Raw genomic sequence first — 57257 nt, 5'->3', positions numbered from 1 at the left:
GCTGCTGTATCCGGTGCTGGGCTGGTATCTGCTGGCCATGCCGCGCGCGCGCCGCGTGTCGGCGGCCTATCTGGCGCGCGTGGGCGCTTATGCGCCGGTGCCGCGCCTGGGCGTGCTGCGCCACTTCGCCGCCTTTGCCGAGAGCATTCTGGACAAGATGCTGTTGTGGGGCGGCCTGTTCGACATCAGCCGCGTCAAGCTGGTGGGCGTGGACGCGGTCAACGCCATGCTGGCGCGCGGCCAGGGCGGACTGCTGATCTGCTCCCACTTCGGCAATCTGGAACTGTGCCGCGTGCTCTCGCTGCAAAGGCCGGATGTGAAGCTGACGGTGCTGGTGCATACGCGCCATGCGCAAGCCTTCAATCGCATGCTGGGTCGCTTGAATCCGGCCAGTCAGCTGAATATGCTGCAAGTGACCGATATGTCGGCCGCCACCGCCATGCTGCTGGCCGAGCGGGTAGGGCGGGGCGAGCTGGTGGTGATCGCGGGCGACCGCGTGCCGGTATCGGGCCAGCCGCGCGTGACGGCGGCCGAGTTTTTGGGCGCGCCCGCGCCTTTCCCCATCGGACCCTATGTGCTGGCCGGCGTGCTGCAATGTCCGGTGTACATGCTATTTACCCTGCAGCGCGGCGATCAGGCCGAGCTGCATTTCGAGCTGCTGCGCGAGTCGCTGCGCCTGCCGCGCAAGGATCGCGATGCGGCGCTGGCCGCCGTGGCGGCCGAATACGCGGCACGCCTGCAGCATTTTTGCGTGCAGGCGCCGCTGCAGTGGTTCAATTTTTACGATTTCTGGCAATTTCCCGAACTGGAACAAAACGATGCACCTGGCTGACCTGAAACATACGCGGCGCACCGTGCGCTTCGACCAATCGCGGCTGACGATCGAAGACGTGGTCGATATCGCCCAGGGCCGCGCCGATGCCGCCTTGTCCGACGATCCGGCCTTCCGCGCCATGATCGCGCGCGGCGCCGACTTCCTCGACCGCCTGCTGCGCGAAGACGGCACCATCTACGGCGTGACCACCGGCTATGGCGATTCCTGCACCGTGACCGTGCCGCCCGAGCTGGTGGCCGACCTGCCGCACCACCTCTACACCTACCACGGCTGCGGCCTGGGCGAGCATTTCTCGCCGCCGCAAACGCGTGCCATCATGGCGGCGCGCCTGGCTTCGCTGAGCAAGGGCTACTCCGGCGTCAGCGTGGCCTTGCTGGAACAGATCGCGCGCCTGCTGGACGCCGGCCTGTTGCCGCTGATCCCGTCCGAAGGTTCGGTCGGCGCCAGCGGCGACCTGACGCCGCTGTCCTATCTGGCGGCGGTGCTGTGCGGCGAGCGCGAAGTGTGGCGCGACGGCGTGCAGGTGCCGGCGGCGCAAGCCTTGCAGGAAGCGGGCATCGCGCCGCTGCGTCTGCGTCCGAAGGAAGGCCTGGCCATCATGAACGGCACCGCCGTGATGACGGCGTTGGCCTGCCTGGCCTACGACCGCGCCAGCTACCTGTCCCGGCTGACCACCCGCATCACCGCCATGGCCTCCTTCGCCCTGGACGGCAACGCCCACCACTTCGACGAAGTGCTGTTCTCGGTCAAGCCGCACGCGGGCATGCAGCAGGTCGCGGCCTGGCTGCGCAGCGACCTGCCGACCACGCAGTGGGAACGCAACGGCAAACGCCTGCAGGACCGCTATTCGATCCGCTGTGCGCCGCATGTGATCGGGGTGCTGAGCGATGCGCTGCCTTTCTTCCGCAGCGCCATCGAGAATGAGCTGAACAGCGCCAACGACAATCCCATCATCGATGGCGAGGGCGAGCGCGTGCTGCACGGCGGCCATTTCTACGGCGGCCATATCGCTTTCGCCATGGACGGCATGAAGAATGCCGTCGCCAACTTGGCCGACCTGCTGGATCGCCAGATGGCGCTGCTGGTCGACAGCCGCTACAACCACGGCCTGCCGGCCAATCTGTCCGGCGCCACCGGTGTGCGCGCCGCCATCAACCACGGCCTGAAGGCCTTGCAGATCAGCTCCTCGGCCTGGACCGCCGAAGCGCTCAAGCTGACCATGCCGGCCTCGGTCTTCTCGCGTTCGACCGAATGCCACAACCAGGACAAGGTCAGCATGGGTACCATCGCCGCACGCGACTGCCTGCGTGTGCTCGACCTGGTGGAGCAGGTGGCCGCCGCGCTGCTGATCACGGTGCGCCAGGGCGTGTGGCTGCGCCTGCGCCACAACCCGGAAGCGGCGCTGCATCCGCAACTGGCGCAGATGCAGGAAGCGCTGGCGGCCGATATCGCGGCCGTCGAAGAAGACCGCCGCCTGGACCCCGAACTGCGCGTGCTGCTGGCGCGCATCCGTCAGCAGGAGTGGGAACTGTATGCGTAAGTCGACCGCCAGCCGCTGGTCGGCCGAGATCGAAATGCAGGTCCAGTTCTTCGACCTGGACCCGATGGAAATCGTCTGGCACGGCCGCTATGTCAAATACCTGGAGATGGCGCGCTGCGCCCTGCTCGACAAGATTGGCTACAACTACGTGGAGATGAAAGCTTCCGGCTACGCCTGGCCCATCATCGATATGCACTTGCGCTATGCCGCGCCGGCCACCTTCGGCCAGGTGCTCAAGCTGCGCGCCGATATCGTGGAATGGGAGAGCCGTTTGAAGATCGAATACACGATCACCGATGCCGCCACCGGCAAGCGCATTAACCGCGCCAGCACCACACAGGTGGCGGTGGATATCGCCACGGGCGAGATGTGCTTCGTCTCGCCGCCCGTGCTGTTCGAAAAATTGGGAGTACCAGCGCCATGAAGAAAATGATGATGGGTGTCGTGCTGCTGGCGGCCAGCGCGCTGGCGCAGGCCGCCGCGCCGATTGCCAAGATCCAGGCCATGCTGGCCAAGCCGGACGTGCTGTGCGGCCGCTTCGACCAGACCAAACATCTGGCCGGCATGAAGAAGCCGCTGGCCTCGAATGGCCGCTTCTGCGTGGTGGCCGGCAAGGGCATCCTGTGGCGCACGCTCAAGCCCTTCCCCAACACCCTGCGCCTGACGCGCGACGAGATCGTCCACTTCCAGGGCGAGCGCGTGGCCATGCGCCTGGAGGCGAAGAACGAGCCGGTGGTACGCATGATTAATAGCGTGCTGTTCTCGCTGCTGGGCGGCGACCTGGCGCAGCTGGACAAGCTGTTCGAAGTCGATGGCACGGCCGATGCGGCTAGCTGGCAGGTGGCGCTCAAGGCGCGCGAGCCTGGCCTGGCCAAGGCCATCGGCGCCATCAGCCTGGAGGGCGGCGCCTATGTGAAGAACATCGTCATGAATGAAGCCAGCGGCGACAAGACGGTGATCGTCTTCTCGGCCATGCAGACTGGCGCTGCGGCCCTGACGGCGGAAGAGGCGGCGCTATTTTGAGCAAGTCCCGGCAATTCGCGCTGCTTTGGCTGCTGGCGGCCAGCCTGCTGCTGGGCCATAACGCCTGGCTGTGGCTGGGCAAGCGCATCGTGCCCGATACCGATATCCTGGCCTTGCTGCCGGTGCAGGAGCGCGACCCGGTGCTGCAGCAATCCTTCCTGCATATGGTCGACGCGGCCCAGCAGCGCGTGGTGGTGCTGGTCGGCGCGCCCGATTGGGAGGACGCCAAGCGCGCCGCCGCCGCCTACCGCGCGGTGCTGGCGCACCAACCCGGCATGTTCGAATCCACCCCGGTCAACGAGAAAACCCAGGACGACTGGCTGGCCCTGTTCCAGCGCCACCGTCTGACCCTGCTGACGGCCGCGCAGGAAGCCCAGTTGCGCGAGCAGCCCGCCCAGTTCTGGCAGGAGGCGGCACTTGGCCGCATGTACAACGCTTTCGGCGGCCCCAAACTGGGCAGCTGGCAGGATGATCCTTTCGGCCTGTTCGCCGGCTGGGTGCAGGAGAGGGCGCAGGAAACGCCGGTGCGTCCGCGCGACGGCCAGCTCTTCGTGGCCGATGCCCAGCGCCAGTATGTGCTGCTGCCCATGACGCTGAAAGTGCCGGCCTTCTCCATCACCGCCCAGCAAACCGTGCTGCCCCTGCTGGAGCAGGCCGGCGCCGCCGCGCGCCAGGCCGTGCCGGGCGTGGAGCTGCTGCCGGCCGGCGTGATCCTGCATGCGGCCGCCGCCAGCGCGCAGGCCGAATCGGAGATGTCCACCATCGGCATCGGTTCCCTGATCGGCATCGTGCTATTGACCTGGCTCAGTTTCCGCTCGCTGCGGCCGATTCTCCTGATCCTGCTTTCCATCGGCATTGGCTGCCTGGGGGCGATCTCGGTGTGCTGGCTGCTGTTCGGGCGCATCCATTTACTGACCCTGGTATTCGGCGCCAGCCTGATTGGCGTGGCCCAGGATTACGGCATCTACTTCCTCAGCAACCGCATGGCGGCCGACCCGGCCCTCGATTCGCGCGCGCTGCTGAAACGCCTGATGCCCGGCCTGTCCCTGACCCTGCTGGCGGCCGTCATCGGTTATATGGGCCTGGCCTTCACGCCTTTCCCCGGCCTGCGCGCCATGGCCGTGTTCTCGGCCTGCGGCCTGGTCTTCGCCTGGCTGACGGTGGTGTGCTGGTTCCCGGCCCTGATCGGCGGCGCCACCCTGCGCGCCGGTGCGCTGGCGCGCGGCTACGGCAATCTGCTGCCGCGCTGGCCGCTGCTGCGTTTCAAACGCGGCACCGTGCTGGCCGGCCTGGCGCTGGCCGCGCTGGCGGGAGCGGGCATCGCGCGCCTGCAGCCGAACGACGATATCCGCCTGTTGCAAAACTCGCCCAAGCAGTTGGTGGCCGACCAGATCAAGCTGGGCAAGCTGCTCGACGCGCCGACCCCGGTGCAGTATTACCTGGTGCGCGGCGCCAGCGAAGAGGAAGTCTTGCAGCGCGAGGAAGCGCTCAAGCAGCGCCTCGACGCCTTGATACCTCAGGGGCTGATCGGCGGCTACCAGGCCATGTCGAACTGGGTGCCTTCGCTGCGCACGCAGACGGCGCGCCGCGCCCTGCTGGAAGAGAAGCTGCTGGCGGCCGATGGTCCCCTGAAGAATGTCGCGGCCCAGGTGGAGGAGGACGCTGCCTGGGTCAACGCCACGCGCGAGCGCGCCCTGGCCGCCGAACCGCTGCAGATGGCGGCCTTCCTGGCCGCGCCGTCGAGCGAACCTTGGCGCCATCTGTGGCTGGGCAAGGTCGATGGCGGCTACGCCAGCATCGTCGCCCTGCGCGGCATGAATTATTCGGGCCTGCCGCGCTTGCGCCACGCCGCCGACGGCCTGCAAGGCGTGCAATGGGTGGACAAGGTCGGTGAAATCTCGTCGGTGCTGGGCCGCTACCGCGTGAACATGGCCTGGGTGGTGGGCGCCGCGTATGTGCTGGTGTTTGCGCTGCTGTTCCCGCGCTACCGTGGCCGCGCCTGGCGCGTGCTGGCGCCGACCGCGCTGGCCAGCGTGCTCACGCTGGCGATCCTGGGCTGGGCGGGACATAGCTTGCAGTTGTTCCATGTGCTGGCCCTGATGCTCTTGCTGGGCGTGGGCGTCGATTACGGCATCTTCATGCAGGAGCATCCGGACCGGCGCGACCGCACGCCCTGGCTGGCGGTGGGCCTGTCGGCCGCCAACACCATCCTGTCTTTTGGCCTGCTCGGATTGAGCCATACGCCGGCCTTGCAGGCTTTCGGTCTGACCATGTTGCTCGGCACCCTGGGCGTGTGGCTGCTGGTGCCCTGTTTTGGAATTGCAAAGGAATATGACGATGCCGCAAAGGCTTGAATTCTTGCCGCGCGCGCGCCGCGCCGTTGCCGCCGCCGGCATGCTGGCGGCCGTGCTGCTGGCCGGCTGCGCCACCACGCCGCCGCCGGCCGCCCGTCTGGGTCTGAAGCTGGCGCCGCAGGCGCTGGGTGAAAGCATCAGCGTGCAGCAGCATCTGCGCGTGGAGCGCAAGGGCCGCAGCGATGAACTGGATGTGGCGCTGGAAGTCGACGCCGCGCATATCGAGCTGGTGGGCCTGGCCCTGGGCCAGCGCGTGCTCTCGCTGAGTTACGACGGCAAGGAAATGAAGACCTGGCGCCACCTGATGCTGCCGGCCCAGGTCAAGGCCGAAGACGTATTGGAAGACGTGCAGCTGACCCTGTGGCCGGCCGAAGCCCTGCGCGCCGCGCTGCCTGCCGGCTGGCAGATCGAAGAGCGCGCGCAGCGCCGCACCCTGTCGCTGAACGGCGAAACCATCATGCGCATCGAGTACAGCGCGCCGCAGCGCTGGCTCGGTACCGTGGTGCTGGAAAACCTGCGCTACCACTACCGTCTGACGATCGAATCGGCGCCGGCCGAGGAGGGCCAGCCATGAGTTTTTACCTGAACGACTGCGGCATCGTTTGCGCCCTGGGCGCCAGCCGCGACGAGGTGCGCGATGCCTTGCTGCGCGGCGCCAGTGGCGTGCTGCCGACCACGCGCTATTCGCCCGCTCGCGAACTGCCGCTGGGGCAGGCGGCTGTGACCGGGTTGCCGGCCGTGGACCACCTGCCGCCGGCACAGCGCAGCCGCAATAACCAGTTGGTTCTGGCCGCCCTGGCGCAGATCCGGCCCGCCGTCGATGCCGCCATTGCGCGCCACGGCGCCGACCGCGTTGGCGTGGTACTGGGCACCAGCACGTCCGGCATTGCCGAAACCGAGCTGGCGCTGAAAGCCATGCAGGAGCAGGGCGCTTTGCCGCCGCAGTTCCATTACGGCCAGCAGGAAATGGGTTCGCCGGCGGGCATGCTGGCGGCCGAACTGGGCATCAGCGGCCCGGCCTATGTGCATTCCAGCGCCTGTTCATCGAGCGCCAAGGCCATGGCCAGCGCGGCGCGCCTGATCGCCATGGGCTTGTGCGACGCCGTCGTCACCGGCGGCGCGGACAGCCTGTGCGGCTTTACCGTGGCTGGCTTCTCGGCGCTGGAATCGGTCAGCGCCGAGCGCTGCAACCCGCTCAGCGCCAACCGCAAGGGCATCAATATCGGTGAGGGCGCGGCCCTGTTCCTGATGAGCCGCGAGCCGGCCGCCGTGGCCTTGTGCGGCTGGGGCGAGTCCTCGGACGGCCATCATATCTCGGCGCCCGATCCTTCCGGCGCCGGCGCCAAGCTGGCCATCGGCCAGGCCTTGCAGCGCGCCGGCCTGGAAGCGGCGCAGATCGACTACGTCAACCTGCATGGCACGGCCACGCCGCAGAACGATGCGATGGAAGCGGGCGTGGTGGCTGATTTGTTCGGCGCCGCCGTGCCGGTCAGCTCCACCAAGCCGCTCACCGGTCACACGCTGGGCGCGGCTGCCGCCATCGAAGCGGCGCTGTGCTGGCTGCTGATGCAGGATGATAACCCGCAAGGCCATCTGCCGCCGCAACTGTGGGACGGCGCGGCCGATCCCGCGCTGCCGGCGCTGAACGTGGCCGCGCCGGGCACCAACCTGGGACGGCCGCTGCGCCGGGCGCTGAGCAATTCATTTGCCTTCGGCGGCTCGAATGCCGCCCTGGTGCTGGGGAGGATGGCATGAGCATGCCCGAATTTCGCAGCCTGGTGCCGCACGCCGGCCCCATGGCCTTGCTCGACCGCGTGCTGGAGGCCGACGAGGAAAGCTTGTGCGCCGAAGTCGCGATCCGCGCCGACAGCCTGTTCTGCGCCGACGGCGGCGTGGGCAGTTGGGTCGGCATCGAATACATGGCGCAGGCGGTGGCGGCCCATGCCGGCTATCTGGCGCGCCAGCGCGGCGAAGCGGTCAAGCCGGGCTTCCTGCTTGGCTCGCGCCGCTATACCACCACCAGTCCCCTGTTCGCGCTGGGCGCTGTGCTGCACGTGCGGGTGCGCCAGGTGCTGCGCGGCGAGAACGGGCTGGCGGCTTTTGAATGCAGCATCGCCGACGGCGGCGCTGCCGGGCAAGAGGTCTTGGCCAGCGCCACGCTGACCGTGTTCCAGCCCGAGGATGTAAATGAATTTCTGCAAGGATTATCGAATGGGAATGCAGCATGAGCGAGCATAAGAAGAACGAAAATAAAAGCGTGTTGGTGACCGGATCTTCGCGCGGCATCGGCAAGGCCATCGCATTGCGCCTGGCGCGCGACGGATTCGACGTGGTGGTGCATTGCCGCAGCCAGCGTGCGGAGGCCGAGGCGGTGGCGCGGCAGATCGTGGACATGGGCCGCGCCGCGCGCGTGCTGCAGTTCGATATCGGCGACCGTGATGCGGCCGCCGCTGCGCTGCAGGCCGATATCGCGGCGCACGGCTGCTACTACGGTGTGGTGTGCAATGCCGGCGTGGCGCGCGACAATGCCTTCCCGGCCATGAGCGGCGAGGACTGGGACATCGTGCTGCAGACCAATCTGGACGGCTTCTACAACGTGCTCAATCCCCTGGTCATGCCGCTGGTGCAGCGCCGCAAGCCGGGCCGCATCGTCACCCTGGCTTCGGTTTCCGGCCTGGTGGGCAACCGTGGCCAGGTCAATTACAGCGCGGCCAAGGCCGGCATCATCGGCGCCACCAAGGCGCTGGCGCTGGAACTGGCCAAGCGCGCCATCACCGTCAACTGCGTGGCGCCCGGCCTGATCGACACCGATATGACCGAAGATCTGCCGATGGACGAAGTGTTGAAGCTGATCCCGGCGCGCCGCGTCGGTACCGCCGACGAAGTGGCGGCGGCAGTCAGCTTCCTGGTCGGCGAAGAAGCCGGCTACATCACGCGCCAGGTCATCTCCGTGAACGGAGGCCTGGCATGAAGCGCCGCGTCGCCGTCACCGGCATGGCCGGCATCAGCCCGATCGGCAATGACTGGCAGGCCATCCGCCAGCGCCTGGGCGAGTACCGCAACGCCATCGTGCGCATGGAAAGCTGGGCCGATTACGAAGGCTTGAACACCCAGCTGGGCGCGCCCGCCGCGCCGTTCGAGCTGAGCGAACGCTTCAACCGCAAAAGCATGCGCAGCATGGGCCGCGTGGCCCTGATGGCGACGCGCGCCACTGAACTGGCTTTGGTCGACGCCGGCCTGCTCGATTCGCCGCTGCTGAAAAGCGGCATGATGGGCGTGGCGTTCGGCTCCTCGGCTGGCACGCCCAGCGCCATCGGCGACTTCGGCCGCATGATGGAGGAGCGCAGCACGCGCGGCATCAACGCCACCACCTATATCAAGATGATGGCGCACACGGCGCCGGTGAATATCGGCGTGTTCTTCGGCGTCACCGGCCGCGTGATTACCACGTCCAGCGCCTGCACCTCGGGCAGCCAGGGCATCGGCTACGCCTACGAGGCGATCAGCTCGGGCAAGCAGACCGCCATGATCGCCGGCGGCGCCGAGGAGCTGTGCGCCACCGAGGCGGCGGTGTTCGACACCCTGTTCGCCACCAGCACCCGCAACGACGCGCCATCCACCTCGCCGCGCCCCTACGACCAGTCGCGCGACGGCCTGGTGATCGGCGAGGGCGCCGGTTGCCTGATTTTGGAAGAGATGGAGCATGCGCAGGCGCGCGGCGCCACCATCTACGCCGAGCTGGTGGGCTTCGGCACCAATAGCGATGGCTGCCACGTGACCCAGCCCAATGCCGCCACCATGCAGCAGGCCATGCGCCTGGCGCTGGAAGACGCGGACCTGCCGCCGTCGGCCATCGGCTATATCAATGGGCACGGCACGGCCACCCAGCATGGCGATATCGCCGAATCGCAAGCCACGCTGCAGATGTTCGGCGGCGGCGTGCCGATCAGCTCCTTGAAGAGCTATATGGGCCACACCCTGGGCGCCTGCGGCGCGCTGGAAGCCTGGATCAGCATCCAGATGATGCGCGAGGGCTGGTTCGCGCCCACCGTCAACCTGGACAGCGTGGACCCGCAATGCGCGCCGCTCGACTATATCGCCGGCGAAGGCCGCCGCATCGACTGCGACTATGTGATGTCGAATAATTTTGCCTTTGGCGGCATCAATACCTCGCTGATCTTCAAGCGCCATACGAGTTCCTGAAGTACCGCTTCAACCACAAGAGAGAAAGGCAATAAAAAATGAAAAAAAACCTGAGCACCGCCCTGATCGCGGGCAGCCTGCTGGCCATGGCCCTGCTGCAAGGCTGCGCCACCAAGATCAAGGCCTCCACCAGCCAGAATCCAGCCCCAGCCGAAAGCCTCAATAAATTCAGCCGTATCGAAGTCAAACACGCGGTATTCAAGCCTGGTTATCGCGGCCACGTGCCGGCCCTGAACAAGATCGATGAAAATATCCAGAAGGATCTGAAGGAGAAGCTGGTTCAGTGGAACAGTGGCCCCGCCAATGAGCGCACCCTGGTGATTGAGCCGGTGGTGGAACAGGTTTCGTTCAAGAGCACCACCAAGCGCGTCTTCCTTGGCCCACTGGCCGGCAGCTCCGGTGTGTTGATGCGCATGAATATCCGTGACGGCAAAGGCAATCTGATCGCCAGCCCGGAATTCTTCCAGCGCGCCGCCGCCATGGGCGCGGGCTTCACCTTTGGCGTGCATGACAACCTGATGCTGACCCGCGTGGCCAATCTGGCGAGTGCCTATGTGATCGCCAACTATGAGCAGGCCGTGGGTGGTCCGACCGGCGCCGACGACAAGAATATTGCAGAGTAACACCCCTCAACCGAAGGAGAAAAATATGAAAAAACTGATTTCGATGACCGCTGTTCTGGCCCTGTCGGCCGCCGCCATGCTGCCGGCGCAAGCGCGCGACACCAAGCTGACTTTCCCGATCGCCGCCGCCATGGCCGACAACGACGCGCAGAACCGTCTGGGCGATTCCGTCAAGTTCTACTTCGGCGACCAGCCGCACCCGAAAGTGCTGGAAACCCTGAGCACCGACAAGACCAGCCAGAAGACCAATAGCTTCGGCAAGACCCCTGAGCGCTCCTGCAACTGGGCCTTCCTGTCTGCCATGCTGCAGCTGCAGAAGCGCGCCAACGCTCTGGGCGCCAATGCGGTGATCAATATCGTCAGCAACTACAACAACCAGCCTTGGTCCAGCGCCACCGAGTACGAGTGCCATGACGGCGCGATCATGAGCGGCGTGGCGCTGAAGGGCGAATTCGTCCGCATCGACGCCAAGTAATCCGTATGGCCGCCGCCGCCCAGGCGGTCGTCTGGCTGCTGGATGCGGCCGGACTGGCCGCCGCCGATCCCGGCCCCTGGCTGGCCCGTCTCGGCGCCAGCGAGCGGCAGCGCTATCAGCGCTTCATCCGCGAGGAGCGGCGGCGCCAATTCCTGCTGGGCCGTATGCTGCTGCGCCAGGCCGCGAGCGCGCTGCTTGGCCTGCCGCAGGATGTCTTCACGGTGGAAGAGCGCATCGGCCAGGCGCCCGTGCTGCAACGGGCCAGCGGCGGCGCCGCTCCCTATTTCAGCCTGTCCCATAGCGGGTCTTGGATCGCCTGCGCCATCAGCCGCGACACGCCGTTAGGCCTGGATGTCGAACGCATCGATCCCGCGCGCGACCTGGCGGCCCTGGCGAGGCAGGCCTTCGGCGCGCAGGAAAGCGCAGAGATTCTGGCCTTGCCCGAACCGCGCCGTAGCGCCGCCTTCTTTTCCTTGTGGAGCCAGCGCGAGGCTGAGTACAAGCTGGGCCAGACGGCCAGCGCTTCCCGCTGCTACTTCCTGCCGCATCCCCAGCTCTCTATCGCCGTGTGCGCGGCCGCACCGCTGGCGCCGGCGCTGCGCATTATCGACGCACTGGATTGAAGCCGTCTAAGGCAGCTTGACCGTGACGCTGCGGAAGGTCATGGCGCCCGGCTTGCAATTCCCGCCGTCATCGCTCAATAACACGAACTTATTGCTGTTCGGGATGGCGAACAGCGCTTCCGGCGATAAGCCTTCCAATCCCTCCACCGCCAGCTTGCGCGGCAGATCGCCGCTCTTGCCGGACCAGCGGTATAAGGCGAAGCCGCCCTTGTCGCCGGTGGGGCCGGCCACAATCAGATAGCCGTTGCCGGCCGGCTCGATGCTGCGTATGCCCAGTCCATTCAGTTCCAGTTCGATGGCATCGCCAAACTGCGCCTCCACCGGCTTGGCATCGGGATTTGCGTCTTTGGGGGCTGCGATGAGTTCAGCGGGATTGGTCAGTGGCACCAGCAGGGCGCGACCATGCGGCAGCGGGTTGCGGAAGCCGATCAGCAAGGTATTTTCGGGTGTGGCCGTCAGCCCTTCGATATTCAGGCCGCCATCGTCTTCCGGTTTTTTGCCGGCGGCTATCTTCAGCCCATACTTGTCCGCCAACGGCGTTTTCAGCAGGTCGTCCAGCAGCCTGGTATAGGCCTGGCCCTCGGGCCGCGGCTTTTCCTGGCTGATGTCGAGGGCGAAGAAGCGATAGCGCTCGGGTTTGTGCTCGCCCTTTTTGCTGAGGCTATGCGAGGAGATCCAGTAGATGCGCTGGCCGATGGTGGCCGCGCCTTCCAGGTCCGACTTTTTCGCCTTGAGGAAGCCTTCCAATTCCAGTTTGCCGAGGGGCTTGGCGTTCTCTCGCTCGTACAGCAGCAGGGTATTCGATTCGTCGCTGGCGACGATGAAGCGCTTGGCGCCCAGCGCGGCGGCGGCCGACGCTTCGCACATGCCTTGGTAGACGAACGGTTCGGAGCCGGCGGCCGGCAGGGCCAGGCCCAGCACGGAGGCCGCGGCGCAAAGACGGGGCAGGATGGCCATCTCGCTCTCCCTGAAGGATAAAACGCCACTGTACTATGCGCGTGAGGGTAGGGCAGCACATGGCCGGAAATGAAAAAGCCCGCCATTGCGGGCGGGCTTTTCGTGCATTCCAATCCGGAAGGGACTTAGAACTTGTAGCGCACGCCGAAGGACAGCAGGTTGGCTTTCAGGTTCAGGCCATCATCGCCCTTGGCTACTTTACCGAAGTGTTCGAACTCGGCTACCAGGGACACGTTCTTGTTGAACTTGTAGGAAGCGCCGATGCCCAGCAGCGGGGAGGTGCGGTTCGCGGTGTCGGAGCCGCTGCCGTAGATGCTGCTTACGGTTGCTTTAACGTGGTTGCGGGCGAAACCGGCTTTGGCGAACACGTTGAATTGTTCGTTCAGTGGCAGGGTCGCGGTGCCGGCAACGTAGAAGTTGCGGGTTTTGGTGTTTGCCGACATCACTTTGGCAACCGATGCTTCTGCTTTGCGCAGGTCGGTGAAGCCGCCTTCGATGCCGAAGGTGTTGTTGAATTCGTAGCCAGCGTACAGTTTGTAGCCGGTGTCGTGGTCTTTCAGGGAAGCGCCGTTGGCGTTCAGTTTTTGCTCTGCGCGGCCGATGTTGGCGCCGGCGTAGATGCCTTCAGCTTGGGCGGCGAATGGGAAAGCGACTGCTGCGCCGATCAGTGCGGCGATAAACTTGGTTTTCATCTTGTATTCCTAAAATTGTTAGCGGTGGCGTAACTATGCTTCCGCTCCCCTTTTACAGGGGATCGCATTCTATACCATAAGTTAAATGTTGCGCAAGGGCAATATCTTAATTCTTATGCCATATCAAATTGGGCGGGTGGGGCAGGGTTGTCGCCGCCGGGCTTGTCCTGTATGTTGCAGCTATTTCCATTTTTGCCCACCCCTATGAGCCACTCCAGTCAGTTCGCCCTGCTCGGGCAGCGCCGTTTCGCGCCGTTTTTCTGGACCCAGTTCCTCGGCGCCTTCAACGACAATCTGTTCAAGACCGCGCTGATCGTCATCATGACTTACGATGCCGCCAGCTGGACCGATATGTCGCCGTCCACCGTCACCAACCTGATTCCCGGCCTGTTCATCCTGCCCTATGTGCTGTTTTCGGCCACCTCGGGCCAGTTGGCGGAGAAGTTTGAAAAGTCGGCGATGGCGCGCTTCATCAAATGGCTGGAGATCGGCATCATGGCGCTGGCCGCCGTCGGCTGGCTGACGCATTCGCTGTGGCTGCTGATTGCCGCGATCGTCGGCATGGGCACCCATTCGACCCTGTTCGGCCCCGTCAAATACGCCTATATGCCGCAGCAGCTCAAGCCGGAAGAACTCACCGGCGGCAACGGCATGGTGGAGATGGGCACCTTCGTCGGCATCCTGCTGGGCCAGGTGTTCGGCGATGTGCTGGTGATGCAAAAGCCGTTGGGGCTGATGCTGGTGGCCAGCGCCACCCTGCTGTTCGCCGTGCTTGGCCTGCTCAGCGCCTACCGCATTCCCCATACACCGGCCCCGGCGCCGCAGCTGAAGCTCGACTGGAATCCGGTGCGCGAAACCTTCCGCAACCTGGCGTTCGCGCGCAAGAACCGCAGCGTTTTCCTGTCCATGCTGGGCAATTCCTGGTTCTGGTTTTATGGCGCCATGGTGCTGGCCCAGTTCCCGGTGTTCGCCATGGACCATCTGCACGGCGACCATAGCGTCTTCGTCCTGCTGCTGACCGCCTTTTCGCTCGGCATCGGCGCCGGCTCCCTGCTGTGCGAACGGCTGTCGGGCCGCAAGGTGGAAATCGGCCTGGTGCCATTCGGCTCCTTCGGCCTGACGCTGTTTGGCATCGACCTGTATTTTGCGGCCCAGGGCTATGTGAACACGGCCACCGTCGACGCCTTCAGCATGCTGGCGCAGCAGGGCGCCTGGCGCATCGTCTTCGACGTGGTAATGATCGGCGTGTTCGGCGGCTTCTTCATCGTGCCGCTGTTCGCGCTGATCCAGCTGCGCTGCGATCCACAGCATCTGTCGCGCACCATCGCCGGCATGAATATCCTGAACGCCCTGTTCATGGTGGTGGCGGCCGGCGTGGCCATGCTGCTGCTGCAGCACGGGCTGACGATTCCCGAACTCTTCCTCGCCACGGCCGTCATGAATGCGCTGGTGGCGGTCTATATCTTCTCGCTGGTGCCGGAATTCCTGATGCGCTTCCTGGCCTGGCTGCTGATCCATACCGTGCACAAGGTGAAGACCATCGACGCCGAACACATTCCCGACGAGGGCGCAGCGGTCCTGGTGTGCAACCACGTGAGCTATGTGGACGCCATCGTGATCGGCGCCGCCAGCCCGCGCCCGATCCGTTTTGTGATGGACCACCGCATCTTCAAGCTGCCTTTGCTGGGCTGGATCTTCCGCACCGCGCGCGCCATTCCGATCGCGCCGGCCAAGGAAGACCCGTGGCTGATGGAGAAGGCGTTTGTCGATATCGCGCAAGCGCTGCATGAGGGCGATCTGGTCTGCATTTTCCCGGAAGGGAAGCTGACCGCGACCGGCGACGTCAATGAATTCAAGGGCGGCATCGCCAAGATCATCGAGCGCAGCAAGGTGCCCGTGATTCCCATGGCCCTGCGCGGCCTGTGGGGGCATTTGCTGAGCCGCCACCAGGACAATGCCCTGGAGCGCGCTTTCCGCAAGGGTTGGCGTTCGCGCCTGGCCCTGGCCGTGGGCCAGCCGCTGGCGCCGCATGAGGTCACGCCGGAACTCTTGCGCAACCAGGTGCTGGAGCTGCGCGGCGACTGGAAATAGGGCGCAGCCCGGTATAAGCGTGGGACGGCTAGTGCCGGTGCGGCACGGCCTCGGCCTGCGCCAGTTCCAGGATGGTGTCGAAAGCCACCGGCTTGACCAGGTGGTAATCGAAGCCGGCCTTGCCGGTGCGGCGTCGCGCGTCGTCCTGGCCCCAGCCGCTCAGTGCCACCAGCACCGCGTCGTGGGCCACGGGATGCTGGCGGATCAGGCGCGCCGCCTCGTAGCCGTCCATGCCTGGCATGGACAGGTCCATCACCACCAGGTCGGGCGGATCGTTTTCCACGGCGGCCAGCGCCGCATAGCCGTCGTAGGCCGTGCCGACCTCGCAATCGAGGGTGGCGAACATGGCGCTCAGCGAGTCGGCGGCATCATGGTTGTCGTCCACCACCAGCACGCGTTTGCGGCGGCTGTCGCCGCCCTGCGGCGCCGATGCTGCCGCAGGCCGTCCCTGTCCATTGGCCTTGGCATTCGCCTGCGCAGGCAGTACCACCGGCAGGCGGATGGTGAATTCGCTGCCCAGGCCCAGGCCGGCGCTGCTGGCCGTGATGCTGCCGCCATGCAGCAGAGCGAACTGGCGCGCCAGACTCAGACCGATGCCCAGTCCCGCCTTCAGCTGGCCGCTGCCAGGCTTGTTCTGCTCGAACATATTGAAGATGCGCTCCAGCGCTTCCGCTTCCATGCCGATGCCGTTGTCGCGCACCGTGACCTGCAGCAGCTCGCCCGCCACCGTGGCCTGCAAGGCGATATGGCCGCCTTCCGGCGTGAACTTGATCGCGTTCGACAGCACATTCGACAGCAGTTGCACCAGGCGCGCGCCATCGGCATGCAGCAGGACCGGCTGCGGCGGCTGCGCGATGGCGAGGGCGATGCGCCGGCTGGCCGCAGCCTCGGTGCACAGCTCCTCCACATGGGCGATGACGCTGGCCAGCGACAGCTGCGCATACTGCAGCTCCACCTTGCCGCTGGTGATGCGCGCCACGTCCAGCAAATCGTCCACCAGCCGCGTCAGGTGGCCGGTCTGGCGTTCGATCACGGTGCCGATATGCTGCAGCTCCGGCGGTGTCGGGGTCATGCGCCGCAGCAGGGCGGCCGAGGTGCGGATGGGCGCCAGCGGATTGCGCAATTCGTGGCCCAGGCTGGCCAGGAATTCATCCTTGCGCTGCTCGGCTTCGCGCACCTGGTATTGCTTGTGGCGCGCGCGCAGCTGGGCTTGCAGCACGGTGACCAGGGTCAGCGTCAGCACCGGGCGCTCCAGCAAGGTCAGGTTCCCCAGTCGCAGCACGGCCTGGCGCGCTTGCGGGCTGTCGATGCCGCGCCGCGTCAGCAGCAGGATGGGCAGGTCGGACCAGGGCGGCTGGCGGTTGACAAAGTCTTCCAGCACGCCGAAAGCCCCGGTGTTCAACGCTTCCTCCACCGCCAGCACGCCGGCCGCCCCGGCTTGCAGGGCCGCCGCCAGCTCGTCGGCCGAAGAGCAGGCATGGCAGGGGATCTGCGCCGCCGCGAGCACTTGCTCGGTCAGCTCGGCGTCGCGGCCGCCCGGCGCGAAGATCAGGATGCGTCTTTCCATGGTGTCAGTCTTCCGCTGCCTTGGGCTGGTTGAGCGCGGCCGCAGGCAGAATGCGCGGCACCCCGGTCAGGATGCCGTGGAAATCTTGCAGCACATGGCCGACAGCAACCCCCTGGTGCTCCACGGCGAAGGCGCGGATGGTGCGTTCATGGCTGCTGCCCCGTTTCTTGGCCACCGAGATCGCCTGTTTCAGCGTGCCCTGGGTCTCGAAGTAGCGCAGCATGATCACATTGTCGGCGATATAGCTGGCATCCACGCCGCTGCTGCCGTACTGGTGCCCCAGCACCCCGGATTGCACCGCCACCACGATGGTGACCACGCCGCGCTGGCCCAGATAGGTCAGCAGCTCGTGCAGGTAGGTGGCCATGAAGCGCTCGTCCGGCACCGCGTTCATATAGCCGTTCAAGCTGTCGATGACGATGATGCGCGCGCCGTCGCCGGCGGCGTCGACCACCGCCTGGCTGAACTGGCCGGGCGACAGTTCGGCCGGGTCGATCTGCTGCACGGTGAGCAGGCCGCCGCGTACCAGGCCGCTCAGATTCATGCCGAGGGCGTCGCTGCGGTTCAGCAGATTATTGCGCGACTCTTCGAACAGGAACATGGCGCAGGGCTCGCCGCGCGCCGCCGCGGCGGCCACGAACTGGGTGGACAGCGTCGATTTGCCGCTGCCGGCCGGTCCGGTGATGAGGGTACTCATGCCTTCTTCCAGGCCGCCGCCCAGCAGCTGGTCCAGCGATGCCAAGCCGCTGGAGAGCTGCCGCCGGGTGTCGGACACGCGGCTCTCGGCCGCCACCAGGCGCGGATAGACGCGCAGCCCGCCGGTGGCGATGCGGTAGTCGTGCGCGCCGCCGGCGAAGGCGATGCCGCGGTACTTGACCACGCGCAGGCGGCGCCGCTCGCCGCCGTAGGCCTGGTGCGCCACGTCGAGCGTGATCACGCCATGGGCCACGCTGCGCACCTGGAGGTCGGTGCTGAGCGCGGTGCGGTCGTCGAGGAAGATGGTGGTGCAGCAGCGGCTGGACAGGTACTGCTTCAGCGCCAGCACGTGGCGCCGGTAGCGCAGCGCGTTTTCGGCCAGTAGCTGCAGTTCGGACAGGGAGTCGAGCACCACGCGCACCGGGCGCGTGCGCTCGATGGCGGCCACAATGCGCTGGCTGGTCAGGCCCAATTCGATTTCGGACGGGTGGAAGATCGTGTATTGCTGGTCGGGCGCCAGCGAGTTTTCATCCGGCAGGATTTCCTCGATGGCGATGCCCGCCATATCCCAGCCATGCGCGGCGGCCACCGCGCGTAGCTCGACCGCCGTCTCGGCCAGGGTGATGTAGAGCCCCGACTCGCCCTGGCGCACGCCCTCGTTGAGAAATTGCAGGGCCAGCGTGGTCTTGCCGGTGCCCGGTTCGCCTTCCACCAGGTAGAGCCGGTCGCGCGTCAGGCCGCCGGCCAGTACCGTATCCAAGCCCGGCACACCCGTCGACAGGCGGCGAAAGGTATCGCTGTTTTGATTTTCCATGCTCGGCAGCCTTATCAATGCACTCTATAGAAAGTCTATCGGAGTTCGCAAAATCGGGGTTTTCGATTCGATTTGCCCGTGTTTTTCACCTAAGTTTGCCGATTTGACCAAGAAAGAATCGCTTGACACATTTAGAATGATCGTTCATTCTATCGTTCATCCGAATGATTTGTTAATAAAAGGCAAGATATGACGACTCTCTTTTCGACTCCATTCCCACGGGTGGCGGGTAGCGCGATTGTCCTGGCGGTCGCGGCGCTGGCGGCCGGTTGCGGCAAGTCCGACGCCCAAGGCGGCGCCGATGCCGCCGCCCAGATGCCGCCAGCGGAAGTGGGCGTGTACACCGTGGCCCCGGCCGCCCTGAACATCACCACCGAGCTGCCGGGCCGCACCGCCGCCTACCAGGTGGCTGAAGTGCGTCCGCAGGTCGGCGGCCTGGTGCAAAAACGCCTGTTCACCGAAGGCACCGACGTCAAGGCCGGCGCCGCCCTGTACCAGATCGACCCGGCCCAATTCCAGGCCAGTTTCAATTCCGCCAAGGCCAGCCTGGCCAAGGCCAAGGCCAACCTGATGACCAGCGGCCCGAAAGTGGCGCGCTACAAGGAACTGCTGGCGATCGAAGGCGTGAGCCGCCAGGACTATGACGACGCCGTGGCCGTGCACGAGCAGGCCAAGGCCGAGGTGGAAGCGGCAACGGCCGCGCTGGAAACGGCGCGCATCAATCTGAGCTACACCACGGTGGCGGCCCCGATCAGCGGCCGCATCGCCCGTTCCAGCGTGACGCCGGGCGCCCTGGTGACGGCCGGCCAGCCCAATGCCCTGACCACGGTGCAGCAGCTGGACCCGATTTATGTCGACGTGACCCAGTCCAGCGAAGAGCTGCTGCGCCTGAAAAAGCAGATGGACAGCGGCAATCTGAAGAAAGAGGGCAGCCAGCCGCGCGTGACCCTGATCCTGGCCGACGGCAGCAAGTACGCCGAAGCGGGCAAGCTGCAGTTCTCGGAGGTGAGCGTCGATCCGGGCACCGGCAACGTCACCCTGCGCGCCCTGTTCCCCAATCCAAAACATGATCTGCTGCCTGGCATGTTCGTGCGCGCCGTGCTGGAAAACGGTGTCGATGAAAAAGCCATCGCCGTGCCGATGCAGGGCATCACGCGCAACCAGCGCGGCGAAGCCACGGCCCTGGTGCTGAACAAGGAAGGCAAGGTCGAACAGCGCGTGCTGGCCACCGGCGGCACCTTCGGCGACAAATGGCTGGTGAAAACCGGCCTGGCCGCGGGCGACCGCGTGATCGTCGAAGGCGTGCAAAAAGTGCAGCCTGGCGCGCCCGCCACCATCGCCAAGAAAGCGGCGGCAACGGCGGCAGCGGAACCTGCCAAGGCAGCGCACTGATCTCGGAGAATAATAAATGGCTCGTTTCTTTATTGATCGCCCCATCTTTGCGTGGGTGATCGCAATCGTAATCATGCTGGGCGGGGTGATGGCCATCCTCGGCCTGCCGGTGTCGCAGTATCCCGACATCGCGCCGCCGTCGATCAGCATTGCCGGTTCCTATCCGGGCGCTTCGGCCAAGACGGTGGAAGACGCCGTGACCCAGGTCATCGAACAGAAGATGAAGGGCATCGACGGCTTGCGCTATATGTCCTCGACCAGCGATTCGACCGGCGGCATCAGCATCAAGCTGACCTTCCGCAACGGCACCAATCCGGACATCGCCCAGGTGCAGGTGCAGAACAAGCTGCAGCTGGCGACCCCGCTGCTGCCGGCCGCCGTGACCCAACAGGGTCTGGTGGTGTCGAAAGCCACCGATAACTTCCTGGTGGTGCTGGGCTTCGTGTCCGAAGACGGCAAGATGAACCAGGACGACTTGAGCGACTATGTGGCCGCCAGCGTGATCGATTCTCTGGCCCGTGTCGAAGGCGTGGGCGAGGTGATCCAGTTCGGTTCCCAGTACGCCATGCGCATCTGGCTTGACCCGGCCAAGCTGCACAGCTATCAACTGACCCCGGCCGACGTGGCCAACGCCATCCGCGCGCAGAATGCCGAAGTGTCGGCCGGTGAGCTGGGCGGCGCGCCTTCCGTGCCGGGCCAGCAGTTGAACGCCACCGTCACGGCGCAAAGCCGCCTGCAGACCCCCGAGCAGTTCGGCGCCATCCTGCTGAAGACCGCCGCCAGCGGCGCCACCGTGCACCTGCGCGACGTCGCCACCATGGCCCTGGGCGCGGAGAACTACAACTTCGTGGCGCGTTTCAACGGCAAGCCGGCCGCCGGCATCGCCATCAAGCTGGCCACCGGCGCCAACGCCCTGAAAACGGCGCGGCTGGTGCAGGAACGCGTGGACCAGATGAGCCCACAGTTCCCGAAAGGGATGAAGGCTGTGGTGGCCTTCGACACCTCGCCCTTCGTCAAGATCTCGATCCAGGAAGTGGTGAAAACCCTGGCCGAGGCGATCGTCCTGGTGTTCCTGGTGATGTACCTGTTCCTGCAGAATTTCCGCGCCACCCTGATCCCGACCATGGCCGTGCCGGTCGTGCTGCTGGGGACTTTCGGCGTGCTGTCGGCGCTGGGCTATTCGATCAACACCCTGACCATGTTCGCCATGGTGCTGGCCATCGGCCTGCTGGTGGATGACGCCATCGTGGTGGTGGAAAACGTCGAGCGCGTGATGACGGAAGAGGGCTTGCCGCCCAAGGAAGCGACGCGTAAGTCCATGGGCCAGATCACCGGCGCCCTGGTGGGCATCGCCCTGGTGCTGTCCGCCGTGTTCGTGCCGATGGCCTTCTTCGGCGGCTCCACCGGCGTGATTTACCGCCAGTTCTCGATCACCATCGTGTCCTCCATGGTGCTGTCGGTGATCGTGGCGATGGTGTTCACGCCGGCGCTGTGCGCGACCTTCCTGAAACCGGTGGAAAAAGGCCACCATATGGCGACCACCGGCTTCTTCGGCTGGTTCAACCGCGTCTTTGAGCGCAGCACCACCGGCTACCAGGGCTGGGTCGGTTCCATGATCAAGCGCAGCGGCCGTTCCATGGCCATGTATGCGGTGCTGGTGCTGGTGCTGGGCGTGGTCTTCATGCGCCTGCCGACCTCCTTCCTGCCGGACGAAGACCAGGGCGTGCTGTTCGCCCAGGTCCAGCTGCCGACCGGCGCCACCCAGCAGCGCACGCTGAACGTGATCGAGCAGGTCGAGCACCACTTCCTCGAAGACGAGAAAAAGGCCGTGTCCTCCATCTTCACCGTGGCTGGCTTCAGCTTCGGCGGCAATGGCCAGAACACCGGTATCGCCTTCGTCAAGCTGAAGGACTGGGAAGAGCGCAAGGGTGCCGAACTGCGCGTGGACCAGGTGGCTGGACGCGCCATGGCCTCGCTGTCGCAGATCCGTGACGCCATGGTGTTCGCCTTCGCCCCGCCGGCCGTGCTGGAACTGGGTAACGCCAGCGGCTTCGACCTGCAACTGCAGGACCGCGCCGGCGTCGGTGCGGCCAAGCTGATGGAAGCGCGCAACCAGCTGCTCGGCATGGCTGCGCAGAATCCGAAGCTGATGGCGGTGCGCCCCAACGGCCAGGAAGATACGCCGCAGTACAAGATCACCGTCGACCAGCAGAAGGCCACGGCCCTGGGCCTGTCCATCGCCGAAGTCAACGATGTGCTGAGCACCGGCTGGGGCAGCGCCTACATCAACGATTTCGTCGACCGCGGCCGCGTGAAGAAGGTGTTCATGCAGGGCCAGGCCGATTCGCGCATGCGTCCGGAAGACCTGGACAAATGGTTCGTGCGCAATGTGCGCGGTGAGATGGTGCCGTTCTCCGCCTTCACCAACGGCGAATGGATTTACGCGTCGCCGCGTCTGGAACGCTATAACGGCGTGTCCTCGGTGCAGATCCTGGGCATGCCGGCGCCGGGCGTGAGTTCGGGCGTGGCCATGGCCGAAATCGAGAAGATGGCGAAGCAGCTGCCGGCCGGCATCGGCCTGGAATGGAGCGGCCTGTCGCTGGAAGAGCGCGACGCCGGTTCCCAGACCACCACCCTGTATGCGCTGTCGCTGCTGATCGTGTTCCTGTGCCTGGCCGCGCTGTATGAAAGCTGGTCGGTGCCGTTCTCGGTGATGCTGGTGGTGCCGCTGGGCGTGATCGGCACGGTGCTGGCCACCTGGGGCCTGCATATGTCGAACGACGTCTACTTCCAGGTCGGCCTGTTGACCGTGGTCGGTCTGTCGGCCAAGAACGCGATCCTGATCGTGGAATTCGCCAAGGAGCTGCAAGAGAAGGGTGTCGAGCTGCGCGAAGCGACGCTGCAGGCGGTGCGCATGCGTCTGCGTCCGATCCTGATGACCTCCATCGCCTTCGGCCTCGGCGTGCTGCCGCTGGCCATCGCCAATGGCGCCGGTTCCGGCAGCCAGAACGCGATCGGCGTGGGTGTGTTGGGCGGGATGCTGACGGCCACCTTCCTCGGTATCTTCTTCGTGCCGGTATTCTTCGTGCTGGTGCGCAGCCTGTTCGCCAAGCGCGCCAAGGCCGCGCCGGCCCCTGTTTTGGAAGCTGAATGATGATGAAAAAGACGATTCTTACCCTGGCCGCGCTGGCGCTGCTGAGCGGTTGCAGCCTGGCGCCGGTGTACCAGCGCCCGGACGCCCCGGTGACCCAGGCCTGGCCCCAAGGCGATGCCTACAAGCCGGCCGCCAGCAGCGAGAGCCGCGCCGCCGCCAATATCGAGTGGCGCGAGTTCTTCGCCGACGACAAGCTGCGCCAAGTGATTGAGCTGGCGCTGAAGAACAACCGCGACCTGCGCGTTTCGACCTTGAATATCGAGAAGGCGCGCGCCCAGTACGGCATCGAGCGTTCGGCCCTGCTGCCGAAAGTCTCGGTGGCCGGCGGCCAGAACGCCACTCGCACCGCCGACAATATGACGCCGGGTGGCGACGGCGTGATCCAGCGCCAGTACAGCGGCGGCCTGGCCCTGGCGGCCTATGAGCTGGACTTCTTCGGCAAGCTGCGCAATCTGTCGGAAAGCGCCCAGCAGCAGTATCTGGGCACGGTGGAAGCGCGCCGTGCCCAGCAGATCACGCTGGTGTCGGAAGTGGCCAACGCCTGGCTGACGCTGGCGGCCGACCGCGAACACTTGCGCCTGGCGCAGGACACGCTGAAGAACCAGCAGATCAGCTATGAACTGAGCAAACGCCGTTTCGAGGCGGGCGCCACCTCCGGTCTGGACATGTATGAAGCCCAGACCAGCGTGGAAGCGGCCCGCAACGATATGGCCCTGTACACCGCCCAGGTAGCGGCAGGCGAAAACGCGCTTGCCCTGCTGGTCGGTTCCCCCTTGCCGGCGGACTTGCAGCCGTCCGGCGCGCTGGACGCGGTGACGCGCCTGGCGGAACTGCCGGAAGGCTTGCCGTCGGACGTGCTGCAGCGCCGTCCCGACGTGCTGGAAGCGGAGCGCAGCCTGCAGGCGGCCAACGCCAATATCGGCGTGGCGCGCGCCGCCTTCTTCCCCAGTATCTCGCTGACGGCGTCGGCGGGCAGCGCGAGCAGCGCCTTGTCCGGCCTGTTCAAAGCCGGTTCCGGCACCTGGAGCTTCATGCCCCAGCTGAATTTGCCGATCTTCGACGGCGGCGCCAACCGCGCCCGCCTCGACATCGCCAAGGCCGACCGCGACATCGCCGTGGCGCGCTACGAGAAGTCGATTCAGTCGGCGTTCCGCGAAGTGGCCGATGCCCTGGCTCAGCGCGGCACGCTGGACGAGCGCCTGACGTCGCAGACGGCGCTGGCCCAGGCCTCGGAAAAGAGCTACCGCATCCACGAGGCGCGCTACCGCAAGGGGACGGATTCCTATCTGAACGCCCTGGTGTCGCAACGCGCCCTGTACTCGGCCCAGCAAGGCTTGATTGGCGCGCGTTTGGCAAAAGCCTCTAATCAAGTCACCCTGTACAAGGTGCTGGGCGGCGGCTGGCAAGGATAAAATGATGTCTTCAAGCTTATTTATTTGCCAGATGACGCCATGAGCAGCACAGAAAAACGACATTACAATCCGGAGCGCGCGCAGCAGCGCCGCGAGCAGGTGCTGGACGCGGCGGCGCAGTGTTTTGCGCGCCGCGGCTTCCACGCCGCCAGCATGGCCGAGATTTCGAAGGTGGCCGGGATGAGCGCCGGCCATATCTACAATTACTTCTCGGGCAAGGATGAAATCATCAGTGCCTTCATCGAACTCGATACCGAGCGCGTGGGGGAACTGCTGGGGGAGCTGGGCCAGGCCGAGGACCCCCTGCAGGAGATGGTGGACACCACGCGCGAGCATGTGGATGAAAGCCTGGAGCCGGTGAACTGGAAGCTGTATCTTGAAATCAGCGCGGAAGCTTCGCGCAACGACAAGATCGCTTTGCGCGTGCAGGAAGGCGACCGCGTCTCACGCGAGCAGTTCGGCGGCTTGCTCAGGCGCTGCCGGGAAGCGCGCGGCCTGAGCACCGATGACGCCACCATCGACGGACGCATGGAGGTGCTGATCGCCATGTACCAGGGCTTGCCCCTGCGCCTGCTGCACAATCCGGACCTGGACCGGGATGCGCTGAGCGAGTCCTTCAAGGTTGCTCTGAGGGCTCTGTTGTTCAGTTAAACTGCCTGTTTTGGTTTAACAGGACTTGTCATGAGCAACTTCGTTTTCTCTCCTCAGCAGGCCGTCGGCCTGCCGGTGGCGGGCAGCGCGGCGCTGTTCCCGGTGCGCCGCGTCTACTGCGTGGGCCGCAACTATGCCGGCCATGCGCGCGAAATGGGTTCCGACCCGGAGCGCGAACCGCCATTCTTCTTCTGCAAGCCGAACGACGCGCGCGCCATCGTGCCGGTGGCCGCTGGCGTCACGGCCGAACTGCCGTATCCGCCGCAGACCGCGAATTATCATTACGAGTGCGAGCTGGTGGTGGCCATCGGCAAGGGCGGCAGCGATATCGCCGTGGCCGACGCGGCCGAGCATATCTTCGGCTATGCAGTGGGCTTTGACATGACGCGGCGCGACCTGCAGTTCAAGATGCGCGACAGCGGACGGCCGTGGGAAATCGGCAAGGCCTTCGATTTTTCCGCCCCTATCGGCCTTTTGCATCGTGTGGAAGACGCGGGCGATATCGGCCAGGCCGCCATCACGTTGGACGTGGATGGTGAGCGCAAGCAGTCCAGTCATATCAGCCATTTGATCTGGTCCGTCAGCGAAACCATCGCCAATCTTTCGACCCTGTTCCGGCTGGAGCCGGGCGATCTGATTTTCAGCGGCACGCCGGAAGGCGTGGGCCCGGTCAAGCCGGGGCAGACCCTGGTGGGCAGCGTCGATGGCCTGGGCAGCCTGACGGTGAAAATCGTCTAATTCCTTTACTCCGCCGCCGGCAGCGAGCGCTCGATGGCCAGCAGGCCTTCGAGCGCGCCAGCCGCCAATCCTACATCGTGCCGGTCGGCCACATCCGGCTCGCGCGGATTGATGCGGATCAGGCGTCCGCCATGGCTATGCACTATATGCTGGGTGAAATGGCGCACCGAGGGCACGGCCGTTCCGGCGCCCAGTTCGATCACCAGCGGGTGCTGCACCCGTTCCAGCCAGGATTGCAGGCGTCCGGCCTGCGCCGCGCTGCGGCGCTCGATCCAGTTCCAGTCGCTGAACATCAGGATATTCGGCCGCGCCAGTCCGCCGCAATGGGGGCAGGCCGGCGCCGCGTTAAGCAGGCGGCAGGTGTCTGCATTCACCTGCGGCGTGAAGGCGTCGGCCTCCCAGATCGCCTGACTGCAAGAGTCCAGGCATTGCAGGTGGTGGATGGAGCCGTGGCATTCGTAGATGCGCTGCGCATCGAAGCCCGCCTTTTGGAACTGTCCGTCGACATTGCTGGTGAAGACGGCGCAGCCCTGCGGCATGCGTTCGGCCCAGGCGCGCAGTAGGCCGAAACCCGCGTGCGGCTCGGTGTTCCGGTACAGCGCCAGGCGATGGCCGTAAAAGCCCCAGGCCAGCGTTGGATCTTGTTCGAAAGTGCGGGGTGAAGCGGCGCTGGCGAAATCCATGCGCGCCCGTCCCAGCGCGGGATAGGCTTGCCAGAAGCCGCTGTTGCCGCGGAAATCGGGCAGGCCGGAATCGACGCCCATGCCGGCGCCGGCGGCCACGATCAGACCATCGGCTTGTTGCAGGAGTTCGGCGGCGCGCGCCAGCAATGCAGTGGAAAGAGGCATGAGATGCGCAAAAAACAGGCAATTCAATAAGTGTGCAGCAAGTATGACAAAAATTCAAATCTGTCTGTTATAATTCGCAGCTCGTCGGGGCGTAGCGCAGCCTGGTAGCGTACCTGCATGGGGTGCAGGGGGTCGGAAGTTCGAATCTTCTCGCCCCGACCATTAGATTCAATGACATACGGCGCAAGCTGTACATAAACCCACCACTGTATATTAGACGCATGTCTAATACTGCTGCGGTGGGTTTGTCATTTCTGGGGTTTGAGATCGCTCCACGGTAGGTCGATTGCTAGGTCCGAGACCTTTGGAATGACCTTCTTGATGTATATACCGGTGGTGTCTCCGGACGTGTGCACCAAGCGCTTCTGAATTTCCCCAAGGTCTTCGCCGCGTGCCGCCGCATCTGTTGCACCCAGGGCCTGCAAATCCTTGAACTGAATCAGCGCACCAAACTCGCGGCCTTCTTTGTTCGCCTCGGTCACCGCACGCTCGCGGGCGCGATCCCACATCGAACAAAGGCCGCTCTTTGCGTAGGGATGGCCAGCGTGTTTCCCTGCAGTCGCGGGAAATAGGTAGCCGCTGACGATATGGTGCTGACGCTTTATCGCGCGTGCCCGCTCGATCACCTTTGCGATTGCGGGCGTGATCACGATTTCAACGGCCAAGCCGCTGCTTACCTTCGTTTTACTCGGTTCAAAAGTTATTGAACCCCCGACCAGGCCGCCTCCGCTGAGAGGTTTGATTTGAACCTCCTCTAGTGTTCGGATGTCCTTCGCGCGCTGCCAGCACAGGTAGGTCATATCGATGATACAGGCGAATATCGGCCCGCTTCGTGTCTGGCGGCCATCCACACCGACGGCGCCGGCGGTTCGAATAGCCATGACTTGATCGTGGGCCGCGAGAACGGTGCGTGTCCGCGTCTTGTAGCTCGACATATCCAGTTGGTCGATGGGGTTGTCCGGGCGCAGGCCCAACTCTCCAATGATGAAGCGGAATAGCTTTCCACCCAGGGCGGTGACCTTTTTCGCTGTGTTGGCTTTGCCATTGAACTTGGCGCGAAGGAAATCGGCCCAATCCTTGGTGGTGACGTCGGCCGCGTGGAACTGCTCAAACACATCTGCGACCGTTGTTAGGTAACGCACATAGTCGTCCTGGGTCGTCTTCGTGTAATCGCCAAGCATGCGCATCTTGAACTCGCTGCAGCACCAGGGCATGGAGCCCTCGGCGCTCAGCGGCCCACCCAAGATCGCAGTCAGAGCCGACAGCATCGCAGGCTCGCCGTCAGCGAAGGCTGCGAGCCTGATCCATTTCTTCCTGCCTGCATTGGGCGCTCGCGGGTCTACTGTCGGCGCTACAGGGCAGAAGAAGTAGGCCCCGTGCTTGATGTAGACGCGCCGAGGTAGGCCGCGATTTGTCTTTCGCTTTCTATTCATTTCAGGTTTAGTTTCGGTCTCCCTTTGACTTCCAAGGCCAGGAGATACGCGTCTTTACTGACCTTACTGGAAGCCCTCATTTCAATGCTGCCGACCTGTGCCGCGTTCTGGGGTATGGAAATCCGCGTCAAGCGCTGGAGTCACACGTCGATGCTGAGGACGTCCAGAAATTGGACACCCCCACACCGGGCGGCATGCAGCAGATGAATCACGTCAATGAGTCCGGCATGTACGCACTGGTGCTGGGTTCCACTAAAGCGGAAGCAAAGCGGTTCAAGCGCTGGGTCACGTCCGAGGTGCTGCCCGCGATTCGCAAGTCCGGGGGCTATAGCGCGACGGGCGTTCAGCCCGCATTCGATGCGTTGCGCATGGCGCCGTTGGCGGTGAGTGCCGCAAAGGCTTTTGGTCTTGACCAGAATGCCGCTGCGATCAGCGCCAACCAGTTTGTCCGCGCCGAGACCGGCCGCGACCTGCTGCAAGGTTTCGGCCAGCAGCACCTGGTCGCCGCAACCAGGATGCCCAGTACTTCACGCCCACGGAGCTCGGCGCGCGCATCGGCATCTCGGCCCGCAAGTTCAATGACCGTTTGGCCGGCGCCGGCCTGCAGGTGAAGTCCGGCGCCACCTGGGATCCCACAGCCGCCGGCAAAACCTACTCGCGCCTCTTCGACACCGGAAAGCGCCACGGCACCGGCGTGCCCGTGCAACAGGTGAAGTGGTCGGCAAGCGTTCTCGACGTGCTGGAAGGGAAGGGCGTCGCTGCCGCAGCGTAAGGACTTGGCGCCGGCATCGCGCCGGCGCGTTCAACGAAAGGATGAAGGATGAAACCGAAAGACGAAGACAAGCCGCAGGTGGCTATGGCGCAGGCGATTCGCACCATTACAGAAAACTGGGCCGGCCATATTGAATTTCATCGAACTATGGCGCGCGTGGCCCGGGTGAAATTCCTGGCGCTGGTCGCCGAGGGCTTTACCGAGGAGCAGGCTCTGCAGCTGGTGCGGTGGTGACAATGGCGCATCTCATTTTTCCATGGTCTCGAAATTCGATTAGAGCTACTGTGAACTTGCGGCCTTTTTAGGTACTGCCGGACGCGATTTGGTCCTTGCGGGCTTAGGCAGCGGCTTGCGGGGTGATGTTGCGCTAGTTATAGTGTCAGGCGCTGCGAACTTGCAAATCTTCAATCCATTTCCCGTGTATCTCTCCTCACCAAGGGTCGCGACAACTCTTATTTTTGTGTCGTTTTCTATGACTAGCTGGAAATGAGTGAAAATAAAACCGATTACAACGAACTTCATATCGCCGTTTGCCATTTCCTCGAGCATTTGTTGGACCTCGCTCTTGCCAATAAAGGATTGGCCGAGAAGGGTGTCCCCAATTACAATGTCTAGCTTTAAGTCAATAGGCGGCATTTCAACGGGCACCCTGATATGAATCTGCATGCATAGCTTCGGAATAACAAATGGCATGTTATTAGACCGAAATTCAGAATTGTAAACGCCCATCAAGGAGGACTTACCCCCCACTTCCTCGCGGATATCGTCGCAATATATAACATTTACGACAGGAGTCATTTTTCGCCCTTTGATTTATCAAATGCATCGTAAAACTCTGGCACGGTTAAGTTCAAGGCGGTTGCGATTTCAAATGCATTGTTGTATTCGGGCCGTCTCTTACCGTTCTCGATGTCGCTAATGTGGGGTTGCAACATGCCCGATGCGCTAGCCAGTTGGGCTTGTGACATTCCCAGCGCAAGCCGGATTGCCTTAAGGCCGCCCTGTTGGTGCCAACCACTCGAAAGCCATTTTCGAGCGTTTTCGATCGGCTTTTCACTTCCCGCGGCTGCTGTCAGCATGGAGATTAATTCATCCGAATCAAGAGATAGGTCATGACGCTCAGCTTTGATAGTTGCAACTTGCCGATGCTTCAACTCATTTGTTGATACGCTTGGTTGGTTTAATGACCTTATGCCTTGGGAGTCCCAAATCAATGTAGGTTTTAATAATCCGTTTTGTGAGTGCATGATTGGCGTCATAGTTGAAACTGCGAGGAACTATCCCGAGAATTCGAAATGTGGTGCATTGAATATCGTACGCATACAAAATGCGGTACGGAATTGAGTGCCATTTTTTGTGCAACTCGTCAAAGTTAAAAGGTTTGATCTTCCACAGGTCAATCCCGTCGTTCCAAAACTCTAAATACTTCCCGACCTCGAAGTCATCGACGCTGAAACTCTCCGTGTGGAGATTGTTCAAGAGTTCTTCCGATTTTTTTACCTCATCGATCATCGCCGCGATGCGCATGGCGTGGGTTGCTGAGGCCCCACCTTGCTTCACCATTGAGAGCAAGTCGGCAGCGGCTTCTGGTTGCGTCCTTAGATTGAACATTATACCGCAGTCGGTATATCGTCAATGTGATGCCTCAAGTTGTGCGTGCATTGACGTTGAAGGGAGTGAGCAGCCTCCAGTGCGCAGACCTTGGCGGCCAGGACCGGATTTCCGGCATGTGGCTGAGCTATTGCTGGCAGCAAGGGAGGGGGAATGAGCATGGTGAAAGTATAACGTTTCACCGCATGAATGTCTGCACCTAAGCAACTACTATTGCACTCTGTAGCTTTTTGAACCCGCTCACCGATGAGCAGATGATGTGCTGAAAGCATCGTCGGGGCGTCGGGCCGACATAGTTCAAGAACAGATGAATTGATGTGCTCGACCAGGCCCAGGCCGCGGCAATGAAGAGGCGCAAAGGAGTCCCTGATTCGGGGATGCCCTGGGGTTAGTTTATCTAACCTTGGGGAGTTTTTTTGAAGACCGCTTCGGCGAACTAAGCGCCGATGGGCCTTCTGCTTTTCAGACTCAACGCCTGGCGCGGTGAAGGTAACAGTCACACCGACGCCGCGCCGGTGAGATTCTTCAGCGATCAGCTTCACGAGGTCATAGAGGTCACGCCCGGCAGATGATCGTCCGCCGCTGTCGCCTAGGTGCGGGAAGCGGGATGGGCGCTCCATGACCCAGGTTGCATAGAGTTCGCTGAGGTATGCAGCGTTAACAACCCCGATATCACCAACAAATTCAATGTCGCTATTCGGATTGAAGGCCGCATTGGAATAAGCCTTTGCAAAATCCTAGAACGATTTGAGGACATCACGAGAGTGTCGATCGCACCAGGAAGCATACTCCGCAACCAGCTCTAATTTTCGCCGCTCTGGAACACTGCTCGTTTTTTGCGGCGCGAAGGTTTGCTCAAGTCTTGCCACAATTTCCGCATTCATCGAGCGCCCTGAGTGCTCTGCGGCGCTCTCAAGGTGCGCCCTCAGCTCGGGCTGCATGCGCACTCCGAATGGCGCGATATGAGAGGTTGGCTGACGGCGAGGTGGCGGAATGCAATAGCCATCTCAGGAGGTGTTCAGTCTTGACTCTCGGCGACGTGTTTTTCCACGTATTCGACTGCCAAGTCATGTGCATGCAATTCAGCCTCTGCCTCCGAGTCAAACGTGTTTCCGACAGCAGCCCCGATCAATACCAGAGAAGCCTTGAGCACTTTATAAGAACCCATCCATTTCGTTCCGTCGCTGGTTTCATGAGCTTCGTAGTAAATGGTGTAACCGTTTTCGAGTACCGCTTTTCGATATTCGAGTTGCTTTGGATAAGTCATATGGGTCTCCGTCAGAAAAAAGCGAGGATAGCATGCAGGCCGACGAAGTAAAAAAATGCGCCACGCCGCAACATCACGCGGCCAGCACCGCGTCGAACCGGGCCAGTTGCCCCTGATATGTGTCGCCGCAGCGGGTGTGCGTGGTTTGCCGAAGGCGTCGGTCGGTCGCCCAGTTTGAAGGTGAGCAGGTGGTGTGCATACAATGTAAAGTGAGGAAGCGATGAAAACAGAGCTGATCCCCGAGGGAATTTACGATATCACGCACTATCGGCGTGCCCACGAGCAGCTGCGCGCCCTGAAAGAACTCGGCATCCCGGCGCGCCGCCGGCACGATAACACCGTCTGCGTGCTGCGCATGCACACCATGGCGCCGACGGCGAACCTGGCCGCGCCTGGCCCCACTTTGAAATCGTCCGGAAAATGAGCCGCAAGCGCAAAACCAACTGTGGTCTGCCTGCACGGTTCTACGTCAAGGCCAACGCCTACAAATTCTTGTTGCCCGAAAAAATCCGAGATCCGTCCGACGGCAAAATGAAGTTCTGGATACGGCTGGCCGGCCTGGGCACTGGCGAAGGGAATGGAGAGGCCGCCATGTTGGTCGCCCTGGGTAAGCTGCTGGGTGAGCGCCAGTGCGACAAGGCGGACATTCCCCACCTATGCCAGGAGTTCAAGATACGCAAGCTGGGGCGGTACAGTGAAGAAGTGCAGAAGCAGTATTCCGCCTACCTCAATCTCATTGCGGACGACTTCGAAGAGTTCCAGGTGAAGGGCGTGATGACGCGCCACTGGTCCCCAAGCTGACGCGCTCCAAGAAGCACGCAGGCAAGCCGTATTCGAAAAAATGGCCTGTTCTCGATGTGGGACAGGAAGGGGAGCGTGCCAAGATCACCGAGGACGTGCAGTTCAAGGGTCTGCGTGCGCTCGGAGCCACCGACGCCGCGAAGAAGGGAAAGAGCAAGCAGACCATCCAGGATAGGCTTGTGCACGTCGACGGCAGCACGACCGAAATCTACATCAAGGAATCGGTGCCGGTGGTGTCCGAAATGGACATGAAACTGCCCTGGTAAGCGAGATAAAACTCGTTCAAAATTTCAAAATGCTCGGGGCAATCGGCACTGTTGGTCAACTACTGTATTTTACCTTCGCAGAAGTAGAACGCCTTTATCTAAAGGCGAAATGGGATTTTGAGTGCCGGGATGGGGGGCAGGGGGGCGGAAGTTCGAATCTTCTCGCCCCGACCATTAGATTCAATGAGAGAGGCCAATCAATCGATTGGCCTTTTTCATTTGCGGCTACAGAAGATTGTTGAGCCGCGCCATCATGATTTGGCCGACGATTTTGACTAGCATGTCCATGCAAACCGGGAGGTTGTGGCCTCCCGGTTTTAGGCGGGTCAGACCATGAAGTCCCAGCCCTGCGGTTTCAGGTACTGGCCCGTCAGCTCCGCGGAATGCAGGAAGCCGGCGGCGGCATCGTTAATCTGCATGCCGCCGTCGAGTTTGGCCAGCCAGAAGGCGCGGCCGGCTGTCTCGCCTTCGCGTCCCAGCAGCATCTGGTACATGAAATCGACTTTGCCGGCGTTCGTCATGGTGTCGAAATCCTTTTGCGTGGCGGTCCTGGTTTCGGCCGCGCGCAGGAAGTTGGTCGCCACCTGACCGTCCGTCATGCCTTCGCTCGACAGCCTGGCCCAGAACTGGAAGCCGTTGAAGTCGGCCTGGCGGTGCAGTACCTGCTGGTACAGCGTGGCGATGCGGACATAGGCTTCGGTGGCGCCACTGATGTCGACGGTCTTGTCGGCAAACTGGATCTTCTCGACATTGATCAGGGTGTCGCTGCCGTCGTTGCCGTTCAGCGCGCGTACCGTGAACTTGCCGAATTCCTGGGTCACCTGGTAGTCCTTGCTGTTGCCGGCGAAAACGGCCGTGTCGGCACCTTTGCCGCCGAGCAGGGTGTCCTGGCCCTGGCCGCCATTCAGCAGGTCGTCGCCATTGGCGCCGTACAGCAGGTCATTGCCATCGTCGCCGAACAGCAAGTCGTTGCCGGCGCTGGCGCGCACCACGTCGTCGCCGCCGCCGGCGCGCACCGTGCTGCCTTTCACGGCGGCGGTGGCGGTAGGCGCGTCGGCCAAGGGGCCGCTCTGCACGCTGCTGCCCTGGCCGAGCAGGAAGGTTTGGCTACTGCCGTCGCCGATGGCGAACAGGGGATCGTTGCCGCTGGTGACGGTGGCCTTGCCCAGCACGATGGCGAATTCCACCTTGTCCAGCTTGAGGATGCTGCCCTCAGCCAGCTTCTGGGTATCGATCACCAGCGCTTCCTGGCGCAGCGGGTGGGCCAGATCGCCATTGCCGGTGCCGGAGGCGCCGCTGATGACGATGGGCTGGCCCGGCGCCTTGCTGTCGCTGCTGTTCAGGGTCAGACCTCGCACCGTGACCTGTTTCTGGTCGGTCACGCCCGGCACGTACTTGTCGATGCCGTCGCTGATCAACTGGGCCAGCTGCTTGGCCTCGCTCTGGCGCGCGCTGGTGCTGGCGATCAACTGCTCGCGCAGGGTCAGACCAGTGGTCGATTCGGCGCTTACGCCCACACCTTGCGGCAGGCTGATTTCGAGCAGGGTGGCGCCAGTGGCATCCTTGGCGACGGGGATGTCGGCCAGGTTGCGGTTGCTGGAACTGTTGTCGTCCTGGCGGCCCGCCGTTACCGGGTCGATGCGGATGGTGGTGGTGGTATTGCCTTTGGCGTCGATGCTGCTGCCGGTGTGGACTGTGGCGCCATCCACCAGAACGGGACCATTGCCATTGCCGCTGCCATTGCCGTTATCCGGAGCTGGCGCCGGCTTGACGGCGGCGCTGGCGCTGGAGAGCATTTGCTCGGCATTTCCCGCCTTGTCGGTGTAGGTGGTCTTGACGGTGATGGCCTTGCCCTGCAGCGCCGCCGTCAGCAGCAGCGAAGCGCCGCTGGCATCCTTGATCGCCACGCCATCGGCCAGCCACTGGTAGCTGAAGGCGCCCAGGCCGTCGGCATCGGCCACGGTGTTTTTCACGCTCAAGGTCTGACCTACGGTCACTGTACCTTCAATGGCAATGCTGCCGGTCGGCGCATCGTTGACCGGTTTGACGTCCACCGTCACGGCCACGGCCGCCGCCGATTCGCCACCCTCGTCATCGCGCGCCACCACGCTGAAGGCGCCCATGGCCTTGCCGTTGGCGTCCTTGGCCGGGGTCCAGAAGGCTTTGTGGTTGGCGTCGATCACGTCATTGCTGCCGGCGGCCCAGGCTTGCGCGCTGTCGGCATTGGCGCCAATGCGCAGGGTGCCGCTGCCGATGCTCTTCACAACGAAGGCGGCGATGCTGCCGTCGCTGTCGGCGCCATCGCCTTTTTGCTGCAGGGTGGCGAGGCTGATTTCAAGCTGCTGGTCTTCGTCGCTCTGCGCGACCGCGCCGTTAAAGCGGCTCAGCGTCGGCGCCGTATTGTGCTTGACGATGATGGCGTTGCCGGTCTCGTCGCGCACGTTCACATCGGCGTCGGCGCCCGCCGCCCAGCCTTTTCCGGCTGCCAGATTGTAGACGGTGCCGTCGCCGGCCTTGTCGCCGAGCTGGCCGAGCAGGTCGTCGACGGCCGCCTTGTCCTTGGCGCCCAGGACCAGGGTGAAGCTGGTGCCCGAGCTGATGTCCACATCGGCCGTGTCGGTCAGCTTATATGGCGCATTGCCTTTGCCCGTCAGGGAGAAGGCGCTGGCGCGGATGTCGTTGTTGGCGCCGCCGCTGCTGAGCAGGCCGGTGCCCGTCACGATCAGCTTGCCGGTGCTGCTATCGTATTTGGCGCTGGCGATGGTGGGAACCGCCACTTTGCTGACGGTGATGGCCTTGCCCGCGGTTTCGGCCACGTTCACGGCGGCATCGGCGCCTGCGGCCCAGTCTTCGGCCGCCGTCAGCTTGTAGGCGGTGCTGCCGATGGACTCGTTGCCGGTGGACTTGCTGCCGTTGCTGTTCAGGATCTGGTTGACGGCCGCCTTGTCCTCGGCCGACAACTGGATGCTGAACTCGCTGCTACTGCTGATGTCCACATTGGCGCTGCTGCCCAGCGTGTATTTGACCCCGCCTTCGCCGGTGATGCTGAACTTGCCTGCGATGATGTCGTTGGCCGTACCCGGCAGTTTGCTGAAGCCGTTGCCGCTCACTTTCAGGATGCCGCTGGCGGCGTCGTACTGGGCGCTGCCGATGACGGGGAGCTTGACGCCGCTGACGCTGAGCGGGGCGCCCGCTACCTTGGTATCGCCGCCGGTGACGACGGTATTCCAGTCGTCGGCCGCCGCCAGCTGGTAGCTGCCGCCGCCCGTGGCGCTGCCGCCATTCTTGTTGAAGAGCTGTTCGAGCGCGGCGCGGTCGGTGGCCGACAGGGTCAGGCTGAACGCGGTGGCCGAGCTGATGTCGGCATTGGCCGTGTCGCTCAGGGTATAGCGCTCGCCGCCTTCGCCGATAAAGCTCAGCAGCTTGGCCGTGATGTCGTTCAGCGAACCATCGGCCTTGACCAGGCGGCTGCCGGTGACGCTCAGGATGCCGGTGGCGGCATCATAGCTGGCGCTGGTGATGGTGGGCGCGGCCACATTGCTGACGCTGACGCTATTGCCGGTATCGGCCGCGGCGCTGGTGGTCTTGTCCCAGCCGCTGGCGGCCGACAGGCTGAAGCCGCCGCCGCTGGCGGCCGTGCCGCCGTTCTTGTTGAGCAAACCGTTGACGGCCAACTGGTCGGCCGCGTTCAGCGTGACGCTGAAGCCGCTGGCGCTGGTGGTGGTGATGCCGGCGCTGGTCAGGGTGTAGCTGACGCCGCCTTCGCCGGAGACGCTGAGCTTGCTGACGTCGATGCTGTGGCCGCTGCCCAGCTTGCTGCCGGTGACGCTCAGCACGCCGGTGGCCGCGTCATAACTGGCGCCGCTGATGCTTGTGCCGGCGTTGCTGGCCGTGATGGGATTGCCGCTCAGGTCGGCCGGCGCGGTGCGGGACGCGCCCGGCGCCCAGCCTTCGGCGGCGGCCAGATTGTAAGCCTGGCCGCCGGCCGAGCTGCTGCCATCCTTGTTGATGCGGCTGTCGAGGGCGGCGCGGTCGGCCGCGTTCAGCGTAATGCTGAAGCTGGTGCTGCTGCCGATGTCCACATTGGCGCTGGTCAGGGTATAACTGGCGCCGTCGCCGCTGATGCTCAGCTTGCGGACATCGATATCGTTGCCGGCGCCGGCCAGGGCCGGGAAGCCGCCGCCGGTGACGGTCAGCACGCCGCTGGCCGCGTCGTAGCTGGCGCCGGTGATGACCGGCCCTTCGTACAGCACCACCGTCCTGGCGATGGCGTCGCCGTAGGAGACCCTGCTGTTCCAGCCATCGGCGGACAACAGCGAACAGACTTGGCCGCTGCTGGCTGCCGTGTCGAGCATCTCTTCGATGATGGCTTTGTCATCCCACTCCACCAGCACCTTGAGCGAGGTGGAGGAAATGATTTCGACGTTCTTCGAGGTTGACAGGAAATCCATACGATCGCCGACGGCAAAAAATAGTTCCTTCACACTGACGTCGTTTTCCGGGCCGGGGATTTTGACAAAACCGCGACCGGTGATGGTGAGCTCACCGCTGCTGCGGTCGTAGCTGGCCGAGGTGATGGTGGGCGGCGTCACGTTGCTGACGATGAGGCTATTGCCAGTGTCGGCGGGCGTGCCGCCGTTCATGTCCCAGCCGGCCGCGGCCGACAGGCTGAAGCCGACACCGCCGGCGGCGGCCGTGCTGCCATTTTTGTTGAGCAGGCCGTTGACATACAACTGGTCTTCCGCGCTCAGCGCGACGCTGAAGCTGGTGCTGCCGCTGGTGGCGGTGGCGGGGCCGGTCAGCGTGTAGCTGGCGCCGGTATTGTAATTGCCCCCCATACCCTGGCCGGTGATGGTGAGTTTGCTGGCATCGATGTTGTGGCCTGGGGTGAAGCCGCTGCCGCTAACGGTCAGCACGCCGCTGGCGGCGTCATAGCGGGCGCCGCTGATGCTGGGGCCGGCCGGCGCGCCATCGCTGACGGTCAGGGGCTTGCCGCCAAAACCGATATTGCCGCCGGTGACCAGCGTATTCCAGTCGTCGGCCGCCGCCAGCTGGTAGCCGCTGCCGCCCGCGTCGAGGATCTTGGCCAGCTCGGCCTGGTCGGCGGCCGACAGGGCCAGCTTGAAGCCGGCGCCCGAATCGATTTCCGCATTGGCCGTATCGGTCAGCGTATAGGTGGCGCCGCCCTTGCCGGTAAAGGTGAACAGTTTGGCCGTGATATCGTTCAGCGCGCCGCTGGCCTTGACCATGCCCTTGCCGCTGACGCTCAGGATGCCGCTGCCGCGGTCGTAGCTGGCGCTGCTGACGGTGGGCGTCGCCGCGGAGGAGAGCGAGACCGGGGTGCTCAGATCCGCCGCCGAGGCGGCGCTGCGGTCCCAATGGGCGGCGGCGGACAGGACATACGTCTGGCCGTCGGCCGCGCTGCCCCCCGCCTTGTTCAGCAGACCGTTGAGATTGAGCTGGTCAAGCTCATTCAAGGCGATATAGATGCCGCTGCCATAGTTGCTGGTGACATTGGCTGTGGTCAGGGTGTAACTGGCGCCACCCTGGCCGGTGAAGCTTAGTTTGCCGACATCGATCTCGTGGCCGGCCGCCATGTCCGAGGTCACAAGTTGCAGGTAGCCGGTGGTGGCATCATAGCTGGCGCTGCTGATGCTGGGGCCGGCCACGGCGCCGCCCTTGACGGTCAGGGGCTTGCCGCTAAAACCGATATCGCCGCCGGTGACCAGCGTATTCCAGTCGTCGGCCGCCGCCAACTGGTAGTTGCTGCCGCCCGCTTCAAACAGTGGCGCCAGCGCCGCCTTGTCGGCGGCCGAGAGCTGCAGCTTGAAACCGGTGGCCGAGTCGATTTCCACATTGGCGGTGTCGGTCAGCTGGTAGGTGGCGCCGCCCTTGCCGGTGAAGGTGAACAGTTTGGCGTTGATATCGTTCAGGGCGCCGTTGGCCTTGACCAGGCGCAGGCCGGTGACGGTCAGTATGCCGCTGCTGGCGTCATAGCTGGCGCCGGTGACGGCAGGGGCGGCCACATTGCTGACGCTCACACTATTGCCCAGGTCCGCCGGCGCGTTGCCGGCCTTGTCCCAGCCGCTGGCGGCCGACAGGCCGAAGCTGGCGCCGCCGACGGCCGTGCCGCCGTTTTTGTTGAACAGGCCGTTGACGGCCAACTGGTCGGCCGCGCTCAGCGTGACGCTGAAGCCGGTGGCGCTGCCGGCGGTGAGGGGCGTGCTGCCCAGGGTGTAGCTGGCGCCGCCTTCGCCGGTGACGCTGAGCTTGCTGATATCGATGTTGGGGGTGTTGCCGAAGCCGCTGCCGGTCACGCTCAGCACGCCGCTGTTGGCGTTATAGCTGGCGCTGGCGATGGCGGCTGCGCCGTTAAGCGCGATATTCTTGGGCGCGCTGTCGCCGAATGTGGCGAAGCCGTTCCAGCCGTCGCCCATCGTGATCTGACAGACCGTTCCCGCGTTGGCAGCCTTGTCGAGATAGTCGTCCAGCGCGACCTTGTCTTGCGCCCCCAAGAGCAATTTGAACGAGGTGGCCGACACGATATCGACTTTGTCGGTCGTCCGCAGAATCACGGGGGCACTGCCATCGACGGCAAAGGAGATGTTGCCGGGAATGATGTCGTTCTCCGGGCCGAGGAACTTGACCAGGCCGGAGCCGGTGAAGCTCAGTTCGCCGCTGTTGCGGTCGTAGCTGACCGCGGTGACGGTGGGCGGCGTCACATTGCTGACGATGATGCGATTGTCGCTGTCGGCGGGCGCGCCGCTGGTCACGTCCCAGCCGGCCGCCGCGGACAGATTGAAGCCGGCGCCGAGTGCCGCGCTGCCATTCTTGCTGAGCAGGCCGTTGACATGCAACAGGTCGTCCCCGCTCAGCACGACGCTGAAGCTGGTGGCGCTGTTGGCCGTGATGGCGGGGCCGGTCAGCGTGTACCTGCCGCCTTGGCCGTCGATGGTGAGCTTGCTGACATCGATGCTGTGGCCACTCTCGAAGCCGCTGCCGGTGACGGTCAGCACGCCGCTGGCGGCGTCATAGCGGGCGTTGCTGATGGCGGGGCCGGCCGGCGCGCCGTCGTGGACGCTCAGGGGCTTGCCGCTAAAGCCGATATTGCGGCCCAGGACGACCGTGTTCCAGTCGTCGGCCGCCGCCAACTTGTAGTCGCTGCCGCCGGCGTCGAGGATTTTGGCCAGTTCAGCCTTGTCCGTGGCCGACAGAACGAGTTTGAAGCCGGCGGTCGAGTCGATTTCCGCATTGGCGGTATCGGTCAACTGGTAAGTGGCGCCGCCCTTGCCGGTAAAGGTGAACAATTTGGCGCTGATGTCGTTCAGGGCGCCATTGGCCTTGACCAGGTGAGTGCCGGTCACGCTCAGGGTGCCGGTGCTGCTGTCGTAGCTGGCGCTGGCGACGGTGGGCGGCCAAAGGTTGGCGGCCCTGAGCGCGCTGCTCTGCGCCGCCGTGGGGACGGCGCTGAGATCCCAATCGGCGGCGGCGGACAGGGTGAAACTCGTGCCATCGACCGCGCTGAGGCCGGCCTTGTTCAGCAGGGCACTGACGTTAAGCTGGTCAGCCTCGTTCAGCGGGATGTGGAAGCCGGCGTCATAGTTGGTCTTGATGTTGGCGGTGGTCAGGGTGTAGCTGACGCCGCCCTGGCCGATCAGGCTCAGTTTGCTGACGTCGATACTGTGGCCTATCGCGAGGTCCGAGGTGGAAACGGTCAGGACACCGGTGCTAGCGCTATAGGAGGCGCCGCTGATGCTGGGGCTGGCGCTGGGATTAATGCTCTGAACGGATTGGGGGAGGGCGCGCTGCATTGCTGAATTCCTTCTCGGTTGTATTCGCGAATGAAGTGTTTTGCATAGAACAAACTTGCAAGAGTATATTTTAAGAAATTGTTATTTTCAATTTGCAATTATTGTTTCTTGGAAAAGCTACCCGTCCGCCGTATTTGCCGCATAATGGGTGCTGACTGTTTGTGGAGTGCTATGATGAGAATTGCTGCCATTTCGGACATCCACGGCAATCTGGGCGCGCTCGACGCGGTGCTGGCCGATATCGCGCGGCGCGGCGTGGACGTGACGGTGAATCTGGGCGATATCCTGTCCGGGTCGCTGCAGCCGCGCGAGACGGCCGACCGCCTGATGGCCCTGGACCTGCCCACCATCGCCGGCAACCATGAGCGCCAGGTGCTGGAGCACGATCCGGCGCGCATGGGCGCTTCCGACCTGTATGCCCACCAGCAGCTGCGGCCCGAGCAGCGCGCCTGGATCGCCAGGCTGCCGGCCTCCCTGCGCCTGGCCGACGACGTGCTGCTGGTGCATGGCACGCCGTCCTCGGACCTGGTGTATTTCATGGAAACCGTGACCGAGGCCGGCCAGCGCGCCGCCACGTATGAAGAGGTGAGCGAGCGCGCCGGCACGGCCCAGGCCTCGCTGATCCTGTGCGGCCACACCCATGTGCCGCGCGCCATGCAGCTTGACGATGGCCGGCTGATCGTCAACCCCGGTAGCGTTGGCCTGCAGGCCTATGACGACGACCATCCCTTCCCGCACAAAGCCGAAAACGGCACGCCGCATGCACGCTATGCGATCGTCGAGCGCAAGGGCAGGGGCTGGGCGGTGGAACAGTATGCGGTGGCTTACGACTGGGGTGCCGCCAGCGCGCTGGCCGCGCGCAAGGGCCGGATGGAATGGGCGTTTGCGCTGAAGACCGGGCGCATGCCGGATTGAGTTACAGCAGATTGTTGATCTTGGCCATCATGGCCAGCAAGGACATGAAGCTGGCGAACACGATGCCGAGCAGCCAGCGCATATGCGTGGCGACTTCTTTGCGGAATTCGTTGAGTTCCTGTCGCAACTCCGCGATATCGGCACGATGCTCGGTGCGCAGGGCGGTGAAGCCGTCATCCATGCGTCTTTCCAGACGTTCTATAGCCTTGGCTAAGTAGTCCACAATCGTCTCCACCCGAGTCAGACGCGTCTCGGTTTTTTCATCTTCGGTGGGGGACTTGGGTCTGTCAAGCTGAGGCGGGGGCAGATGTTCGCTCATCGCAATTATCCTGGGAATGGACTCTCTATTTTCCGCCGGCTGCAACCCATCCATTTGCGTTGGCGCAGAATTGGTTAAAATCGCCGCTCGGATTGCATGGGAGACGAGATGGCGGTCGAGAGCAAGGGCAAGTCCATGCCGGGGCAGGTCGTCCTGGTATTGCAAGGCGGCGGCGCGCTGGGCGCCTATCAACTGGGCGTGTACGCGGCGATGCAGGAAGCCGGGGCCGAGCCGGACTGGGTGATCGGCACGTCCATCGGCGCCTTGAACGGCGCCATCATCGCCGGCAATCCACCGCAACACAGGCTAGCGCGCCTGCGCCAGTTCTGGCAGCAGATGGAGCAGCACGCCGAACTTTTCCCCGGCATGCCGCGCGCCTTCGCCAACGCGCTCACGATCACGCAAGGCATTCCCGCCTTCTTCGAACCGAATCCCGCCAGCTGGTGGAATCCCGCCGCCAAGGTCGGCGTGGAAAGCGCCTCCTACTATCGCACCGAACCGCTGCGCCGCACGCTGGAAGCCCTGGTCGATTTCGATTACCTCAATAATGGCGGGCCGCGTCTGACCGTGGGCGCGGTGAATGCGCGCAACGGCGCCATGCGCTACTTCGATACGCGGAAGGAGAAGCTGAACGTCTCCCACCTGATCGCCTCTGGCGCGCTGCCGCCCGCTTTTCCCGCCATGCGCATCGATGGCGAGCCGTATTGGGACGGCGGCATCTACTCCAATACGCCGATCGAGGCGGTGCTGGACGACGAACCGCGCCGCGATTCCGTGATCTTCTCTGTGCAATTGTGGAATCCTGACGGACGCGAGCCGCAAAGCATGCTCGATGTGCTGGAAAAACATAAGGAAGTGCAGTACGCCAGCCGCGTCGCCAATATCGAGCAGCAGCGCCGTATGCACCGGCTGCGCCATGTGATCCGCGAACTGGCGGCCCAGCTGCCGCGCGAGGCGATGGCGCAGAAGGCGGTGCGCGAACTGGCGTCATGGGGCTGCGGCACGCAGATGCATATCGTGATGCTGAAAGCGCCGCGCCTGAACAGCGAAGACCACACCAAGGACATCGACTTCAGCGCGCAAGGCATCGAAAACCGCTGGCGCGCCGGCTACGAAGATACCCGCCGCGCTTTCGCGGCCGCGCCATGGAACGCACCGGTCGACCCGATCGAGGGTATAGCCTTGCATGCCGGGTTTTAGCGAGCATAATAAAAGCCATTTAAATTAATTTAAATGAAATATTTAATGTTGCGCATTTAGTTTTATTTCGGTTAATTATTTTCTCATTTCCCTGCATTAATTCTCTCCAATTATAACTTCGCTCGAATAAAAATCCGCTTTGCTTCGATTAATGTAGTGCTTGCGCAACGATTATTCTAATTGCCTGTGGCACTATAAATGAGCATTAAAGGTTCGGTCAGGACATTTATTGTTTATTGAATAATTGGAGGTGCGAAATGGATCCAATTCTGGGCCAGATTATCTTGTGGCCGGTTCCCTGGGTGCCGCAGGGGTGGGCATTGTGCGACGGCTCCATCCTGAAGGTCAGCGACTATCAGGCTCTGTTTTCCCTGCTCGGCAATAAATACGGTGGCGACGGCCGCACAACTTTCGCCTTGCCCGATCTGCGCAGCAAGATCGCGCTGGGCACGACGACGATGAACGCGGTGGGCCAGACCAGCGGCGCGGCGACCGCCACGACCACGGCCACCGCCAGCGGTTCGCTCTCGATTGGCGTGAACAACCTGCCGGCCCATAGCCACACGGCCACCTTCACGCCCGGCGCCGGCGCCAGCGTCAGCGTGGCCATTCCGGCCGACGGCGCCAGCTCCAGCGACAATGTGCCGGCGGCTGGTCTGGTCCTGGGCAAGGCGATGGCGGGCGCGGCGGCGGCCAAGATCTACAGCAATGCCGCTTCCACCACCACACTCAAGCCTTTCAATATCACGGTGCCGGCCGGCAGCGGCACGGTCAGCAATGACAATACCGGCGGCGGCCAGCCGCTGGCTTTCTCCGTCAATGTGCCGGTTTCGCTCAGCACCCTGCAACCTGGGGTGACGCTGAATTTCATTATCGCTACCGAAGGTATTTATCCTTCGCGTCCCTGAGTTCAATATGCCGCCCATGAAAATGGGCGGCATATTGAAAGATGATTAAAGTGGAAAGAATAATCTTTTTTATTTCCTGATTGATCTGATTATCCTGTTCACTATTTTCGCGATATCCGCTCTTTATTATTCGGCAGGGTTCGAAAATGCAAAGCGCTACCTATGATTTCGCCAGCAATGTCACTGCACATACGGTCTTTGATTCCGGTGGCATAAAAGTTGCCTCTCAAACGGTCAGCGGCCATATTCTGACCGTGGCGGCTTCCACCGGCTCGGTGGTGGTGGCGGACGAGCAGGATTTCGCCGGCACCGATGTGACGGAACTGGTCGGGCAGATCTTTGCCGTCGACCCGAACGATGTGAATGGCCCGCTATCGCTTACCTTGTCGCTGGATGGTAGCAAGACCTTCGATCTGAGTTCCATTGCGATCTTCGATTGGGCCGACAGCATCAACCAGCTCAGGCTCACCACCAGCAAGGGTACGGTGGTCATCAATGTCAACAGCAGCGTTGGGACGGCGGAAACCTTTGCGCTCAATGATCCCAAGTTGAAAGGCATCAGCTCGGTCGTCTTGACCGACCAGGCCGGTAATCCGATTTTTCTGGGCCTGGACAATATCGTGCTGGATAACATCACGCTGCCCAATACGACACCCACCTTCGTCAGCGCCACCACCACGCTGACGCTGGCGCAGAACGCGGGCGCGACCGACATTCGCGCGCTGCTGCATGTGAGCGACAGCGACAACGGACAGACCGAAACCTGGAGCCAGAGCAGCGCCCCCAGCCATGGCACGCTGAGTTTCAGCAGCGCCACGGCCAGTTCGGGCAGTACCAATATCACGCCCGGCGGCACGATCACCTATACGCCGACCGCCGGCTTTGCGGGCACGGACAGCTTTGTGGTGCAGGTGACGGACGGCAGCGCCACGTCCACCCGCACCATCACCGTCAGCGTCACGCCGGCCACGCCCGGCGCGCCCGATCTGGCCGCCGCCAGCGACACCGGTTCCAGCAGCACCGACAACATCACCGGCGCCACCAGCCTATCCTTCAGCGGCACCAGTGCCGCGGGCGACAGCAGCAGCACCGTGCGCGTCTTCCTCGACAAGAACAACAACGGCAGCTATGACGCCGGCACCGACGCCACGGCCACGGCCACCGTGTCCAACGGCAGCTGGACCGTTAGCGGCTTGAGTACCAGCGGCTACAGCGATGGAAGCTACAACGCCTATGCCATCGTGACCTCGGCTACGGGGGCGCTGAACAGCACCGCCAGCAGCGCCCTGAGCGTCACACTCGACCATACGGGACCGGCCACCACCATTGGCAGCTTGGCCTTCTCGGCCGACAGTGGCAGCAGCGGCTCGGATTTCATCACCAATGTCGCGGCGCAGACCATCAGCGCCACGCTCAGCGCAGGCTTGGGCGCGGGCGAGGTGGCGCAGGCTTCGCTCGACAATGGCGTGACCTGGACCGATGTCAGTTCCATGGTCAGCGGCACGGCGCTAAGCTGGACCGGGGTCACGCTGGCGGGCAGCGGCACGCTCAAACTGCGCGTGATCGACCAGCATGGCAATGCGGGCACCGCCGCCAGCCAGGCGTATACGCTCGATACGACGGCGCCCGCCACCACGTCCGCCACCACGGCCTTTTCCGCCGATACCGGCGGCAGCTCGTCGGACCTGATCACCGCTACGGCGGCGCAGACTTTGTCCGGCACGCTGAGCGCCAATGTGCAAGCGGGCGAGCTGGTGGAAGTCTCGCTCGACAACGGCGCCACCTGGAGCACGGCCAGCAGTACGGTGGGGCAGAGCAGCTGGACACTGGCCGGGCAAGTCTTAAGCGGCAGCGGCACGCTCAAGGTACGCGTCAGCGACGCGGCAGGAAACCATGGCAGCGCATCCAGCCAGGCCTATGTGCTCGATACGGCCGCACCCACGGCCGCCACGCCGGTGCGTGCCAACCTGATGACGCCGACCGGCAGCTCCTTCACCTTCACCGTGACTTACGCCGACAGCGGTGGCGCGGGCATCGACGCCAGCACCTTCGGCACCGGCAATGTCAGCGTCAAGGACAGCGGCAACAATGCCTTGACTGTCAGCGGCATATCCGTCAGCGGTAATACCGTCACCTATACCGTGACCGCGCCGGGCGGCAGCTGGGACGGCGGCGATGCCGGCAGCTATACCATTGGCATCGCAGGGAACTCGGTCAAGGATCTGGCCGGCAATGCGGTGGCGGCCAACGCCAGCGCGCACAGCTTCAATGTGCTGTTCAGCACCGCGCCGGCAGTCAGCGCGCTCGGGCTGTCGGCCGACAGCGGCAGCAGCGCTTCCGACTTCATCACCAATGTCGCGGCGCAGACCATCAGCGCCACCCTGGGCGCGGCGCTGCCTGCCGGCGCCGTCGTGAAAGGTTCGCTGGACAATGGCGCGACCTGGATCGACATCACCTCCATGGTCAGCGGCACCAGCGTGCAGTGGACCGGCGTCACCTTGAGCGGCAGCGGCACCATCATCATCAAGGCGGTCGACTCGAACAATCTGGATGGCGCCGTCGCCAGCCAGGCCTATACCCTCGACACCATCGCCCCGGCAACGCTCAACAGCAGCTCCAGCTTCTCCGCCGATACCGGCGGCAGCGGCACCGACCTGATTACGGCCACGGCGGCCCAGTCCCTGAACGGCGTCCTGGGAGCGGCCGTGCAAACGGGCGAGGTGGTGGAAGTTTCGCTGGACAATGGCGCGACGTGGACAGCGGCCAGCAGCACGATTGGCCAGAGCAACTGGTCGCTGGCGGGGCAGGTCTTAAGCGGCAGCGGCACGCTGAAAGTACGCGTCAGCGACGCGGCGGGCAATCATGGCAGCGCCTCCAGCCAGGCCTATGTGCTTGACACCACTGCGCCTACGGCCGGCACGCCGGTACGCGCTGATATGCGTGTGCCAGGCGGCAGCAGCTTCACGTTCACCGTGACCTATGCCGACAGCGGCGGCGCGGGCATCGACACCAGCACCTTCGGCACCAGCAATGTCACGGTCAAGGATCCCGGTAATAATGCGCTGACGGTGAGCGGCGTCTCCGCCAGCGGCAATACCGTGACCTATACCGTGACCGCGCCGGGCGGCAGTTGGGATAGCGGCGATGTGGGCAGCTACACCATCGGCCTCGCGGGCAATTCGGTGAAGGATTTGGCGGGCAATGCGGTGGCGGCCAACGCCAGTGCGCATACTTTCAACGTTACGGCCAACTCGCTGCCACAGCTGGGCGGCACCTTCAGCACCGCGTTGAACGTGAATGACAACACCACCACCACGCCATTCTCCGGCGTCACCGTCAGCGACGCCGATGGCGACGCTGTCAGCATTGCCATCAGCTATACCGCCGCCAACGGTGTGTTGAGCGGTACCGGCCTAAGCGGCACGGCAGGCAACTATGTGCTGACGGCAGCCAGTGCCGCTGCCGCGCAAAGCGCCTTGCAGGGCCTGGTCTTTACGCCGACCGCCAACCAGGTTGCTGTTGGTAGCACCACCAGCACTGCCTTCACGCTGACGCCGAACGATGGCAACGCCAATGGCACGTCCGACTCTAGCACCCTCGTGACTGCGGCGCCGGTACGTCCAACTGCCACGCTGGCACTTAGCGACAGCGCGCTGACGGCGGGCGAAACCGCGGTGCTGACCGTGACCTTCTCGGAAGCGGTGACCGGTTTTACCAGCGCCGATCTGACCATCCCCACGGGCACGCTGGGCGCCTTGACCAGCAATGACGGCGGCCGCACCTGGACCGCCACCTACACGCCCACAGCCAACACCACCAGCGCCACCAATGCCTTTACGCTCGACTTGACTGGCGTGCAGGACGCGGGAGGCAGCAGCGGCTTGGGAACGGCCAGTAGCGCCAATTTCAGCTTGAACACTGTGCCGCCGAGCGAGCCGCCGCCCACCGGCACGATTGACGGCGTGCCGGTGGTGCAGCAGCAGGGCACCGATCCGGTGACAGGCCTGGCTACGACCACGCTTACCGTGCCGCTGGTGCAGCCAACCCGCAACGAAGACCCGAATACGCCGAACGCGAATATGGCCGACATTCCGCTTTCCGTCAGCGCGGGAGCTGTGCGCGCCGGCCTTACCGTGAGCCTGCCGACGGGGACGGGCCTGCTGGCGGAGGGGCCGAGTACCTTGCTGAACCATGAACAGGGCTTGCTGGACCTGATCCGTCGCATCGAGCAGAAAACCGTGGCCGGCTCCAGTGTGCAGCAGGAGATGACGGGGCAGGGCACCAACTTCCTTAACGACTTGCTGAGCAGTGTTTTGCTGAAGACTAATACCCTGGTGCCCACGGCTGCGGCGGGCCAGGGTGGTAACCGCACCATCATGATCGAGGGCAGTTCCAGCACGCCGGCGCCGGGCGGCGAGCCGAATAAATCGGCCATCGGCCTGGTGATCGACGCCACCCAGCTGGGCGGCAACGCCACGCTGCAGCTGGACAATGTGGACTTCGCCGCCATCGTCGGCAATGCCACGGTGCGCGGTGGCGATGGCCGGAATATGGTGGTGGGCGATGGCGCCAGCCAGAATATCTTCCTCGGCGCCGACGATGACCTGTTGTTCGGCGGCGCCGGCAAGGATATCGTCGGCAGCGCGGGCGGCAACGACCGGCTCGATGGCGGCGCGGACGACGACTTCGTCGCCGGCGGCGTCGGCGACGACATTCTGATCGGCGGCAGCGGTAACGATATCCTGCAGGGCGGCCGCAGCGACAGCGGTCTATGGGATTTCTATATGAAGGCCGACGGCACCTTGTCGGCGCGCCACCAGACCGCCATCTTCGCGCCGCTGGAAAAAGAAACGGTGCAACTGGCCGAGATCAACACGAGCTTGCGCGTCATGGACTTCCTGGCGGCCGATAAGGCCACGCTGGGCGATATTGCCCTGCTGTACCATGCCGCCTTTAGCCGCGCGGCCGACATCGGCGGCCTGAATTTCTATCTGCGTGGGGGCGCCACGGCGGCGCAGACGGCAAAAGCGTTTACCGATTCCAGCGAATGGGTGGGGCAGGGATGGGACCAGCTGAGCGACAGCGCTTTTGTCGCCAAGCTGTATCAGCAGGTGCTGGGCCGCGCGGCCGATGCGCAGGGCTATCAGTTCTGGATCGACGCGTTGTCCGGCGCCCATGGCGTTCCAGTCAGCCGCAGCGAAGCGCTGGCCGGCTTCGCCCTCGGCGCGGAGCACCGCGCCCTGCAAAACACGGCCAATGGCCTGGCCCTTGCCCAGGGCAACCTGGCGCAGGAGGCGGCCTGGTTCGCCAATAGCGGCAACGACAGGCTGGAAGGCGGCGCGGGCAGCGATGTGCTGGAAGGTGGTGATGGCATCGATACCGCCGTATATGCGGGGCAGTTGTCCGGCTATCAGTTTGTGCTGGCGCGCGATGGCCAATTGCATGTGGTGGATAAGGCGAATGGCGACAGCGATACCTTGCGCGCCATCGAGAAGGGGGAATTCGCCGGCCAGCAGATCGATCTGACTTTTACGCAGGCAGGACAGGCGCGGTTGCAGACTCTGGGCCTGTTATATGAGGCCGTGCTGGACCGGCCCGGCGACCTGGGCGGCTTTGCCTGGTGGGCCAGCTTGCCGCTCGACGCGGCACAGTATGCGGCCGGCTTTACTTCGTCGGCGGAATTCCGTGCCCGCTACGACGGCATGAACAACAGCGCCTTCGTGCAGACCTTGTACGCCAACAGCGGTCTGGCGGAGAGCGCGGCGGGCGGTGCGGCGACCTGGGTCGGCTATCTGGACACCCACAGCCGCGCGGAATTGATCGGCAGCTGGATCGGCCAGCAGGCCGTGATCGACGCGCAGTACGCCAGCCAGGGTTTGTGGCTGGTGTGAGGCCGGCTTAGGGCTGCGGCGTTCCCAGCACGTCGCGGCAGACTTCCAGCCAGGCGCGCGCCGCGTGCGAGAGGTAGCGTCCGTTCCATACATGGGCCACCTGCCAGTGCAGCACCGGTTCGCTGACGCGCACCGCGTGCACGCGCTCATGCGCCAGACGGTGGATGAACGGTTCTGGCAGCAGGGCCACGCCGATGCCGGCCGATGCCATTTCCACCAGCCAGTCCCACTGGCTGCTTTGCGCCGCGATGGTGGGGACGAAGCCGGCGGCGGTAAAGGCGTTGCGCAGGCTGCGCGTCAGCGCAAAATCGTCTTCCAGCAGCACCAGGGGCAAGTCCTTGAGCGCCTTTAAGGGCAGGGTACGGCGGTGGCGCTGGAAGGTGCCGTGCGCCGCCAGCGCCCAGATCGGATAGCTGGCGATTTTCACCGTTTCCAGCTGCAGCGCCGGATCGGCCGGCAGCACCGTCATGCCGATTTCCAGCTCACCGGCCGCCAGCAGGCGCTCGATCTCCTGGCCCGTATCCTCGCGCAGCCGCAGCGTGATGGCCGGGTAGCGTTCGCGGAAGGCCTTCAGCACTGGGGTAAACAGCAGGTTGATCATGGGCGGGATGCCCACCGTCAGGCTGCCGCGCTGGCGCTCCTGGGTGTCGCGTACTTCCAGCTGCAATTGGCGCATGGTGGCCAGCATCTGCTGGCCGCGTTGATACACGACTTGGCCGGTATCGGTCAGCGTCAGGCGGCGTCCATCGCGCACTAGCAGCGGCGCCTGCAATTCCTCTTCCAGCTGGTGCACCATCTTGCTGATGGTTGATTGTGTAACGTGCAACAGTTCGGCGGCCTGGGTGAAGCTGCTCAGGCGGGCGGTTTCGATGAAGTAGCGCAGGGAGCGGATGTCCATGAATATTTCGACTGAAATCGGGGAATAATAGTCATAAATCGACTGCTGGCAGAATTCTATACTGCTTTGTATCAGAGCAGAAAATAGTGAGACCAGCATGTACGCAGACCGCATCCGCCATCCAGCCTTACAGCAGAAACTGATGCCCGCCTCCGACGCGGCCAGCCTGTTCCGCGATGGCATGACCGTCGGCATGAGCGGCTTTACCCGCGCCGGCGACGCCAAGGCGCTGCCGCTGGCGCTGGTGGAACGCGCCTGCCGCGAACCCTTCAGCCTGACCCTGCTCACCGGCGCGTCGCTGGGCAACGACAGCGACGGCCTGATGGCCAATGCCGGCCTACTGGCGCGCCGCATGCCTTTCCAGGCCGACGCCGCGCTGCGCCACAAAATCAATAACGGCGAGGTGATGTTCATCGACCAGCACCTGTCTGAAACCGCCGAACAGCTGCGCAGCGGCGCCCTGCACCCGGTCGATATCGCCGTCATCGAGGCGGTGGCGATCACCGAGGATGGTGGCATCGTGCCGACCATGGCAGTCGGGAACAGCGCCAGCTTCGTGCAGCAGGCCAAGCAGATCATCGTGGAACTGAACCTGAGCGCGCCGCTGGCGCTGGAAGGCTTGCACGATATTTATGTGCCCCAGCCGCGTCCCGGCCGCGCGCCGATTCCGCTGGTGGAGCCGGGCCAGCGCATCGGCACCACCGCCATTCCGGTCGATCCGGCGCGCATCGCCGCCATCGTCGTCACCGCCAGCCCGGACAGCCCGTCCAATGTGCTGCCGCCCGACGAGGAAACCGACGCCATCGCGCGCCACGTCATCGCCTTCCTGGAGGGCGAGGTAGCCGCCGGCCGCATGACCGAAAAGCTGCTGCCGCTGCAAGCCGGCATCGGCACCATCGCCAACGCCGTGCTGCATGGACTGACGCAATCGTCCTTCCGCGACCTGACCATGTATTCCGAGGTGCTGCAGGACAGTGCCATCGAGCTGCTCGACTCCGGCCAGCTGGCCCTGGCTTCGGCATCCTCGATCACGCTGTCGGCCGCCAAGCATGAACACTTCCTGCGCAATCTGGAGCGTTACCGCGAACGCATCGTGCTGCGACCGCAGGAGATCAGCAACCATCCGGAAATCGTGCGCCGCCTCGGCATCATCGGCTTGAACACGGCGCTTGAATTCGACATCTACGGCAATGTGAATTCCACCCATGTGGGCGGCACCCATATGATGAACGGCATCGGCGGCTCCGGCGATTTCGCCCGCAACGGCGAGCTGGCCATCTTCGTCAGCAAGTCGGTGGCGAAGGACGGCGCGATTTCCAGCGTGGTGCCGATGGTGGCACACGTCGACCACACCGAGCACGATGTCGATGTGCTGGTGACGGAGTGGGGCTTGGCCGACCTGCGCGGCCTGGCGCCGCGCGAACGCGCGCTGCTCATCATCGAGCGCTGCGCCCATCCGAGCTACCGCCCGGCCTTGCTGGCCTACTATGAAGAGGCCTTGCGGCGCGGCGGGCAGACGCCCCATGTGCTGGAAAAAGCGCTGTCCTGGCATGAACAGTACTGGCTGTACGGTAGTATGAATTATAAAAATCTATCAATTTGATAGAATCAATTGTCTTTGTTGATTTGCTGAGCTTCTCTAGAATGATTCCATCGTTCACCGCCAATAGAGGAGCAAGCAATGAGCAAGCCAATCACCACCGCATCCGGCATTCCCGTCGCTGACAACCAGAATTCCGCCAGCGCGGGCGTGCGCGGTCCTTTGCTGCTGCAGGACTTCCACCTGATCGAGAAGCTGCAGCACTTCAACCGTGAACGCATCCCTGAGCGTGTGGTGCATGCCAAGGGCTCCGGCGCTTACGGCATCTTCACCGTCACCCACGACATCAGCCGCTACACCAAGGCCAAACTCTTTGCCGCCGTCGGCAAGCAGGCCGAAACCTTTGTGCGCTTCTCCACCGTGGGCGGCGAAAAGGGTAGCGCCGACACCGAACGCGATCCGCGCGGCTTCGCCCTGCGCGTCTACACCGAGGAAGGCAACTGGGATCTGGTCGGCAACAACACGCCCATGTTCTTCATCAAGGACGGCATCAAATTCCCCGACTTCATCCACACCCAGAAACGCGATCCGCAGACCAATCTGAAATCGGCCACCATGATGTTCGACTTCTGGAGCAAGGCGCCGGAAAGCCTGCACCAGGTGACGATGCTGTTCAGCGACCGCGGCACGCCGGACGGCTACCGCCATATGGACGGTTTCGGCAGCCACACCTTCAGCCTGATTAACGCGGCCGGCGAGCGCGTCTACGTGAAATGGCATTTGAAAACGCAGCAGGGCATCAGGAATCTGGCGGCGGCCGATGCCGTGCGCCTGGCCGGCGAAGACCCGGACTACGCCCAGCGCGATCTGTTCGGCGCCATCGAGCGCGGCGAGTTCCCGCGCTGGGACGTCAAGCTGCAGGTGGCGACCGAAGAGCAGTTGGCCGAGTGGGAAGCGCGCACCGGCTGGAATCCCTTCGACCTGACCAAGGTCTGGCCGCATAAGGATTTCCCGCTGATCCCGGTGGGCGTGCTGGAACTGAACCGCAACCCGCTCAACTACCACGCCGAAGTGGAACAGGCCGCGCTGTCGCCGGCCAATGTGGTGCCGGGCATGGGCTATTCGCCGGACAAGATGCTGCAGGCGCGCCTGTTCGCCTACCACGACGCCCAGTTGTACCGCCTCGGCACCAACCATCAGCATCTGCCGGTGAACGCGCCGCGCTGCCCCTTCCACAACCAGCAGCGCGACGGCGCCATGGCCATTGCCAATGGCGGGGCCGAGCAGAACTACCATACGGTGGAGGCGGGCGGCAGCCAGCCGCAAGGCCTGGGCCATGGCGAACCGGCGCTGGCGCTGCACGGCGGGGCGGGGCGCTACGATGGCCGCGGCCAGGAAGATGATTACACCCAGGCCGGCAATCTGTTCCGCCTCTTGCCTGAGCAGGAAAAGCAGAATCTGTTCGCCAACCTGGCTGGTCCCATGAGTCAGATCAGCGATGAGATCATCAATCGCCAGCTGGGCCACTTCGACAAGGCTGATCCGGCCTACGGCGCCGGCGTGCGCGCAGCGTTGAAAGCGCGTGGCCGCAATATCGGCTGATGCAGTATGAGCAAGGCCGGCCTGAAAAACCGGCAAGCTTGGAAAAAGGGCAAGCAGAAATGCTGGCCCTTTTTGCGTAAATCGCGCAAAGCGTGGACAATAGCGCCATCGCAATTCACTAGAACGGAATAGCCAATGACGATCAAAATCAGCCAGAACTTCGACTCCGGCGCCATCGAGGTGCTGCGCGCCGACAGCGCTGCCACCATTGAACTCAATCTGCGCAAGGATTCCCACGCCGACATCCACCAGTGGTTCCACTTCCGCCTGCAGGGCGCGCGCGGCGAAGCCGTGACCATGCGCTTCCTGAACGCGGGCCAGGCCACGTATGCCAAAGGTTACGAGGACTACAACGCGGTGGCGAGCTACGATGGCGATAACTGGTTCCGCGTGCCGACCTCCTTCGATGGCGAAGTCATGACCATCAAGCACACGCCTGATCTGGACAGCGTCTATTACGCCTATTTCGAGCCGTATTCCTGGGAACGCCATCTGCGCCTGCTGGGCGAAGTGGCCGAGAACCCGATCGCCCGCGTGGTCGATATCGGCAGCACCGTCGATGGCCGCGACATGAACCTGGCCATCATCGGCAATCCGCAAGCGGAGAAAAAGATCTGGGTCATCGGCCGCCAGCATCCGGGCGAATCGATGGCTTCCTGGTTCGTCGAAGGCCTGCTTGACAGCCTGCTGGACGACGCCAACCCGATCGCGCGCAAGCTGCTGCAGCGCGCCGTCTTCTACATCGTGCCGAATATGAACCCGGACGGTTCGGTGCGCGGCAATCTGCGCACCAATGCCGCCGGCGCCAACCTGAACCGCGAATGGATGACGCCATCGCTGGAGCGCTCGCCGGAAGTGCTGTGCGTGAAGCAGAAGATCCATGAAGTGGGCGTCGATATGTTCTTCGACATCCACGGCGACGAGGCGCTGCCGTACAACTTCGTGGCCGGCAACGAGATGCTGGAAAACTTCACGCCCGAGCAGGCCGCGTCGCAGAAGGCCTTCATCGAGCGCTACAAGAACGCCAGCCCGGACTTCCAGGACAAATACGGCTATGCCGCCAGCAAGTACAAGGAGGACATGCTGACCCTGGCCTCCAAATACATCGGCCACCACTTCCAATGCCTGGCCCTGACCCTGGAAATGCCGTTCAAGGACAATGCTGACCTGCCGGCGCCGCACGTGGGCTGGAACGGCGCGCGCAGCGCGGCCCTGGGCGCGGCCATCCTGCAGCCTATCCTGCTGTCGCTGGACGACTAAGCCATGGGCGTCGAGATCGAGCGTAAATTCCTGGTGCAAAACGAAGGCTGGCGCGCGCAAGGCGAGCCGGTGCTGCTGCGCCAGGGCTACCTGTCCTCACATCCGGAGCGCGTGGTGCGGGTGCGCATCGAGGGCGGCGCGGCGGTCATGACGATCAAGAGCAAGGCGGTGGGCGTCAGCCGCGGCGAGTGGGAATACCCGCTGCCGCTGGCCGACGCCGCCGAATTCCTCGACCGCCTGTGCGAGCAGCCCATCATCGAAAAATACCGCCGCCGCATTCCTTACGCCGGCTTTGTGTGGGAAGTCGATGAGTTCCTGGGCGCGAACGCGGGCCTGGTCATGGCCGAGATCGAATTGCCTAGCGAAGAGCAAGCCTTCGACAAGCCGGACTGGGTGGGCGAGGAAGTCACACAGGATGTGCGCTACCTCAACTCCAACCTGATCGGCAAGCCTTACTCCAGCTGGTAAGCCCCCCTTGCGTGGTCTATGCTTGAAACATGGACCACGAATTCCACGCCTTCCAGGCTCGCATCGAAGCCATCCTGCCGACCTTGGCCACCAAGGCCGATATTGAGGCTGTGCGCGCCGATATGCTGCGCCTGGTACATGAAACCCATAAATGGATGCTGGCTTCGGTGATCGGCATGTTTATCGGTTTCGGTGGCCTGTTCATGGCTGTCGGTAACGGGCCGCGCCTGCAATGGCAATCCGCGCCGCTTCCGGCGCCCGTACCGGCGGCTCAGCCGGCTCCCGCCAGCGCACCGCAGGCTCAGCAGCAAGCGGGCAGGCCGCCCCAACTGGCCTTCATCATCATCAATCAGGCCCAGATGCCCGTGAAATAAAAAGACCTCGCATATAGCGAGGTCTTTTTGCATTCAAGCCTGAACGGCTCAGTGGAAGTGTTCGGTGCCGGTGGGCGCGTCTTCCGGCATTTCGGCGTGCACCAGCTCGCCGGACGGATCGGCGAACAGCGGCGCGCCGCAATCGTCGCAGAACTCGACCACATAGCGCTCGCCCAGCTTCTTGATCTGGGTGACGCCGGCCGCGTTCAGGTGCTCGACGATTTCATCCACCGGCGTGCGCGGCTTGACCAGGGCGTCGAGCAGGCCGCCGATCGGACCTTCCGGCGGCGTGCCTTCCTCGTCCTCCTGGCCGTACAGCGGCCATACCACGCCATAAATCACATCGCTGCTGGAGCGGCGCGTGAAGCCGACGCGGTATTCGTCGATCGGCGCATCGGCCGCTTCCTCGCCGAAGCCGGCCACCACGGCGCGCAGCTCGGCCGGCTCGCACGCCAGCGAATGCGTCAGATAGTGCACGGCGGCGCGGATCGAGACCGGGCGGATCAGCTTATCGGCCTCGCGGCAAGCCATGTAGTAGGCTTCCGGCAGCAGCAGTTCGACGCCGCAGCCCGGCAGCAGACGGCTGACGGTCGGCGTGGCCTGGCTGCGCCATTGTTCCAGCGCGGCCTGGCGTTCCTCGGCCTGGTGCGCATGGGCCGACGGCATCTGCCAGCGGAACATGGCTTCGCCGGCCGGCGCCACCACGGCCACCAGCAGGTAGCGCGTGTCGGCCAGGAAGGGCGCGGTTTCTGGCGTCTTCGCGTCCGATTTCAGCGCCACGCCTTTGAGCGCGGACTGGGCCAGCTTGTGCAGCTTGCCATAGGTGTCGGCATGGGTGCGCGGCAGCTGGTCGATGGAGTACAGGGTGGAGGCCATCGCCATGCGCGTGCCGTCGGCCAGCAGGTGGGCCGAGAAGTGGGCCGACAGCGTGTTCAGGATATCGCCCGGAATCGCGCCGGAGGCGATGGCGAAGCGGGTCCAGGCCAGCACCGGCGCCGCCACCAGCAGCACGTCATACTGGGCCGGGCCGTTCTCGCCCTCGACGGTGATGGTGGCCGATTCGCTGGCCGCTTCCACGCCGTCCATCAGCACGTCGTAAGCATTCAGGTCCGCGCCGAACAGTTTGTTCAGGGCGGCATCGATGGTGTCCTGGTGGCCGGTCTTCAGCAGTTTCAGCAACTGCGTATCCAGACTGCGTTCCCAGCCGCGCTCTTCGAGCCGGCTGGCCGCCTG

At 63.8% G+C, this 57257-nt stretch carries 49 protein-coding genes and 1 tRNA gene (2 of these 50 only partly in view); 35 read left to right on the top strand and 15 right to left on the bottom strand.

Annotated elements, in window-relative coordinates:
- The 13 genes in view from FHS03_RS09690 to FHS03_RS09630 are tightly spaced (at most 38 nt apart) and all read left to right on the top strand, a layout consistent with a single transcriptional unit that may run on beyond the window.
- A protein-coding gene (locus FHS03_RS09690) for a lysophospholipid acyltransferase family protein (protein WP_183440778.1) crosses the window boundary here: on the top strand, window positions 1-832 show its 3' portion. The gene continues 110 nt to the left of window position 1, outside the view; the window shows 832 of its 942 coding nt (coding positions 111-942); the start codon falls outside the window, past its left edge; its stop codon occupies window positions 830-832.
- A complete protein-coding gene (locus tag FHS03_RS09685) occupies window positions 819-2375 on the top strand; it encodes an HAL/PAL/TAL family ammonia-lyase (RefSeq protein ID WP_183440777.1) in 1557 nt (518 codons plus the stop codon). Before FHS03_RS09690 ends, FHS03_RS09685 begins: the two co-directional genes overlap by 14 nt.
- Window positions 2368-2799 carry an acyl-CoA thioesterase gene (locus tag FHS03_RS09680; protein ID WP_183440776.1) on the top strand — a complete coding sequence of 144 codons (432 nt, stop codon included), beginning with the start codon at window positions 2368-2370 and terminating at the stop codon, window positions 2797-2799. Before FHS03_RS09685 ends, FHS03_RS09680 begins: the two co-directional genes overlap by 8 nt.
- Window positions 2796-3398, top strand: coding sequence for an outer membrane lipoprotein carrier protein LolA (locus FHS03_RS09675; protein WP_229426133.1), 603 nt, complete (start codon window positions 2796-2798; stop codon window positions 3396-3398). Before FHS03_RS09680 ends, FHS03_RS09675 begins: the two co-directional genes overlap by 4 nt.
- The gene (locus FHS03_RS09670; protein ID WP_183440775.1) at window positions 3395-5752 is read left to right on the top strand and encodes an MMPL family transporter; all 2358 of its coding nucleotides are present in this window, start codon (window positions 3395-3397) and stop codon (window positions 5750-5752) included. The genes FHS03_RS09675 and FHS03_RS09670 overlap by 4 nt, the downstream gene beginning before the upstream one ends.
- On the top strand, window positions 5736-6326 hold the full coding sequence (locus FHS03_RS09665) for a DUF3261 domain-containing protein (RefSeq protein ID WP_183440774.1): 591 nt from the start codon (window positions 5736-5738) through the stop codon (window positions 6324-6326). Before FHS03_RS09670 ends, FHS03_RS09665 begins: the two co-directional genes overlap by 17 nt.
- Window positions 6323-7507, top strand: coding sequence for a beta-ketoacyl-ACP synthase (locus tag FHS03_RS09660; protein WP_183440773.1), 1185 nt, complete (start codon window positions 6323-6325; stop codon window positions 7505-7507). Before FHS03_RS09665 ends, FHS03_RS09660 begins: the two co-directional genes overlap by 4 nt.
- The gene (locus tag FHS03_RS09655) at window positions 7504-7980 is read left to right on the top strand and encodes a hotdog family protein (protein WP_183440772.1); all 477 of its coding nucleotides are present in this window, start codon (window positions 7504-7506) and stop codon (window positions 7978-7980) included. Before FHS03_RS09660 ends, FHS03_RS09655 begins: the two co-directional genes overlap by 4 nt.
- The gene (fabG, locus tag FHS03_RS09650) at window positions 7977-8723 is read left to right on the top strand and encodes a 3-oxoacyl-ACP reductase FabG (protein WP_183440771.1); all 747 of its coding nucleotides are present in this window, start codon (window positions 7977-7979) and stop codon (window positions 8721-8723) included. Before FHS03_RS09655 ends, fabG begins: the two co-directional genes overlap by 4 nt.
- A complete protein-coding gene (locus FHS03_RS09645) occupies window positions 8720-9955 on the top strand; it encodes a beta-ketoacyl-ACP synthase (RefSeq protein WP_183440770.1) in 1236 nt (411 codons plus the stop codon). Before fabG ends, FHS03_RS09645 begins: the two co-directional genes overlap by 4 nt.
- A 38-nt stretch (window positions 9956-9993) precedes the next feature.
- On the top strand, window positions 9994-10578 hold the full coding sequence (locus FHS03_RS09640) for a hypothetical protein (RefSeq protein ID WP_183440769.1): 585 nt from the start codon (window positions 9994-9996) through the stop codon (window positions 10576-10578).
- Window positions 10579-10603: 25 nt separating this feature from the next.
- Complete coding sequence (locus FHS03_RS09635) at window positions 10604-11053, top strand: excinuclease ATPase subunit (RefSeq protein ID WP_183440768.1); 450 nt, start codon at window positions 10604-10606, stop codon at window positions 11051-11053.
- Window positions 11054-11058: 5 nt separating this feature from the next.
- On the top strand, window positions 11059-11676 hold the full coding sequence (locus tag FHS03_RS09630) for a 4'-phosphopantetheinyl transferase family protein (RefSeq protein ID WP_183440767.1): 618 nt from the start codon (window positions 11059-11061) through the stop codon (window positions 11674-11676).
- 6 nt (window positions 11677-11682) lie between these two features.
- Here the strand turns inward: FHS03_RS09630 and FHS03_RS09625 are convergent, their stop codons facing one another.
- Both FHS03_RS09625 and FHS03_RS09620 read right to left on the bottom strand, forming a co-directional pair.
- Window positions 11683-12633: a DUF3616 domain-containing protein gene (locus tag FHS03_RS09625; protein ID WP_183440766.1), complete on the bottom strand. Its 951-nt coding sequence runs from the start codon at window positions 12631-12633 to the stop codon at window positions 11683-11685.
- A 125-nt stretch (window positions 12634-12758) separates the two neighbouring features.
- The gene (locus FHS03_RS09620; protein WP_183440765.1) at window positions 12759-13325 is read right to left on the bottom strand and encodes a porin family protein; all 567 of its coding nucleotides are present in this window, start codon (window positions 13323-13325) and stop codon (window positions 12759-12761) included.
- Window positions 13326-13529: 204 nt separating this feature from the next.
- On the opposite strand from FHS03_RS09620, the gene FHS03_RS09615 reads away from it, so the two are divergent.
- The gene (locus FHS03_RS09615; protein ID WP_183440764.1) at window positions 13530-15416 is read left to right on the top strand and encodes an MFS transporter; all 1887 of its coding nucleotides are present in this window, start codon (window positions 13530-13532) and stop codon (window positions 15414-15416) included.
- Between the two features lie 28 nt (window positions 15417-15444).
- Here FHS03_RS09615 and FHS03_RS09610 read toward each other — a convergent pair whose 3' ends face one another.
- A complete protein-coding gene (locus FHS03_RS09610; protein ID WP_183440763.1) occupies window positions 15445-16983 on the bottom strand; it encodes a hybrid sensor histidine kinase/response regulator in 1539 nt (512 codons plus the stop codon).
- A 4-nt stretch (window positions 16984-16987) separates the two neighbouring features.
- Complete coding sequence (locus tag FHS03_RS09605) at window positions 16988-18493, bottom strand: ATPase domain-containing protein (RefSeq protein WP_183440762.1); 1506 nt, start codon at window positions 18491-18493, stop codon at window positions 16988-16990.
- 189 nt (window positions 18494-18682) lie between these two features.
- Here FHS03_RS09605 and FHS03_RS09600 point away from each other — a divergent pair, with 189 nt between their 5' ends.
- From FHS03_RS09600 to FHS03_RS09580, 5 genes are read left to right on the top strand one after another with little or no spacing between them, the layout of a single operon-like run.
- Window positions 18683-19885: an efflux RND transporter periplasmic adaptor subunit gene (locus tag FHS03_RS09600; RefSeq protein WP_183440761.1), complete on the top strand. Its 1203-nt coding sequence runs from the start codon at window positions 18683-18685 to the stop codon at window positions 19883-19885.
- A 16-nt stretch (window positions 19886-19901) separates the two neighbouring features.
- A complete protein-coding gene (locus FHS03_RS09595) occupies window positions 19902-23039 on the top strand; it encodes an efflux RND transporter permease subunit (RefSeq protein WP_183440760.1) in 3138 nt (1045 codons plus the stop codon).
- Window positions 23040-23041: 2 nt separating this feature from the next.
- Entirely contained in the window at window positions 23042-24451 is a 1410-nt protein-coding gene (locus tag FHS03_RS09590; protein ID WP_183440887.1) for an efflux transporter outer membrane subunit, read from the top strand.
- A gap of 39 nt (window positions 24452-24490) precedes the next feature.
- Window positions 24491-25102: a TetR/AcrR family transcriptional regulator gene (locus FHS03_RS09585; protein ID WP_183440759.1), complete on the top strand. Its 612-nt coding sequence runs from the start codon at window positions 24491-24493 to the stop codon at window positions 25100-25102.
- Between the two features lie 30 nt (window positions 25103-25132).
- Window positions 25133-25840, top strand: a complete 708-nt coding sequence (locus FHS03_RS09580) for a fumarylacetoacetate hydrolase family protein (protein WP_183440758.1) — start codon at window positions 25133-25135, stop codon at window positions 25838-25840.
- A gap of 5 nt (window positions 25841-25845) precedes the next feature.
- On the opposite strand, the gene FHS03_RS09575 is transcribed toward FHS03_RS09580, so the two are convergent.
- A complete protein-coding gene (locus tag FHS03_RS09575) occupies window positions 25846-26688 on the bottom strand; it encodes an SIR2 family NAD-dependent protein deacylase (protein WP_183440757.1) in 843 nt (280 codons plus the stop codon).
- Window positions 26689-26773: 85 nt separating this feature from the next.
- On the opposite strand from FHS03_RS09575, the gene FHS03_RS09570 reads away from it, so the two are divergent.
- Window positions 26774-26850 (top strand) — tRNA-Pro (locus FHS03_RS09570).
- Between the two features lie 86 nt (window positions 26851-26936).
- On the opposite strand, the gene FHS03_RS09565 is transcribed toward FHS03_RS09570, so the two are convergent.
- A complete protein-coding gene (locus tag FHS03_RS09565; protein ID WP_183440756.1) occupies window positions 26937-27956 on the bottom strand; it encodes a site-specific integrase in 1020 nt (339 codons plus the stop codon).
- A gap of 209 nt (window positions 27957-28165) precedes the next feature.
- On the opposite strand from FHS03_RS09565, the gene FHS03_RS09560 reads away from it, so the two are divergent.
- The 3 genes from FHS03_RS09560 to FHS03_RS09550 are packed head-to-tail and all read left to right on the top strand — an operon-like array spanning window position 28166 to window position 29127.
- Complete coding sequence (locus FHS03_RS09560; RefSeq protein WP_183440886.1) at window positions 28166-28732, top strand: BRO-N domain-containing protein; 567 nt, start codon at window positions 28166-28168, stop codon at window positions 28730-28732.
- Complete coding sequence (locus FHS03_RS09555) at window positions 28708-28893, top strand: hypothetical protein (protein ID WP_183440755.1); 186 nt, start codon at window positions 28708-28710, stop codon at window positions 28891-28893. Before FHS03_RS09560 ends, FHS03_RS09555 begins: the two co-directional genes overlap by 25 nt.
- Before the next feature lie 48 nt (window positions 28894-28941).
- Complete coding sequence (locus FHS03_RS09550) at window positions 28942-29127, top strand: hypothetical protein (protein ID WP_183440754.1); 186 nt, start codon at window positions 28942-28944, stop codon at window positions 29125-29127.
- A 45-nt stretch (window positions 29128-29172) separates the two neighbouring features.
- On the opposite strand, the gene FHS03_RS09545 is transcribed toward FHS03_RS09550, so the two are convergent.
- The 5 genes from FHS03_RS09545 to FHS03_RS09525 all read right to left on the bottom strand — a co-directional run bounded on the left by FHS03_RS09545 (window position 29173) and on the right by FHS03_RS09525 (window position 31771).
- Window positions 29173-29691, bottom strand: coding sequence for a DUF6941 family protein (locus tag FHS03_RS09545; protein ID WP_371871639.1), 519 nt, complete (start codon window positions 29689-29691; stop codon window positions 29173-29175).
- Window positions 29688-30047: a helix-turn-helix domain-containing protein gene (locus FHS03_RS09540; RefSeq protein WP_183440752.1), complete on the bottom strand. Its 360-nt coding sequence runs from the start codon at window positions 30045-30047 to the stop codon at window positions 29688-29690. The genes FHS03_RS09545 and FHS03_RS09540 overlap by 4 nt, the downstream gene beginning before the upstream one ends.
- 1 nt (window position 30048) lies before the next feature.
- On the bottom strand, window positions 30049-30504 hold the full coding sequence (locus tag FHS03_RS09535) for a hypothetical protein (RefSeq protein WP_183440751.1): 456 nt from the start codon (window positions 30502-30504) through the stop codon (window positions 30049-30051).
- A gap of 737 nt (window positions 30505-31241) precedes the next feature.
- Window positions 31242-31445: an Arc family DNA-binding protein gene (locus tag FHS03_RS28625; protein ID WP_183440750.1), complete on the bottom strand. Its 204-nt coding sequence runs from the start codon at window positions 31443-31445 to the stop codon at window positions 31242-31244.
- 77 nt (window positions 31446-31522) lie between these two features.
- Window positions 31523-31771: a hypothetical protein gene (locus FHS03_RS09525; protein ID WP_183440749.1), complete on the bottom strand. Its 249-nt coding sequence runs from the start codon at window positions 31769-31771 to the stop codon at window positions 31523-31525.
- Between the two features lie 220 nt (window positions 31772-31991).
- Here FHS03_RS09525 and FHS03_RS09520 point away from each other — a divergent pair, with 220 nt between their 5' ends.
- From FHS03_RS09520 to FHS03_RS09510, 3 genes are read left to right on the top strand one after another with little or no spacing between them, the layout of a single operon-like run.
- Window positions 31992-32195 carry a DUF4224 domain-containing protein gene (locus FHS03_RS09520; RefSeq protein WP_183440748.1) on the top strand — a complete coding sequence of 68 codons (204 nt, stop codon included), beginning with the start codon at window positions 31992-31994 and terminating at the stop codon, window positions 32193-32195.
- A complete protein-coding gene (locus tag FHS03_RS09515) occupies window positions 32192-32572 on the top strand; it encodes a hypothetical protein (protein ID WP_183440747.1) in 381 nt (126 codons plus the stop codon). Before FHS03_RS09520 ends, FHS03_RS09515 begins: the two co-directional genes overlap by 4 nt.
- 56 nt (window positions 32573-32628) lie before the next feature.
- Window positions 32629-32838 carry a site-specific integrase gene (locus tag FHS03_RS09510; protein ID WP_183440746.1) on the top strand — a complete coding sequence of 70 codons (210 nt, stop codon included), beginning with the start codon at window positions 32629-32631 and terminating at the stop codon, window positions 32836-32838.
- A 326-nt stretch (window positions 32839-33164) separates the two neighbouring features.
- On the opposite strand, the gene FHS03_RS09505 is transcribed toward FHS03_RS09510, so the two are convergent.
- On the bottom strand, window positions 33165-40649 hold the full coding sequence (locus tag FHS03_RS09505; protein WP_183440745.1) for a DUF4214 domain-containing protein: 7485 nt from the start codon (window positions 40647-40649) through the stop codon (window positions 33165-33167).
- A gap of 174 nt (window positions 40650-40823) precedes the next feature.
- Here FHS03_RS09505 and FHS03_RS09500 point away from each other — a divergent pair, with 174 nt between their 5' ends.
- The gene (locus FHS03_RS09500) at window positions 40824-41564 is read left to right on the top strand and encodes a metallophosphoesterase family protein (RefSeq protein ID WP_183440885.1); all 741 of its coding nucleotides are present in this window, start codon (window positions 40824-40826) and stop codon (window positions 41562-41564) included.
- A gap of 1 nt (window position 41565) precedes the next feature.
- On the opposite strand, the gene FHS03_RS09495 is transcribed toward FHS03_RS09500, so the two are convergent.
- A complete protein-coding gene (locus FHS03_RS09495) occupies window positions 41566-41883 on the bottom strand; it encodes a hypothetical protein (RefSeq protein WP_183440744.1) in 318 nt (105 codons plus the stop codon).
- 108 nt (window positions 41884-41991) lie between these two features.
- On the opposite strand from FHS03_RS09495, the gene FHS03_RS09490 reads away from it, so the two are divergent.
- The 3 genes from FHS03_RS09490 (at window position 41992) to FHS03_RS09480 (ending at window position 49882) form a co-directional block, all read left to right on the top strand.
- Window positions 41992-43083, top strand: coding sequence for a patatin-like phospholipase family protein (locus FHS03_RS09490; RefSeq protein WP_229426132.1), 1092 nt, complete (start codon window positions 41992-41994; stop codon window positions 43081-43083).
- Between the two features lie 257 nt (window positions 43084-43340).
- Window positions 43341-43991 carry a phage tail protein gene (locus FHS03_RS09485; RefSeq protein ID WP_183440743.1) on the top strand — a complete coding sequence of 217 codons (651 nt, stop codon included), beginning with the start codon at window positions 43341-43343 and terminating at the stop codon, window positions 43989-43991.
- A gap of 146 nt (window positions 43992-44137) precedes the next feature.
- Window positions 44138-49882 carry an Ig-like domain-containing protein gene (locus FHS03_RS09480; RefSeq protein WP_183440742.1) on the top strand — a complete coding sequence of 1915 codons (5745 nt, stop codon included), beginning with the start codon at window positions 44138-44140 and terminating at the stop codon, window positions 49880-49882.
- 7 nt (window positions 49883-49889) lie between these two features.
- On the opposite strand, the gene FHS03_RS09475 is transcribed toward FHS03_RS09480, so the two are convergent.
- Window positions 49890-50780 carry a LysR family transcriptional regulator gene (locus tag FHS03_RS09475; RefSeq protein WP_183440741.1) on the bottom strand — a complete coding sequence of 297 codons (891 nt, stop codon included), beginning with the start codon at window positions 50778-50780 and terminating at the stop codon, window positions 49890-49892.
- 97 nt (window positions 50781-50877) lie between these two features.
- On the opposite strand from FHS03_RS09475, the gene scpC reads away from it, so the two are divergent.
- The 5 genes from scpC (at window position 50878) to FHS03_RS09450 (ending at window position 56024) form a co-directional block, all read left to right on the top strand.
- A complete protein-coding gene (gene scpC, locus FHS03_RS09470; protein WP_183440740.1) occupies window positions 50878-52383 on the top strand; it encodes a succinyl-CoA:acetate CoA-transferase ScpC in 1506 nt (501 codons plus the stop codon).
- Window positions 52384-52461: 78 nt separating this feature from the next.
- On the top strand, window positions 52462-53922 hold the full coding sequence (locus tag FHS03_RS09465; protein ID WP_183440739.1) for a catalase: 1461 nt from the start codon (window positions 52462-52464) through the stop codon (window positions 53920-53922).
- A 135-nt stretch (window positions 53923-54057) separates the two neighbouring features.
- Window positions 54058-55182: a M14 family metallopeptidase gene (locus tag FHS03_RS09460; protein WP_050412189.1), complete on the top strand. Its 1125-nt coding sequence runs from the start codon at window positions 54058-54060 to the stop codon at window positions 55180-55182.
- Window positions 55183-55185: 3 nt separating this feature from the next.
- The gene (locus FHS03_RS09455; RefSeq protein ID WP_183440738.1) at window positions 55186-55650 is read left to right on the top strand and encodes a CYTH domain-containing protein; all 465 of its coding nucleotides are present in this window, start codon (window positions 55186-55188) and stop codon (window positions 55648-55650) included.
- Between the two features lie 29 nt (window positions 55651-55679).
- Window positions 55680-56024 carry a hypothetical protein gene (locus FHS03_RS09450; protein WP_183440737.1) on the top strand — a complete coding sequence of 115 codons (345 nt, stop codon included), beginning with the start codon at window positions 55680-55682 and terminating at the stop codon, window positions 56022-56024.
- Between the two features lie 48 nt (window positions 56025-56072).
- On the opposite strand, the gene FHS03_RS09445 is transcribed toward FHS03_RS09450, so the two are convergent.
- A protein-coding gene (locus FHS03_RS09445) for a DUF2863 family protein (RefSeq protein WP_183440736.1) crosses the window boundary here: on the bottom strand, window positions 56073-57257 show its 3' portion. The gene runs 81 nt beyond the window's last position; 1185 of the gene's 1266 nt are visible here — the last part of the coding sequence; the start codon falls outside the window, past its right edge; the stop codon is at window positions 56073-56075.

Origin of the sequence: Pseudoduganella violacea (assembly GCF_014191875.1) — a bacterium.
GTDB classification, from domain to species: Bacteria; Pseudomonadota; Gammaproteobacteria; order Burkholderiales; family Burkholderiaceae_D; genus Rugamonas; species Rugamonas violacea_A.
Note: the sequence above shows the minus strand (reverse complement) of the source record. Positions and strands in the feature narration are given on the sequence as shown.

Coding starts and splice junctions, on each gene's coding strand:
- FHS03_RS09535 (WP_183440751.1), bottom strand. CDS start 30,504: ATGTTCAATCTAAGGACGCAACCAGAAGCCGCTGCCGACTTGCTCTCA.
- FHS03_RS09605 (WP_183440762.1), bottom strand. CDS start 18,493: ATGGAAAATCAAAACAGCGATACCTTTCGCCGCCTGTCGACGGGTGTG.
- FHS03_RS09625 (WP_183440766.1), bottom strand. CDS start 12,633: ATGGCCATCCTGCCCCGTCTTTGCGCCGCGGCCTCCGTGCTGGGCCTG.
- FHS03_RS09660 (WP_183440773.1), top strand. CDS start 6,323: ATGAGTTTTTACCTGAACGACTGCGGCATCGTTTGCGCCCTGGGCGCC.
- FHS03_RS09685 (WP_183440777.1), top strand. CDS start 819: ATGCACCTGGCTGACCTGAAACATACGCGGCGCACCGTGCGCTTCGAC.
- FHS03_RS09460 (WP_050412189.1), top strand. CDS start 54,058: ATGACGATCAAAATCAGCCAGAACTTCGACTCCGGCGCCATCGAGGTG.
- FHS03_RS09515 (WP_183440747.1), top strand. CDS start 32,192: ATGAGCCGCAAGCGCAAAACCAACTGTGGTCTGCCTGCACGGTTCTAC.
- FHS03_RS09505 (WP_183440745.1), bottom strand. CDS start 40,649: ATGCAGCGCGCCCTCCCCCAATCCGTTCAGAGCATTAATCCCAGCGCC.
- FHS03_RS09600 (WP_183440761.1), top strand. CDS start 18,683: ATGACGACTCTCTTTTCGACTCCATTCCCACGGGTGGCGGGTAGCGCG.
- FHS03_RS09545 (WP_371871639.1), bottom strand. CDS start 29,691: ATGACTCCTGTCGTAAATGTTATATATTGCGACGATATCCGCGAGGAA.
- FHS03_RS09610 (WP_183440763.1), bottom strand. CDS start 16,983: ATGGAAAGACGCATCCTGATCTTCGCGCCGGGCGGCCGCGACGCCGAG.
- FHS03_RS09680 (WP_183440776.1), top strand. CDS start 2,368: ATGCGTAAGTCGACCGCCAGCCGCTGGTCGGCCGAGATCGAAATGCAG.
- FHS03_RS09580 (WP_183440758.1), top strand. CDS start 25,133: ATGAGCAACTTCGTTTTCTCTCCTCAGCAGGCCGTCGGCCTGCCGGTG.
- FHS03_RS09615 (WP_183440764.1), top strand. CDS start 13,530: ATGAGCCACTCCAGTCAGTTCGCCCTGCTCGGGCAGCGCCGTTTCGCG.
- FHS03_RS09475 (WP_183440741.1), bottom strand. CDS start 50,780: ATGGACATCCGCTCCCTGCGCTACTTCATCGAAACCGCCCGCCTGAGC.
- FHS03_RS09450 (WP_183440737.1), top strand. CDS start 55,680: ATGGACCACGAATTCCACGCCTTCCAGGCTCGCATCGAAGCCATCCTG.
- FHS03_RS09575 (WP_183440757.1), bottom strand. CDS start 26,688: ATGCCTCTTTCCACTGCATTGCTGGCGCGCGCCGCCGAACTCCTGCAA.
- FHS03_RS09595 (WP_183440760.1), top strand. CDS start 19,902: ATGGCTCGTTTCTTTATTGATCGCCCCATCTTTGCGTGGGTGATCGCA.
- FHS03_RS09520 (WP_183440748.1), top strand. CDS start 31,992: ATGAAAACAGAGCTGATCCCCGAGGGAATTTACGATATCACGCACTAT.
- FHS03_RS09645 (WP_183440770.1), top strand. CDS start 8,720: ATGAAGCGCCGCGTCGCCGTCACCGGCATGGCCGGCATCAGCCCGATC.
- FHS03_RS09620 (WP_183440765.1), bottom strand. CDS start 13,325: ATGAAAACCAAGTTTATCGCCGCACTGATCGGCGCAGCAGTCGCTTTC.
- FHS03_RS09480 (WP_183440742.1), top strand. CDS start 44,138: ATGCAAAGCGCTACCTATGATTTCGCCAGCAATGTCACTGCACATACG.
- FHS03_RS09675 (WP_229426133.1), top strand. CDS start 2,796: ATGAAGAAAATGATGATGGGTGTCGTGCTGCTGGCGGCCAGCGCGCTG.
- FHS03_RS09565 (WP_183440756.1), bottom strand. CDS start 27,956: ATGCTGTCGGCTCTGACTGCGATCTTGGGTGGGCCGCTGAGCGCCGAG.
- FHS03_RS09655 (WP_183440772.1), top strand. CDS start 7,504: ATGAGCATGCCCGAATTTCGCAGCCTGGTGCCGCACGCCGGCCCCATG.
- FHS03_RS09465 (WP_183440739.1), top strand. CDS start 52,462: ATGAGCAAGCCAATCACCACCGCATCCGGCATTCCCGTCGCTGACAAC.
- fabG (WP_183440771.1), top strand. CDS start 7,977: ATGAGCGAGCATAAGAAGAACGAAAATAAAAGCGTGTTGGTGACCGGA.
- FHS03_RS09590 (WP_183440887.1), top strand. CDS start 23,042: ATGAAAAAGACGATTCTTACCCTGGCCGCGCTGGCGCTGCTGAGCGGT.
- FHS03_RS09585 (WP_183440759.1), top strand. CDS start 24,491: ATGAGCAGCACAGAAAAACGACATTACAATCCGGAGCGCGCGCAGCAG.
- FHS03_RS09550 (WP_183440754.1), top strand. CDS start 28,942: ATGAAACCGAAAGACGAAGACAAGCCGCAGGTGGCTATGGCGCAGGCG.
- FHS03_RS09500 (WP_183440885.1), top strand. CDS start 40,824: ATGAGAATTGCTGCCATTTCGGACATCCACGGCAATCTGGGCGCGCTC.
- FHS03_RS09630 (WP_183440767.1), top strand. CDS start 11,059: ATGGCCGCCGCCGCCCAGGCGGTCGTCTGGCTGCTGGATGCGGCCGGA.
- FHS03_RS09525 (WP_183440749.1), bottom strand. CDS start 31,771: ATGACTTATCCAAAGCAACTCGAATATCGAAAAGCGGTACTCGAAAAC.
- FHS03_RS09485 (WP_183440743.1), top strand. CDS start 43,341: ATGGATCCAATTCTGGGCCAGATTATCTTGTGGCCGGTTCCCTGGGTG.
- FHS03_RS09635 (WP_183440768.1), top strand. CDS start 10,604: ATGAAAAAACTGATTTCGATGACCGCTGTTCTGGCCCTGTCGGCCGCC.
- scpC (WP_183440740.1), top strand. CDS start 50,878: ATGTACGCAGACCGCATCCGCCATCCAGCCTTACAGCAGAAACTGATG.
- FHS03_RS09640 (WP_183440769.1), top strand. CDS start 9,994: ATGAAAAAAAACCTGAGCACCGCCCTGATCGCGGGCAGCCTGCTGGCC.
- FHS03_RS09665 (WP_183440774.1), top strand. CDS start 5,736: ATGCCGCAAAGGCTTGAATTCTTGCCGCGCGCGCGCCGCGCCGTTGCC.
- FHS03_RS09455 (WP_183440738.1), top strand. CDS start 55,186: ATGGGCGTCGAGATCGAGCGTAAATTCCTGGTGCAAAACGAAGGCTGG.
- FHS03_RS09495 (WP_183440744.1), bottom strand. CDS start 41,883: ATGAGCGAACATCTGCCCCCGCCTCAGCTTGACAGACCCAAGTCCCCC.
- FHS03_RS09490 (WP_229426132.1), top strand. CDS start 41,992: ATGGCGGTCGAGAGCAAGGGCAAGTCCATGCCGGGGCAGGTCGTCCTG.
- FHS03_RS28625 (WP_183440750.1), bottom strand. CDS start 31,445: ATGCAGCCCGAGCTGAGGGCGCACCTTGAGAGCGCCGCAGAGCACTCA.